Annotated in this window: 53 protein-coding genes and 13 pseudogenes (1 of these 66 cut by a window edge); 25 read left to right on the forward strand and 41 right to left on the reverse strand. The window is 68.6% G+C overall.

The window, feature by feature from the left end; genetic code table 11:
- From ABZ396_RS38240 to ABZ396_RS38255, 4 genes and pseudogenes are all read right to left on the reverse strand, one after another.
- Nucleotides 1-281: pseudogene (locus ABZ396_RS38240) on the reverse strand (hypothetical protein); the annotation flags it as partial.
- 248 nt (nt 282-529) lie between these two features.
- Nucleotides 530-634, reverse strand: a pseudogene (locus ABZ396_RS38245) (IS5/IS1182 family transposase); the annotation flags it as partial.
- A 13-nt stretch (nt 635-647) separates the two neighbouring features.
- A complete protein-coding gene (locus ABZ396_RS38250) occupies nt 648-908 on the reverse strand; it encodes a hypothetical protein (RefSeq protein WP_358923692.1) in 261 nt (86 codons plus the stop codon).
- Between the two features lie 159 nt (nt 909-1,067).
- Complete coding sequence (locus ABZ396_RS38255) at nt 1,068-3,527, reverse strand: glutaminyl-peptide cyclotransferase (RefSeq protein WP_358923694.1); 2,460 nt, start codon at nt 3,525-3,527, stop codon at nt 1,068-1,070.
- Between the two features lie 494 nt (nt 3,528-4,021).
- On the opposite strand from ABZ396_RS38255, the gene ABZ396_RS38260 reads away from it, so the two are divergent.
- Complete coding sequence (locus ABZ396_RS38260; protein WP_358923696.1) at nt 4,022-4,462, forward strand: VOC family protein; 441 nt, start codon at nt 4,022-4,024, stop codon at nt 4,460-4,462.
- 393 nt (nt 4,463-4,855) lie between these two features.
- Here the strand turns inward: ABZ396_RS38260 and ABZ396_RS38265 are convergent, their stop codons facing one another.
- On the reverse strand, nt 4,856-5,008 hold the full coding sequence (locus tag ABZ396_RS38265; protein ID WP_358923697.1) for a hypothetical protein: 153 nt from the start codon (nt 5,006-5,008) through the stop codon (nt 4,856-4,858).
- A 32-nt stretch (nt 5,009-5,040) separates the two neighbouring features.
- Nucleotides 5,041-5,256 (reverse strand): annotated as a pseudogene (locus ABZ396_RS38270) (transposase); the annotation flags it as partial.
- 215 nt (nt 5,257-5,471) lie between these two features.
- Here ABZ396_RS38270 and ABZ396_RS38275 point away from each other — a divergent pair.
- A pseudogene (locus ABZ396_RS38275) lies at nt 5,472-5,564 on the forward strand (kinase); the annotation flags it as partial.
- An 88-nt stretch (nt 5,565-5,652) separates the two neighbouring features.
- Here the strand turns inward: ABZ396_RS38275 and ABZ396_RS38280 are convergent.
- Together ABZ396_RS38280 and ABZ396_RS38285 are read right to left on the reverse strand one after the other, a co-directional pair.
- Nucleotides 5,653-6,933 carry an MFS transporter gene (locus ABZ396_RS38280; protein WP_358923699.1) on the reverse strand — a complete coding sequence of 427 codons (1,281 nt, stop codon included), beginning with the start codon at nt 6,931-6,933 and terminating at the stop codon, nt 5,653-5,655.
- A 655-nt stretch (nt 6,934-7,588) separates the two neighbouring features.
- Nucleotides 7,589-7,786, reverse strand: a complete 198-nt coding sequence (locus ABZ396_RS38285) for a hypothetical protein (protein WP_358923701.1) — start codon at nt 7,784-7,786, stop codon at nt 7,589-7,591.
- A gap of 487 nt (nt 7,787-8,273) precedes the next feature.
- Here ABZ396_RS38285 and ABZ396_RS38290 point away from each other — a divergent pair.
- The 3 genes and pseudogenes from ABZ396_RS38290 to ABZ396_RS38300 all read left to right on the forward strand — a co-directional run.
- Nucleotides 8,274-8,384: pseudogene (locus ABZ396_RS38290) on the forward strand (RNA polymerase subunit sigma-70); the annotation flags it as partial.
- Between the two features lie 197 nt (nt 8,385-8,581).
- Nucleotides 8,582-8,788: pseudogene (locus tag ABZ396_RS38295) on the forward strand (transposase family protein); the annotation flags it as partial.
- Nucleotides 8,789-8,966: 178 nt separating this feature from the next.
- Nucleotides 8,967-9,341: a transposase gene (locus ABZ396_RS38300; protein WP_358923703.1), complete on the forward strand. Its 375-nt coding sequence runs from the start codon at nt 8,967-8,969 to the stop codon at nt 9,339-9,341.
- Here ABZ396_RS38300 and ABZ396_RS38305 read toward each other — a convergent pair.
- From ABZ396_RS38305 to ABZ396_RS38355, 11 genes and pseudogenes are all read right to left on the reverse strand, one after another.
- Nucleotides 9,325-9,936, reverse strand: coding sequence for a dihydrofolate reductase family protein (locus ABZ396_RS38305; RefSeq protein WP_358923704.1), 612 nt, complete (start codon nt 9,934-9,936; stop codon nt 9,325-9,327). The two genes, ABZ396_RS38300 and ABZ396_RS38305, sit on opposite strands and share 17 nt — an antisense overlap.
- 73 nt (nt 9,937-10,009) lie before the next feature.
- The gene (locus tag ABZ396_RS38310; protein WP_358923706.1) at nt 10,010-10,912 is read right to left on the reverse strand and encodes a helix-turn-helix transcriptional regulator; all 903 of its coding nucleotides are present in this window, start codon (nt 10,910-10,912) and stop codon (nt 10,010-10,012) included.
- 58 nt (nt 10,913-10,970) lie between these two features.
- A complete protein-coding gene (locus tag ABZ396_RS38315) occupies nt 10,971-11,462 on the reverse strand; it encodes a MaoC family dehydratase (protein WP_358923708.1) in 492 nt (163 codons plus the stop codon).
- A 97-nt stretch (nt 11,463-11,559) separates the two neighbouring features.
- Nucleotides 11,560-11,700 (reverse strand): hypothetical protein, encoded by a 141-nt coding sequence (locus ABZ396_RS38320; protein ID WP_358923710.1) that lies wholly within the window; start codon nt 11,698-11,700, stop codon nt 11,560-11,562.
- Between the two features lie 14 nt (nt 11,701-11,714).
- Nucleotides 11,715-12,468 (reverse strand): annotated as a pseudogene (locus ABZ396_RS38325) (RHS repeat domain-containing protein); the annotation flags it as partial.
- 4 nt (nt 12,469-12,472) lie between these two features.
- The gene (locus ABZ396_RS38330) at nt 12,473-13,081 is read right to left on the reverse strand and encodes a helix-turn-helix domain-containing protein (protein WP_358923711.1); all 609 of its coding nucleotides are present in this window, start codon (nt 13,079-13,081) and stop codon (nt 12,473-12,475) included.
- A 520-nt stretch (nt 13,082-13,601) separates the two neighbouring features.
- Nucleotides 13,602-13,946: a DoxX family protein gene (locus tag ABZ396_RS38335; RefSeq protein ID WP_358923713.1), complete on the reverse strand. Its 345-nt coding sequence runs from the start codon at nt 13,944-13,946 to the stop codon at nt 13,602-13,604.
- 30 nt (nt 13,947-13,976) lie between these two features.
- Nucleotides 13,977-14,615 (reverse strand): NAD(P)H-dependent oxidoreductase, encoded by a 639-nt coding sequence (locus ABZ396_RS38340; protein ID WP_358923715.1) that lies wholly within the window; start codon nt 14,613-14,615, stop codon nt 13,977-13,979.
- A 305-nt stretch (nt 14,616-14,920) separates the two neighbouring features.
- Nucleotides 14,921-15,913, reverse strand: coding sequence for a hypothetical protein (locus tag ABZ396_RS38345; RefSeq protein ID WP_358923717.1), 993 nt, complete (start codon nt 15,911-15,913; stop codon nt 14,921-14,923).
- Nucleotides 15,914-16,021: 108 nt separating this feature from the next.
- Nucleotides 16,022-17,002, reverse strand: coding sequence for an alpha/beta hydrolase (locus ABZ396_RS38350; RefSeq protein WP_358923718.1), 981 nt, complete (start codon nt 17,000-17,002; stop codon nt 16,022-16,024).
- Between the two features lie 632 nt (nt 17,003-17,634).
- Nucleotides 17,635-17,982 carry a hypothetical protein gene (locus tag ABZ396_RS38355; protein WP_358923720.1) on the reverse strand — a complete coding sequence of 116 codons (348 nt, stop codon included), beginning with the start codon at nt 17,980-17,982 and terminating at the stop codon, nt 17,635-17,637.
- A gap of 899 nt (nt 17,983-18,881) precedes the next feature.
- On the opposite strand from ABZ396_RS38355, the gene ABZ396_RS38360 reads away from it, so the two are divergent.
- From ABZ396_RS38360 to ABZ396_RS38375, 4 genes are all read left to right on the forward strand, one after another.
- Entirely contained in the window at nt 18,882-19,190 is a 309-nt protein-coding gene (locus tag ABZ396_RS38360; RefSeq protein ID WP_358923721.1) for a helix-turn-helix domain-containing protein, read from the forward strand.
- Entirely contained in the window at nt 19,190-20,815 is a 1,626-nt protein-coding gene (locus tag ABZ396_RS38365) for a helix-turn-helix transcriptional regulator (RefSeq protein ID WP_359186910.1), read from the forward strand. The genes ABZ396_RS38360 and ABZ396_RS38365 overlap by 1 nt, the downstream gene beginning before the upstream one ends.
- Nucleotide 20,816: 1 nt before the next feature.
- Nucleotides 20,817-21,389, forward strand: a complete 573-nt coding sequence (locus ABZ396_RS38370) for a transcriptional regulator (RefSeq protein ID WP_358923725.1) — start codon at nt 20,817-20,819, stop codon at nt 21,387-21,389.
- A gap of 186 nt (nt 21,390-21,575) precedes the next feature.
- Nucleotides 21,576-22,322, forward strand: a complete 747-nt coding sequence (locus tag ABZ396_RS38375; protein ID WP_358923727.1) for a phage Gp37/Gp68 family protein — start codon at nt 21,576-21,578, stop codon at nt 22,320-22,322.
- Nucleotides 22,323-22,358: 36 nt separating this feature from the next.
- On the opposite strand, the gene ABZ396_RS38380 is transcribed toward ABZ396_RS38375, so the two are convergent.
- Genes ABZ396_RS38380 through ABZ396_RS38390 form a run of 3 tightly spaced genes read right to left on the reverse strand, consistent with a single transcriptional unit; the run spans nt 22,359 to nt 24,002 of the window.
- A complete protein-coding gene (locus ABZ396_RS38380) occupies nt 22,359-22,718 on the reverse strand; it encodes a hypothetical protein (RefSeq protein WP_358923729.1) in 360 nt (119 codons plus the stop codon).
- Entirely contained in the window at nt 22,637-23,437 is an 801-nt protein-coding gene (gene tcmP, locus ABZ396_RS38385) for a three-Cys-motif partner protein TcmP (RefSeq protein ID WP_358923784.1), read from the reverse strand. Before tcmP ends, ABZ396_RS38380 begins: the two co-directional genes overlap by 82 nt.
- On the reverse strand, nt 23,379-24,002 hold the full coding sequence (locus tag ABZ396_RS38390) for a recombinase family protein (protein WP_358923731.1): 624 nt from the start codon (nt 24,000-24,002) through the stop codon (nt 23,379-23,381). Before ABZ396_RS38390 ends, tcmP begins: the two co-directional genes overlap by 59 nt.
- Nucleotides 24,003-24,223: 221 nt before the next feature.
- Between ABZ396_RS38390 and sigJ the strand changes: the two genes are divergently transcribed.
- From sigJ to ABZ396_RS38410, 4 genes are all read left to right on the forward strand, one after another.
- Nucleotides 24,224-25,114, forward strand: coding sequence for an RNA polymerase sigma factor SigJ (gene sigJ / locus ABZ396_RS38395; protein ID WP_358923733.1), 891 nt, complete (start codon nt 24,224-24,226; stop codon nt 25,112-25,114).
- Between the two features lie 197 nt (nt 25,115-25,311).
- Nucleotides 25,312-26,232 carry an NADP-dependent oxidoreductase gene (locus tag ABZ396_RS38400; RefSeq protein ID WP_358923735.1) on the forward strand — a complete coding sequence of 307 codons (921 nt, stop codon included), beginning with the start codon at nt 25,312-25,314 and terminating at the stop codon, nt 26,230-26,232.
- Between the two features lie 23 nt (nt 26,233-26,255).
- Complete coding sequence (locus ABZ396_RS38405) at nt 26,256-26,711, forward strand: cupin domain-containing protein (RefSeq protein WP_358923785.1); 456 nt, start codon at nt 26,256-26,258, stop codon at nt 26,709-26,711.
- Nucleotides 26,712-26,834: 123 nt separating this feature from the next.
- Nucleotides 26,835-27,293, forward strand: coding sequence for a carboxymuconolactone decarboxylase family protein (locus ABZ396_RS38410; RefSeq protein ID WP_358923736.1), 459 nt, complete (start codon nt 26,835-26,837; stop codon nt 27,291-27,293).
- An 86-nt stretch (nt 27,294-27,379) separates the two neighbouring features.
- Here the strand turns inward: ABZ396_RS38410 and ABZ396_RS38415 are convergent.
- Both ABZ396_RS38415 and ABZ396_RS38420 read right to left on the reverse strand, forming a co-directional pair.
- Nucleotides 27,380-27,622: pseudogene (locus ABZ396_RS38415) on the reverse strand (DUF4158 domain-containing protein); the annotation flags it as partial.
- 471 nt (nt 27,623-28,093) lie between these two features.
- Nucleotides 28,094-28,831, reverse strand: a complete 738-nt coding sequence (locus ABZ396_RS38420) for a dienelactone hydrolase family protein (protein ID WP_358923737.1) — start codon at nt 28,829-28,831, stop codon at nt 28,094-28,096.
- A 466-nt stretch (nt 28,832-29,297) separates the two neighbouring features.
- On the opposite strand from ABZ396_RS38420, the gene ABZ396_RS38425 reads away from it, so the two are divergent.
- The gene (locus ABZ396_RS38425) at nt 29,298-29,843 is read left to right on the forward strand and encodes a DinB family protein (protein WP_358923787.1); all 546 of its coding nucleotides are present in this window, start codon (nt 29,298-29,300) and stop codon (nt 29,841-29,843) included.
- Nucleotides 29,844-29,850: 7 nt separating this feature from the next.
- Nucleotides 29,851-29,976, forward strand: coding sequence for a hypothetical protein (locus ABZ396_RS38430; RefSeq protein ID WP_358923738.1), 126 nt, complete (start codon nt 29,851-29,853; stop codon nt 29,974-29,976).
- 146 nt (nt 29,977-30,122) lie between these two features.
- Here the strand turns inward: ABZ396_RS38430 and ABZ396_RS38435 are convergent, their stop codons facing one another.
- The 4 genes from ABZ396_RS38435 to ABZ396_RS38450 all read right to left on the reverse strand — a co-directional run bounded on the left by ABZ396_RS38435 (nt 30,123) and on the right by ABZ396_RS38450 (nt 32,922).
- The gene (locus ABZ396_RS38435; protein WP_358923739.1) at nt 30,123-30,995 is read right to left on the reverse strand and encodes a hypothetical protein; all 873 of its coding nucleotides are present in this window, start codon (nt 30,993-30,995) and stop codon (nt 30,123-30,125) included.
- 15 nt (nt 30,996-31,010) lie between these two features.
- The gene (locus ABZ396_RS38440; RefSeq protein WP_358923740.1) at nt 31,011-31,340 is read right to left on the reverse strand and encodes a helix-turn-helix transcriptional regulator; all 330 of its coding nucleotides are present in this window, start codon (nt 31,338-31,340) and stop codon (nt 31,011-31,013) included.
- A complete protein-coding gene (locus ABZ396_RS38445) occupies nt 31,337-32,413 on the reverse strand; it encodes a site-specific integrase (protein WP_358923741.1) in 1,077 nt (358 codons plus the stop codon). Before ABZ396_RS38445 ends, ABZ396_RS38440 begins: the two co-directional genes overlap by 4 nt.
- Nucleotides 32,414-32,586: 173 nt before the next feature.
- Nucleotides 32,587-32,922 (reverse strand): winged helix-turn-helix domain-containing protein, encoded by a 336-nt coding sequence (locus tag ABZ396_RS38450; RefSeq protein ID WP_358923742.1) that lies wholly within the window; start codon nt 32,920-32,922, stop codon nt 32,587-32,589.
- 171 nt (nt 32,923-33,093) lie between these two features.
- On the opposite strand from ABZ396_RS38450, the gene ABZ396_RS38455 reads away from it, so the two are divergent.
- On the forward strand, nt 33,094-34,236 hold the full coding sequence (locus ABZ396_RS38455; protein ID WP_358923744.1) for an FAD-dependent monooxygenase: 1,143 nt from the start codon (nt 33,094-33,096) through the stop codon (nt 34,234-34,236).
- Between the two features lie 150 nt (nt 34,237-34,386).
- Here the strand turns inward: ABZ396_RS38455 and ABZ396_RS38460 are convergent, their stop codons facing one another.
- Complete coding sequence (locus ABZ396_RS38460) at nt 34,387-35,247, reverse strand: enoyl-CoA hydratase/isomerase family protein (RefSeq protein ID WP_358923746.1); 861 nt, start codon at nt 35,245-35,247, stop codon at nt 34,387-34,389.
- Nucleotides 35,248-35,391: 144 nt separating this feature from the next.
- Here ABZ396_RS38460 and ABZ396_RS38465 point away from each other — a divergent pair, with 144 nt between their 5' ends.
- Both ABZ396_RS38465 and ABZ396_RS38470 read left to right on the forward strand, forming a co-directional pair.
- Nucleotides 35,392-35,859, forward strand: coding sequence for a helix-turn-helix domain-containing protein (locus tag ABZ396_RS38465; RefSeq protein ID WP_358923747.1), 468 nt, complete (start codon nt 35,392-35,394; stop codon nt 35,857-35,859).
- Between the two features lie 91 nt (nt 35,860-35,950).
- Nucleotides 35,951-36,411 (forward strand): annotated as a pseudogene (locus tag ABZ396_RS38470) (transposase); the annotation flags it as partial.
- A 237-nt stretch (nt 36,412-36,648) separates the two neighbouring features.
- Here ABZ396_RS38470 and ABZ396_RS38475 read toward each other — a convergent pair.
- The gene (locus tag ABZ396_RS38475) at nt 36,649-37,599 is read right to left on the reverse strand and encodes an MBL fold metallo-hydrolase (protein WP_358923748.1); all 951 of its coding nucleotides are present in this window, start codon (nt 37,597-37,599) and stop codon (nt 36,649-36,651) included.
- A gap of 29 nt (nt 37,600-37,628) precedes the next feature.
- Complete coding sequence (locus ABZ396_RS38480; RefSeq protein WP_358923750.1) at nt 37,629-38,798, reverse strand: MFS transporter; 1,170 nt, start codon at nt 38,796-38,798, stop codon at nt 37,629-37,631.
- A gap of 221 nt (nt 38,799-39,019) precedes the next feature.
- Here ABZ396_RS38480 and ABZ396_RS38485 point away from each other — a divergent pair, with 221 nt between their 5' ends.
- The 4 genes and pseudogenes from ABZ396_RS38485 to ABZ396_RS38500 form a co-directional block, all read left to right on the forward strand.
- Entirely contained in the window at nt 39,020-39,229 is a 210-nt protein-coding gene (locus ABZ396_RS38485) for a hypothetical protein (RefSeq protein WP_358923752.1), read from the forward strand.
- Nucleotides 39,216-40,604 carry an amidase gene (locus ABZ396_RS38490; RefSeq protein ID WP_358923754.1) on the forward strand — a complete coding sequence of 463 codons (1,389 nt, stop codon included), beginning with the start codon at nt 39,216-39,218 and terminating at the stop codon, nt 40,602-40,604. Before ABZ396_RS38485 ends, ABZ396_RS38490 begins: the two co-directional genes overlap by 14 nt.
- An 81-nt stretch (nt 40,605-40,685) precedes the next feature.
- The gene (locus ABZ396_RS38495; RefSeq protein WP_358923756.1) at nt 40,686-41,252 is read left to right on the forward strand and encodes a TetR/AcrR family transcriptional regulator; all 567 of its coding nucleotides are present in this window, start codon (nt 40,686-40,688) and stop codon (nt 41,250-41,252) included.
- Nucleotides 41,253-41,554: 302 nt separating this feature from the next.
- Nucleotides 41,555-41,659, forward strand: a pseudogene (locus ABZ396_RS38500) (antitermination regulator); the annotation flags it as partial.
- Nucleotides 41,660-42,173: 514 nt separating this feature from the next.
- Here the strand turns inward: ABZ396_RS38500 and ABZ396_RS38505 are convergent.
- From ABZ396_RS38505 to ABZ396_RS38520, 4 genes and pseudogenes are all read right to left on the reverse strand, one after another.
- Nucleotides 42,174-42,386, reverse strand: a complete 213-nt coding sequence (locus ABZ396_RS38505) for a hypothetical protein (RefSeq protein WP_358923757.1) — start codon at nt 42,384-42,386, stop codon at nt 42,174-42,176.
- A gap of 831 nt (nt 42,387-43,217) precedes the next feature.
- Nucleotides 43,218-43,658: pseudogene (locus ABZ396_RS38510) on the reverse strand (transposase); the annotation flags it as partial.
- 1,305 nt (nt 43,659-44,963) lie between these two features.
- Nucleotides 44,964-45,227, reverse strand: coding sequence for a hypothetical protein (locus ABZ396_RS38515; protein ID WP_358923759.1), 264 nt, complete (start codon nt 45,225-45,227; stop codon nt 44,964-44,966).
- A gap of 782 nt (nt 45,228-46,009) precedes the next feature.
- Nucleotides 46,010-46,915, reverse strand: a complete 906-nt coding sequence (locus ABZ396_RS38520) for an NADP-dependent oxidoreductase (protein WP_358923761.1) — start codon at nt 46,913-46,915, stop codon at nt 46,010-46,012.
- A 425-nt stretch (nt 46,916-47,340) separates the two neighbouring features.
- On the opposite strand from ABZ396_RS38520, the gene ABZ396_RS38525 reads away from it, so the two are divergent.
- Nucleotides 47,341-47,697, forward strand: a complete 357-nt coding sequence (locus ABZ396_RS38525; RefSeq protein ID WP_097289521.1) for a MerR family transcriptional regulator — start codon at nt 47,341-47,343, stop codon at nt 47,695-47,697.
- 272 nt (nt 47,698-47,969) lie between these two features.
- Here ABZ396_RS38525 and istB read toward each other — a convergent pair whose 3' ends face one another.
- The 4 genes and pseudogenes from istB to ABZ396_RS38545 all read right to left on the reverse strand — a co-directional run.
- The gene (istB, locus tag ABZ396_RS38530) at nt 47,970-48,776 is read right to left on the reverse strand and encodes an IS21-like element helper ATPase IstB (RefSeq protein WP_358923763.1); all 807 of its coding nucleotides are present in this window, start codon (nt 48,774-48,776) and stop codon (nt 47,970-47,972) included.
- Nucleotides 48,777-48,790: 14 nt separating this feature from the next.
- A complete protein-coding gene (istA, locus tag ABZ396_RS38535; protein ID WP_358923765.1) occupies nt 48,791-50,431 on the reverse strand; it encodes an IS21 family transposase in 1,641 nt (546 codons plus the stop codon).
- 309 nt (nt 50,432-50,740) lie between these two features.
- Entirely contained in the window at nt 50,741-51,298 is a 558-nt protein-coding gene (locus ABZ396_RS38540; RefSeq protein ID WP_358923767.1) for an XRE family transcriptional regulator, read from the reverse strand.
- A gap of 14 nt (nt 51,299-51,312) precedes the next feature.
- Nucleotides 51,313-51,642, reverse strand: a pseudogene (locus ABZ396_RS38545) (transcriptional regulator); the annotation flags it as partial.
- Between ABZ396_RS38545 and ABZ396_RS38550 the strand changes: the two are divergent.
- A pseudogene (locus ABZ396_RS38550) lies at nt 51,643-52,221 on the forward strand (transposase); the annotation flags it as partial. It abuts the pseudogene before it with no gap.
- Nucleotides 52,222-52,501: 280 nt separating this feature from the next.
- Here the strand turns inward: ABZ396_RS38550 and ABZ396_RS38555 are convergent.
- Nucleotides 52,502-52,687, reverse strand: a complete 186-nt coding sequence (locus ABZ396_RS38555; protein ID WP_358923769.1) for a hypothetical protein — start codon at nt 52,685-52,687, stop codon at nt 52,502-52,504.
- A 536-nt stretch (nt 52,688-53,223) separates the two neighbouring features.
- Here ABZ396_RS38555 and ABZ396_RS38560 point away from each other — a divergent pair.
- Nucleotides 53,224-53,451, forward strand: coding sequence for a hypothetical protein (locus ABZ396_RS38560; protein WP_358923770.1), 228 nt, complete (start codon nt 53,224-53,226; stop codon nt 53,449-53,451).
- A gap of 204 nt (nt 53,452-53,655) precedes the next feature.
- On the opposite strand, the gene ABZ396_RS38565 is transcribed toward ABZ396_RS38560, so the two are convergent.
- Nucleotides 53,656-55,060, reverse strand: the 3' portion of a protein-coding gene (locus ABZ396_RS38565; RefSeq protein ID WP_358923772.1) for an amidase family protein. Its footprint extends 242 nt past the window's final position; only the last 1,405 of its 1,647 coding nucleotides appear in the window; its start codon lies off the right edge, out of view; it ends in the stop codon at nt 53,656-53,658.

Consider the following 55,060-nt stretch of genomic DNA (forward strand, 5'->3'; position numbering starts at 1 on the left):
CAGATCCAGTCCAGCGGCTCGCACACGTCGCCGCGGCGGCGGGCGTCCTCGAGGAAGAGGAGAGCGGTCTCGGTCACGGTCAGCGTGTGGCCCACCTTCAGCCGCACGGCGGTCGGATCGGACACCGTCCTGGAGGGCCGGCGCCCGCGCAGCTCGGGCCACTCGCAGACGAGTTGCACACCGTACCCGGTGGAGAACCACACCCGCGCCCGCCCGGCCTGCGGCAGGGTGATGCGGTCGACCAGCCCCTCAGCACGCAGCCGGGCTCCGCAGGTCGCCATGCTGGGCCTGCCGTGGTCGGGAGGCCGACATCCCCTCTACGCCCCCCGAGTCCACGCCCCACAGAAGGAAGAACAAGGAAGGGGCGCCCTTCGCGTCGGCCAAGGACTGCAGCCGGGTAAGGACTCGGTGCCAGATGCCGTCCCGCTGCCATCGGCGGAACAGGTCGTAGATACGGCCCCACGGTCCGTACTCGAGGGGGTACGTCCCGCCACGGCACACCGGTCCGGACCCGGAACCGTATGCCGTCGATCAGCTGCCGCCGAGGCCAGACGGGCGGCCGCCCCGGCTTCGCCCCCTTCGGCAACGGCTCCAGCACCGCCCACTGCTCGTCCGTGAGATCTCTCCGCCCCACGAACCATGATCATTCATGGTTCAAGATCCACTTTCGAAACACTGCCTAGGTCAAGGGCACGGTCGCGATCGAGGTGGCTGCCGAGGGCCGCGGCAAGAGTGAGGGCGCGGTCGTGGTCGGGGTCGGGATTGGGGTTTCCGTCGGGGTGGCGGTCGCCGATGCGGATGTGGATGGTTTCGCTGAAGTCGGGGGCGGGAGTGAGGTCGAGGTCAGGGGCGGGCGAGGTTGCGGTCGGGTTCGGGGTCGCCGCGGAGGACGCGGAAGGCCTGGTCAAGGTGGGGGTCTCCCCGGCGTGAACGCTGGGGCATCCTCGCCGGAATCAGGTGAAAGCACCGGCGTGCCTCTTGCACGGGTCAGCTCCCGCGGTCCACGGCGACGGGTCGTTCCCGTCAGGCCCGTGGGCCCGGTGGGAACGACCCGTCGGTCGTAGCGATCAGTCGCCCTTACCGTCTTCGGGGTCTGCGCTGTTGGGCACGACGTCGTGCTTGGGGGCGGGCATGTTGCTGCCGGCACCCTTGACGCTCTCCCAGATGGCCTTGTTGAGTTCCTGCTCCGGAGCCAGGTCTGCGCCGGAGAAGTTCATCTTCGCTGACTGGGCGGCCATCGGAGCGGTCGCCGCGTTTTGCTCGTCCAGGGACTGGGTGGGAGTGATCGCGGTGTAGGGCGTGTGGTTGGGCTTCTCAGTGAAGCTCGCCGTCATGGGGGTGGCGGCGGCGTCGAACTGGGTCAGCGGGCCGATGCCGTCGAGCAGTTCCATGGTGCGCATCATCGACACCGTGCTGTACATCGTGGAGTCGACCTTGCCCGTCTGGGTGTACGGGCTGACGACCAGTGAGGTGGTCCGGTGTGCGTCCACGTGGTCGGGGCCGTTCTGCGCGTCGTCCTCGGTGATGAAGATCGCGGTGTCTTTCCAGTACTTGCTGTGCGACACCGCGTCCACGATGCGTCCGACGGCCAGGTCGTTGTCGGCAACCATGGCCTTCGGCGTCGGCTGGCCAGGCGTCGTACCGGCCGTGTGGTCATTGCCCAGCCGGAGGAACTCCATTGTGGGCAGGCCGCCCTTGGCCAGGTACTGGTTGAACTCCTTGGTCCACTCGTCGACTCGCGCGTTGTCCCTGATACCGGCGTTCTGCGCGGCGAAGTCGGGGTCGGTGTGCGTGGCGAGCCTCGGCTCGGTGGTGAACACCTTGGCCGGGAGCGGGCCGCCGGCCCACATGCCGTAGTTCCGGTACGAGACACCGGCGTCGTCGAGTCGGTCCCAGATCCGCGAGTCACCGGTGATCTTGCCGGGGTCGGTGGCGGGGTTGGTGTAGACGTCGTCGCCTCGGCCGCGGCCGCCGTAGGCCACGGGCCACAAGTGCTCGTTGTAGCTGTTGGATTCCGATCCCGTCGCCCATTCCCAGCCGTCGGAGGACACCGCGCCGTCGGTGTAGAAGTTGTCCAGGGTGACGAACTTCCGTGCGAGCTCGCGTTGATTCGGCGCAGACTCGTCGCCGAACAGGTTCAGCTTCGGGTCGCCGTTGCCCTTGCCGAGGGAGCCGAAGACCTGGTCGTAGGTCCGGTTCTCCTTGACGATGTAGATGACGTGCTTGATGGGAGACGAGTCACCGGGCCGCGCCGGGACGATGTGGCTGTGGTCGGAGTTGCGACTGTCCGCGTCGAACCGGTCGTTGCTGCGGACCTGTGTGGTGTAGTGCTCCAGCCTGTCGGGGTCCGGGACCGGAATGTCCGACAGCGTGCCCATGATCATCGAGCCGACGTACTGGGCGTAGTCCAGGCCGGTCCTGGTCGGCTGGGGGCCGTTCGGGTTCGGTCCGGCACCCAGGCCCTTGGCGTTGGTGACCAGCAGTCGCGAACCGTTGTGGGTCAGGGTGACGGTCGTCGGGTACCAGCCGGTGGGGATCAGGCCGGTCACCTTGTCCCGCCGGTCCGCCTTGGCGGCCAGGTCGACCACCGCGACATCGTTGTTTCCGGCGTTGGCCACGTACAGGGTGTGGCCGTCCGGGGAGATGTCCAGTCCCTGTGGACTCGTACCGACAGGAGCGCCGTGGTAGGGCGTGAGGTCGATCGTGCGGGTCAGCGAGTCGTCGGCCGAGTCGATCCCGACGATCTTGTCGGCGTCGGTGACCGAGACGTACATTTCGCCGGTGGCCGGATTGCGGATGATCGACGTCGGGTGGCTGCCGACCTTCAGGGTGTTGCGGACCTTCAGGGTCGCGGTGTCCACGGCGGAGACGGTGTTGGAGCCCCAGTTGGACACATAGGCGGTGCGACCTTCACCGGACAGCGCTACCGTGAACGGATTGGGGCCGGTGGCTACCGTGCCCAGCACCTTACCCGTGGAGAGGTCCACAGTGGACAGCGCGCCGCTGCCGTTGTCCGCCACGTACAGGCGGTTGCCGTCCGGCGTGACGGCCACACCTGAGGGGAACGATCCCTTGGGTAGCGTGATCGGGGCGTTCTCGGTGAGCTGCCCGTCGTTGAGGGTGTAGACGCGCACCTTGTCGTTGCCGCCTGCCGCGGCGTAGAGCTTGCTGCCGTCCGGGCTCCACGCCAGCCCGATGAACAGCGCTTGCGGGGCGGTGTAGTCGATGTGCTGGACGACCTTGCCGGTGGTCGCGTCCAGCAACGACAGGCTCTGGGTGTGAGTGCCGTCGTTGCTGACAGCAAGGTACTTGCCATCCGGGCTGAGGGCGGACCCGAACGGCTTTTCACCCAGCTTTTCCTGGTGACCGGCCGGGGTGATCTTCCAGCCGTACGTGGCCAGTGCGGTGCCGTCGGGCTGCGGACCCGCATGAGGCGGAAGCATTGCCGCGAAGGCCACGCCTGAGGCGGCGGCCAGCCCGGCTGTGGTGACTGCGAGCAGCCGCCAACGTGGCAGAAGCCTGCGCATGCACACTCCTTGGAAGGGTGTCGGAGCAACCATCAGGAGCGGAGTCTTCACAGCGAAAGCAAAGTCTGTGTAGGTGGCAGGCGAATGGAGTGCGTCGTTTGATGGCCAACGGCGACTTTCGCGTGACAAGGAGTCAGTACGCTACGGTCTTGCCGGGATTGGATGTCTGTCCGATCGGAACCGCTACGGGATTCGCAAGGGTGAACCGCTCCCGGTCTGGTGGAGCCTCTGGACTGTCCCGAGTTGGGTGCCTCCATCGATCCGGAGTGGGCGAGGCGGTAAGAGCCGGTGCCGGTCTCGATGATCGTGCCGTTGAAGTGTCTTCGCCCTGCACGATCACCTGGGCCGCCATCACCGTCATGACCAGGCGCCGCGCGCGGAAGGGGGTTCTTTCGGAGTTCGGCGGTCTGCGGATGTCGAGAACGTGCCCCCGGCTCCGTCCCAGGGGCATCAGCGGCCGCCACCGGCCGCGCGAGGAAGAAGGAGAATCCAGCATGGCGATTCAGCGGATGGACAATGTCGGCATCGTCGTCGAGGACATGGATGCTGCTGTTGCGTTCTTCGTGGAACTCGGTATGGAGCTGGAGGGCAGGGCGGAGGTCGAGGGCCTCGTCGCTGACCAGTGCACCGGACTCGACGGCGTCCGCTGTGACATCGCGATGGTCCGGACCCCGGACGGTCACAGCCGGCTCGAGCTGGCGAAGTACCGCAGCCCCGCGGTGATCAGCGCCGGGCCGCGCAATCGGCCGCACAACATTCTGGGCACGCACCGCGTCATGTTCGCCGTCGACGACATCGAGGACACCGTTGCCCGCCTGCGTTCTCACGGCGCCGAACTCGTCGGTGAGATCGCCCGGTTCGAGGACAGCTATCTGCTCTGCTACCTCCGCGGCCCGGAGGGCATCATCGTCGGACTGGCCGAGCAACTGCGCTGAAGGGGTCCGGCGTCTCGTCGCCCCCGCTGGGGCAGGTTGCCGCCCCGACCGTGGCCGGTGCCGGATGGCACCAGCCACGGTCCGTTGTGCTCAGCCGATGCCGGTGACCTGAAGTGCCGTGGTCGGGTCTGTGTAGCGAACGGTGGAACTCTGGCGTGTTCAGTGATATCGGTGAGCCACAGCCGGTTCGGGCCGTTCGCGGTGAAGTCACGGCGGACGAGGTCGTCGTGCACCGGCGGGCCGGCCTTCTTGACGCTGCCGCGCTTCTTGCCGAACATGCTCCAACAGTTGTTGTCCCGGCAGATCCGCCATGCGGTCCGGTCGGCCATGCCGGATCCCGCGCTGCGGGCTTCGTCGGCCAAGAATCGGTAGCCGAACTCCGGATCCTCGCGGTTAGCGTCGAACAACGCGTTCGCGCGTGTTGGCCTGCTCGAACTCGGCATCGGTCACCGGCCGCTCCAGCCAGCGGTAGTAGGGCTGCCGGGCGAGCTTCAGGACCCTGCACGTGACCGTGACGGTCATTCCGCCCGTGGCCGGCTCTTTCACGAGTGGGTAGATCCTCTTCCCGGCAGATGCGCCTATGACAGGTACGCCGCGGCCCGGCGCAGGACCTCGTTCTCCTGCTCCAGCAGCTTGATCCGCCGACGTGCTTCCCCTAGTACCGCGTTGTCCTGGCTGGTCGTTCCGGGCTTTGTCCCGTCGTCGATGTCCGCACGGCGCATCCACTTCCACAGCGTCATCGCGTGCACGCCGAAGTCGGCGGCCACCTGCTCGACCGTCACGCCCGGGCCGCGGTTCCTCGCGACCCGTACGACGTCCTCGCGGAACTACCCAGAATCGCAAAGCCGACCTGGGGTACTCCGGAGCCACGATGCCGCTCGCCGGGGCAGCGAAGCGTCCTCGCGGGCAGGCGAGTTCGTCCCTTGAAACGCGTCGATTCGTACCATTCATGCCGAAGTCGGCAAGTTGCGGGGCTTGAAATCTGCTCATGACTATTTAGACGGGCACAGTGGACTCGACCGTCACTGAAGAGACCCGGCTGGTCGTGCTGCGTGGCAGCAACGCCTCGGGCAAGTCGTCCGTCGCGGTCGGCCTCCGTGAACACGGAGCTGCTGTAGCTGGGACTGGCTCCAGCCGGCTGTTTTGCCGGGATCCTGGACTAGCCGCCATATGAGGGCTGGGAGGCCGGATCAGGCCTCGTGGCGGGCCGGGGCTGTGGTGGTGCGGAGTATCGGGTCGTTGCGCAATACCAGGAAGGTGACGAGCAGGGTGAGCGCCTGCACCAGGGCGCACGCCCCCATGAGGCTGCCCAGGTACGGCGGCGGGGTGAGGGCGAGCAGGAAGCCCGCGACGGGGAAGGGCAGCAGCAGGAGCAGGATGGTCAGGGAGAGGGTCGTACCGAAGGCCGCGGGCGGGATGACCTGCGAGCGGAGGGTGCGCAGGACGACGGTGAGCCCTCCGTCGGCGGCCATGAAGAGGGCCACGAGGGCCACATAGCCGGTGTAGGACGGGGCCTGGGGCACGGCGAGGCAGGCGGCGGCCGCGACGGTTGCGCTGATGACGCCGACCCCCCACAGGCCGAGCCGGTCAAGGCCGGCACGGCAGCAGGCGACCGCGATCAAGGTGGCGGCAGCGGCGATCGACCAGAGCGCGCCGGCGGCGGCCGCGGACCGGCCGAAACGGTCCTCCACGAGGACGGGGCTGGCCGATTGCAGCAGTCCGAGCATGAGGTTGGAGCAGGCCAGTCCGGCCACGAGCCGTCGCAGGGACGGCAGGGAGCGCAGGGTCTGCCATCCTTCCCGCAGGCCACCGCCCGGCGCCGGTCCGCCGTGGCGCGCGGCGCGCAGGGGTGTGGGCGGGGTCTGCAGGGCGAGTCCGGCGGACAGGAAGGACAGCACGCTCAAGCACGCCAGCATGCGCGTCGGGCCGGTGAGCAGGAGGGCACCGCCCAGGGCCGGACCGATGAGGGTGGCCGTCTGGTCGATGCCGATCAGCACCGACTGCACCTTGTGGGCCTGCCTGTCGGTGCGACGGCTGACGATGGCCCCGACCGCCTCGTGGGCGATGAAGCTGAACTGTGTCAGAGCCCCGGTCACAGCGGCCAGTGCCATGACGGTGACGGTCTCGGCCGTACCCGGCGGCAGTACGACCAGCACGGCAGCGGCGCCCGCCACCAGCAGGGCGCGGGCGAGCGAGGCGATGAAGCACACGATCGCCGCGCCGCTGCGATCCACCAGGGCGCCGGCGAAGCCGAACGCGGCCACCCGGGGTATCCACTCCAGTGCGAAGGCCAGGCCTGTCAGGGACGCGGAGCCGGTGGTGGCCAGCACGACCAGCGGCATGGCATAGGTCGACATGGAGTAGGCGAGGGCGTCGCAGGCGCGCGGTGCGTAGATCCGCCGGAACAGGCTGCCTGTGGGGATGGCAGCGTGCCGGCCGGCCGGTTGGACCTCATGCAAGGAGACGGTCACGTGAGGGGCTTTCACTTGGCGTGGCACGGACGGACGGCCGGGGCGTTGTCCGCCGCTCACGCCGAGGAGAACGTCACAGTCGTCCAAACCGTGGGCATGGCATAACGGTGCACGTGAACTCCGCTCGAAACACTGCGAGGTGAACAGGGGTCGGACCCGCCACGAACGGGCCTGCCCCTGCATGGGGGGTCTGCGGTGCCGTCCGCGTACCTCCCCGGACGGCAGGCGGCGTGACCCGCCCGGGGCCACTGTGTTCAGCGCGTTCCAGGTCCTGCGTGCCACGGGTGCCGGCCCAACCTTACAAGATCACCGATCTTGTGAGCCGGGATCGTGCTGCTCCACATGTGGATCGCATGGAAGCAGGGGCTCGATGCGCAGGGCCGGCCCCACCGGAATGTCCCGCTTCAGGCCAGCGGCCCGCCGGCCTCACGGCCACTGTGGTCGGGGTCTGGCCGGGGTTACGGGGGGTGTGGCCGCGTCCAGCAGCGCTGCGCCCCCGACGACCCCACTCCATGCCGCGGACTGCACGCCCCGCGAAGTGACCCAGGGTGCTGCGGCAGGAGCGGTCCGACGTCCCTTCCGCCAGCTGCGCGGCAAAGACCACGATGGGTCCCGGATCAGGTGATCCGGGACCCATCGGTACTGGACGCTGCTGTCAGTGAGCGGCAGTGTGGACGGCCGTGCCCGCCGCAACGCCCTCGGGGGTGGCGATGGCCAGGAGGCCGGAGGAGACGGCCGCGATCGGCGTCTCGACGTAGAGACCGCCGAACCCGCTGACCGCGAGGCCGCCGGAGACGTTGTCCAAGTCAGCGTCGGAGATCTCGGCTGTCGCAACCTGGGGGGCGAGGTTCATCACGCGCGGTTCCCTTCGAATGAGCACTTTTGAATGGCAGCGTTCGCTCGCTCGGCTCCCAGTACCGGAATTCGTCCTCGCGAGTTGGCGCTACGCGAATGATCAAAGCAGGCCGACCACAGGGCGGCCAGTCGTCCGAACCCCGGGCGGGACGCAGATCGACCTGCGCCTTCACCAGTGTGACCACGCAATGACCGAAGACACCGACTCCTTCACACGACCTGCCGAGCAGGTGCAGACCTGACTGTTGCCACCGGTACCCAGGGCGACCTCCCCCGCGCCGCGGGCAGCGGCTCCTGGCTCATCCCTGACGGATATTCAGGTTCGGTAGGAGCTGGCGGTGAACGGTGTGAGGGTTTATCGGATTTTCGGCATCCCAACAGGTACGCGAGAGCCCGGCCCTCTCTTTACTTGCGCTCGAAGGCGGAACCGGCCGCAACTGCTCGGCAAGAGAGGAAAACGCCCGCACTCGGTTCCCGCCGGCAGCACCCCGCTTTCCCTCCTGGCTTTCACTGTCACCGACGGCCGCATCACCGACATCACCGCCGTGGTCGACCCGGCCCAACTCGTGCTCATGGACCTGCCGGACCCGGTGTGACTCCCTACCGGCGAAGGCCGCGCATACTCCAAGTGGTCCACGCCCGATCCCGCAGAGACGTTGAACTTAGCCTCTGGGAAAACCTCACAGAACTCTTTCCAACCTGCAAAGCCAGATTGGTAGTTGGGCTGGCAGGTAGGTGGAGCCCCTGGTAGATGGGTTTTCGACCAAGAGAACCTTCTCCACAGGGGCTTCGTGTGCTTGTCTACCCGTCCGGCATCGACGTGTCCAGCTCCACCCTGCTCGCTCTCGCGCACCTGCGCTCCGGTCACACCTACGCCCAGCTCGCCGCCGGGTTCGGCGTCGGCACCACCACCGCCTTCCGGTACATCGCCGAGGCCGTCGACGTTCTGGCCGCCCTCGCGCCGAGCCTCGCCGAGGCGATGAAGACCGCCTCCACCAAGAACGGCCGCACCTGGGGCCGCAGGGGTCACACCCCGGTGGTGAGAGTCACCGCCCAAGGCACGAAACGTGTCTCCATGGCCGCGCCGGTCTGCACCAAGGCCGACCACCGGCCCCGGCTGATCTACCGCATCCACCTCGACCGGGGGCCCCGCCAAGGGCCGGCGCAAGGGCTTCACCGTGACCGACTACGCCCGCCTGCTGGACGCCGCACACCAACGGCTCGGCGGTCCCATCGTTTTGGTGTGGGACAACTTGAACACGCACGTCAGCCGCACCATGCGGCAGATCGCTGCCCGATTATGGTTGACCGTCTACCAGCTGCCGCCGTACGCTCCCGAGCTCAACCCGGTCGAGGGCGTGTGGTCGCACCTGAAGAGGTCGCTGGCCAACCTCACCAAACACCGCTTCGACCAGCTCACCGCGTTGGTGAAGACGCGGCTGAAACGGATGCAGTACCGCCCCCGCCTCATCGAGGGACTCATCGCCAAGACCGGGCTCGACCTACGACCGCCCCGCCCTCGGTCGTTAAAGATCTCTAGCGCCGTACCCTGAACCTCAGGTGCAGCACCCCGTCGCCCTGGATGATCACGTGTGGATCCTCCAGCAGATGCTGCTTGTCGATGCCGCCGAAGTAGCGTCTGCCCGACCCGAACACCACCGGGACTACGTCCATCGCCACCTCGTCCACGAGACCGGCCGCGAGGATTTGGGCGCCCGCCTCGCCGGCGTTCACAGCGACGATCCGCTCCCCGGCGAGTTCCTGGGCCTTGTCGAGCGCAGCCGTTACGCCATCGACGAAGTGGTAGGACGCCTCAGGGTGCCATCCCTCGGGCTTGGACCGGTGGGACACCACGACCACGTGATCGCCCGCGGGTGGTTTGCCCTCCCAGCCGTTCACCTCGTCGAACAGGTTGCGGCCCATCACGATCGTGCCGATCGACTCCCACATCGACCGGACGTAGTCTGCCGACGCACGCGAGACCTTGATACCGCTTCCGGCTCCGGAATGATCGTACTGTCCGTCCCCGCCTACGACGATCGGGACGTCCCCGCTGAAGTACCACTCATGAAGGGGCCCGACCTCGCCCTTCTCGTCGGCGATGAAGCCGTCCACCGACACCACACTGTGCATGATCACCGCGCCCACGGACCCTCCTCGGAGTCTCCTTGCAGGTTCGCCGCAATTCTTTCGCACCGAGGGGATCCGGGCATGTAAGAAATCAATCGGCGGGCATCGGGCCCATGTCGTGCGGACCTCCCCGCTCGGTGGGGAATCGACGCCGCAGGGCCAGGTACTCCGTCGGAGTGTGTCCGGTGAAGTCCTTGAACTCCCTGCTGAAGTGGGCATGGTCGAAGTAGCCCGCCGTTTGGGCGAGCTCCGACCAGTCGACCGGGCGCAGGGCGTCCACGGACACGATCAGTCGCGCAAAGCGGTAGATGCGCGCCACCCGCTTCGGGGTGACACCGACATGAGCCTTGAACAGGTTGGCCAGGTGATTGCCGCTCACCCCGGCGGCACCGGCCAGCGCACCGACCGACACCGTGCCGTGCGAGGTCTCCAGACGCCCGCCTGTGTGCTGGACCAGGTCGAGACCGCGCGCCGGGGCCCCGGCAAATCGCGACAGCAGCTCCTCCTCCAACACCCGCAAGGTCTCGGCGGCCGACGCGACGGCGCCGACCCGGTTTCGAATCCGCTCCACAGAGCGTTGCCAGACGGCACCCACCGGCACCCACCGGTTACGCAGCTCGGCCGCCGGCATGTCGACGAACGGCGACAGCCCCCAGGGTTTGAAGTGCACCCCGACGAGCCGCACACGCGTGGGGTACTCGAAGAGGAAGCGCCTGGTCCACACGCCCATGAACCAACCCTCGGTGAACACCGCCGGCGCCACCGAACGGTCGGAGTCCCACAGGCGGACGGGGCCGCCGAGGTGCAGGAACAAGTGTGCTGACGGCATCGGCGGGACGTTAATCAGCCGGTGGTGCGGCACCCCGGTCAGACAGTAGATGTCGTCGATGAATCGGTCGAGCGGCGGAGTGGGCACCCAGCCGACGTATTGCATGGACCCAGTGTGGCCGCCCGCGCGTTCAGTTTGCGAGGGTGGTGTCGTCGGCCCTGCCACCAAGCGTATCCTCGCCGTAACCCCAGCCGTTGCAGATCTCTAGTACAGGCACTGGCCGCTATGGCCTGCGCCGCAGCATGTTCATGATGGTCATCGTCAGCACCGTCTCGCCGTGGTGGTTGAGTACCTCCACTGCGGTGTGTACGAGGCCTCGGTCTGGCTTGGAACGGGAGACGCGGGCCCCGGTGATGGTGGCCCGGACCGACAGGGTGTCGCCCGGCCGCACCGGGCGCTGCCAGCGCACTTCGTCGACACCGGGGGACGCGAGCGATGCGACCTTGCTGAGGTAGTGGTCCGCGTACATGCGCATCATCACGGCCGTGGTGTGCCAGCCGCTCGCGATCAGTCCCTGGAACGGTCCGGCTTGCGCCGCCTCGGGGTCCGCGTGAAAGCTCTGGGTGTCGAAGCGCCGGGCGAACTCGAGGATGTCCTGCTCGGTGAGGGTGCTGCTGCCGAAGACGTGCACGGTGCCCGTCACATAGTCCTCGAAGTACCGGTCTTCGATGGGGGTGGCGAAGTTGTCGGTGGCGGCCGGGGTGGTCGTCGTCATGGGTCCCCTCTCACTCGGTTCCGCGGCTCGGTTCGGCGAGGCTATGTGCACGGTTAGGCGTACGGTAGCGGACCGCCACGTCCTCGAACGCGCTCAGTCATCCGGGATTGGCCAAGGCGCCTCGGGCCACTACGAGTTCGGGCTCGGTGCCGGCCAGGATGCGCTTGACCGGCACCTCCAGCTTCTTGCCCGACAGCGTGCTGGGACGGCCGGCACCTGGATGATGTGGTCCCGACATCGTCAAGGCCTGGGCGACACCGCACCGTTCGGCGCCGTCGCCTTGGTGACGTTGTCGTTGGCGTCGTACGCCGGTGCCCGGGTGGTGATCACGACGCCCGGTTCCTTCGGCACCGTGTTGACCAGCGGACGCCCGAACGTGTCGAACGCCTGCGTGGTCACCTTGGAGTTGGCATCGGTGACTTCGGTGACCTGACCACGCTCGTCGTAGACGAACTTCGTGTCGATGGCCTTCGCGTCGGTGATCGTGTCCGGGTAACCGGTGTCCCCGAAGCCGCTGTACGACGTCGGGTGGCTGTTGGCGTCGGTCGCCTTGGTCAGCTCGCCGTAGGCGTTGTACTCGTACGACGTCGTGTAGTCACCGGCCGTCGGGGTTGCGACGCCCTCGGGGTCGGTGACGGTCTTCAGGTTGCCGAAGGTGTCGCAGCCGAACTGCCAGGCGCGCCCCTCCGGGGAGGTCTTGCGGAACAGGTCGGCGGAGTAGCCGTCGGCGCGGGTCTGGTACTCGTATTTGGAGGGGTTGGCGGGCCACTTGGACGTGGCGGACACGCAGGCTGGCTGTCTGGTCCGGGACGCCCGCCTTGTTGTTCTCCGCGTCGCGCTGCCAGAGGGGGTAGCCCGTCTTCTGGTCGTAGCAGTACGCGGTCTTCGCGCCGTGGTCCTCCTCCAGGTACGTCACGTTGTTGTCCGCGTCCCAGCTCATCTTCATCTTCTGGGACTTGGCGTTGGTCGTCTGGACCGGTCGGCCGAAGTCGTCGGTCACGTACCGATCCTCAGGCCCGGCAGACGCCCTGGACCAGGACCTGCCAGCTGTCGGCCAGCCGCTCGAAGTAGTGGGTGGCATCCGCCCGCTCCGGCACAGCCAGGTACAGAAGGATCGGGCCTTCGAGGGCCGCGGTGAGCTGGACGGCGAGGCTGTCGGAGTCCCGGCTGCCGGGACCGGCCTGGCGCAGGAGCATGCGGATGTGCGCGGGCGAGAATCCGGCCTCCCCGGCGGGGACCGGCTGGGCGCGATCGAGTGCGGCGCGGGCGATCGCATGGTGGTCCAGCAGGAAGGCGATGCGGGCGCGCCCGTAGGCGATCAGCCGCTCGGCCGGGTCCGCGCCCGGCCCCAACGGCGGCGGGCCGCCCAGCACCTGGTCTTGGAAGGCGTGCTCGTCCTCGTCCAACAGGGCATGGAAGATGCCCGCTCGCGTACGGAAGCGGCGGAACACGGTGCCCTTGCCCAGGCCGGCCCGCTCGGCGAGGCCGTCCATTGTCACACTCCCCGCACCGACCTCGGCGATCATCTCCCGCGCCGTGTTCAGCAGGTGCAGGCGGTTGCGCGCGGCATCCGCCCGCTCTGCGCGCGGATGGCCGAGCGGCACGACGGCGTGATCCATGGAGCGTTACTCTACGCCACTATCATATATGCGGGGTAAAGTCCGATTGATGCTGTTGTCAGAGAGAGTGCAGTTACAGCACTGCCTCGACGGCACCGTGCGGGCGCGCTGTGACGACCTGCCGTGGCGCCTGGCCCGCTTGGCACCACTGGACCAGAGGGCGGTCGCCCTCGTCGGTCCCTTCTGCTGTTCGCCGCAGCGTGAGGGTGCAGGTGCGCTTCACCGGTTTCTCCCGATCGGACCGGCGGACACGGCACTGACGGGGCGTGAAGCCGAGAAAGGCGCTGCACCGTGACCTGCCGCCCGGCCCATTCCGGCACGGGTGCCCGACGCCAACCTCAACGGCAGACCCAGAAGCGAAGTCGGTCAGCAGCGCGTGCCCGTCGTCGCGTGCCAAGCCGTAGCTCGCGGTGCGCCAGAACGCAGGCCGGGTCCCAGGTGACGACCGCCAGAAACCGGTGCCGGTTACCCCCTTGGCAACGGCTCACCCGCGGCAAGGAGGTCCGGCCCTCTGCTGCTATCAGGCCGTCACCAGGCGCAACACGAGTGCGGCGATGGCGAGAAAAAGCGGAAGCATCGCGTTGGTGGCGCGGTCTTTGACCCGCACGTGGGATGCAACCGCGCCGACGAAGTAGAGAACGAGACCGATGGCGGCCGCAATACCGATCGGCCACCAGAACAGGCCGACGATCAATCCGGCGGCACCGGCAAGTTCAGCCGTGGCGAGGAGCCAGAGCTTGTCGAGAGGAAAGCCCACCGTCTCCATGACCTTGGTCTGGAGCGGGTCCTTGCGCAGCTTCCCGATGCCCGAGAGCACCGCGAGTGCGGCGAGCAAGGCGGAGACTATGGCGGTGGCGATGAACATGGGGACTCCGGCCAGTGATCAAGGGATGAGTTACGCGGCGGACAGGGTGCGACCTGCCTGCCTGGCTGCCGACTGCGCTTCAATGTGCAGCTGGGCGGCCAGATCCATAAGGCCCTCCATGCCCGGCGTGACGGCGGCCAGGGTGAGTTCCCGCTCGATGACCCTGAGGTCGGCTTCGAACCACTCGCCCAGGACCCGGCGGAGGTAGGGAGTGCAGTAGTCCCAGCCCTCGCGCGGGGTACCGGGTCCGTACCCTCCGCCGCGGACGGTGGCGAGCACGGTGGGCTTGTTCTTGAGCAGGCCGGACATGGCGGCCGGTCCGGCTCCGGCGACAACGAGGTCCAGCCACGTCTTGAAGTTCTGGGGGATACCGAAGTTGTAGAGCGGGACGGCGAGCAGGACGGCGTCCGCAGTGGTCACCTCCGCCGCGAGCCTGGCCGCGAGGTCGATCGCGGCAAGCTGGTCGGGGCTCCGCTCGGCTTCGGGGGTGTAGGAAGCGAGGGCCGCAAGCTGCCAGGCGTCGGCCGGCAGCGGGTCAGTGCCCAGGTGGCGGCGGACGATCGGCTCGCCGGGGTGGGCTGCGGACCATTCGGCTTCGACCAGGTCGGCCAGCTCGCTGCTGGTCGAGGCGTTGGGCACGATGCTGGTGTCCAGGCGGAACAGAGTCATGGGGTTTCTCCAGGTCATAGGGGTGCTGCGAGACGTTCGTAGGGATTGCTTCAGGTGAAGCTGACGCCCCGAGCATAACCGGACTATACCCCGCTTAATGTTCCGGCGGGAAGGACAGACACCTCGGATCAACCCCTCGTGCCGGCTACATGGCCACACGCCGCGCCGCCGTCGCGCGCAACTGAGGCCCTCGAGGGCCCCGCAACTTTGCAGCCGTACTCGCCAAGGTGGGGACTCAGCTCGGCGTGCCGTGCTTCGGCCGCAGTGGTAAGTCGGCTTGCTCGCACGGTAGTTGGCTTGCTGCGTCAGCCGTCGCCGGCCGCGGCCTCGTCCTCGCAGTGGGCGATGCGCCACAGCGTCACGGAGGCGACGGCGCGCTGGCGGCCGCCCGGCTTGGTGATGACGTAGCCGAGACGGTGTGCGAGCCAGGTGAGGCGCTCCTGGAGCGTCGAGTGGTGCACGTGCAGGCCGTTCGCCGCCTGCCTCAGGCTGGCCTGGTCGATGACCGCCTGGATGGTGTCGATCGCCCAGGGCCGCGTGGTGAGCAGGTCGTCCAGGCGGCGTACGTCCGGGACCGCCGCGGCCTCCTGCGGCGTGACACGCTCTACGAAGACCGCGAGGGCTCCGAGGTCGTCGTACGCCACGAGGGACACACCCGGTCCGTCCAGACGATCGGTCAGCCGGAGCGCGAGGCGGGCTCGCTCCATGGCTGCGGGCAGCTGCTCAGGCCCACTCGCCATGGCTGTGCCCGCTCTCAGGGCCGGCGGCAACTCAGGCGTCCCGGCGAGCAGCGAGACGCTGTGCCGGCCGATCAGCGTGGCGTGCGACGACGGGAGCCCTGGCAGGGCGCTGACGACGACGGTCACCGGGCCGGTGAGTCCCAGCCTGGTGACGGCGTCGCGGCGGTCGGCCTCTGAGGCGTCGGGGTCGCAGGCGATCCGGACCATGGCGTCGGAGGAATGAGGCGCGGCCTCGGCCAGGGCCTGGATCGCGCGCGCCGAGCGTTCGAGCAGCAGAGCGTCAAGCGGACGGACGCCGCCGCCGCGCTCCAGCCACACCGAAGAGCCGGGCCTGCCCGGCACCGCCGCGTGCGCCCAGGAGTCCTTCTCGACATCGGGCAGCGAGCGCCCGGCGGCGTCGTACCTGCGGGTGAACCCCCGTGCCGCGTCGTGCGCGCCGGCCGGGCACCCGGCCAGCGCCGCAGTCGCCCGTACCACGGCCGCGACCGAGGCCCGCTCCTCGACCAGGGAGTCGAAGTGATCGATGACGCGCAGCGCACCCGCAGCCGTGTCGTCCACGACTTTCAGCTTTCCAATGAGCTCTTGCACGTCGCCTCCCAAAGCCCATTGTCCCGCCGCGCAGGTCAGGTCGGACAGGCACCGCAGGCCGACCGTCCTGGCGTGCCCTCAGACCTCGACGGTTCGCCGGATGAACTCCTCGCGGGCGCTGACGGAGGCCCTCGACACCGCGGCATGGGCGACCAGCGCGTCGAAGCCGTGGCAAGCGCCGCCCCACATGTGCAGGTCCACGCTCACCCCCGCATCCGACAGCCGTCCCGCGTACGTGAGGATCTCGTCGCGGAACACCTCGACCGAGCCGGTGTCGATGTAGGTGCGCGGCAGACCGCTGAGGTCCTCGGCGCGGGCGGGAGCCGCGTACGGTGACACGTCCGGACCGCCACGGCGCTCACCGAGCAGGGCGGTCCAGCCGTAGTGGTTGCTGTTGCGGTCCCACATGCCTTCGCCGTCCAGCATCTGGCTGCTGTGTGTCTGGAAGCGGTCATCGAGCATCGGGCAGACCAGCACCTGATGACTCAGTTCGGGGAAGGCGCGATCGCGGGCGATCAGTGCGGTGCCGGCCGCGAGACCGCCGCCGGCGCTCACGCCGATGATGATCAGCCGCATCGGGTCGATGCCGAGCTCAGCCGCGTGCTTCGCGGTCCACACCAGACCGGCATAGCAGTCCTCGACCGGCGCCGGATCGGGGTGCTCCGGGGCCAGACGGTATTCGACGGACACCACGACGGCGCTACCCTCGGCGACGTACGGCAGCAGCCCGGCGACGCTCAGGTAGCGGTCTCCCATGATCATTCCGCCACCGTGGACGTGGTAGAGGGCTGCCTTGGGGCCGTGGTCCTCGACCGGCCTGAGAATGAGGAGGGTGATCTCCGGGGCGCCCTCGGGCCCCGGGATCTGCCGTTCCTCCACTTTCACCCTGCCGCCCGCCGTCAGATCCGTCGGCGCCATGTCGCTGGACAGCTCCGCCGTCATCTGCCGGACCTTCGCCAGGGCTTCGTCCGACAGCGGGGGCTGGGCCTCGCGCGCCGCGGCGATGACGGGAGCGAGTTCCGGGTCGAACGGCGGTCTGCGCGTCGTGCTGCCGTGCATCGTGATCTCCCTGAACGAGCTGCGATTGGATGCCCTCCACTGTGAGCCCCGACGGATTGGCGGGGTAACCAGCAGGTGGCGGGAACCCTGGCGCCGGCAAGCCATATGGCGGGTGACCGGCGTCGCCTCATCCGCCGACAGACCGGTCGCTGCGGCCACACGCTCAACTGCCCGGTCGCTGACCCCGAACACGCCTTTGTCCATGTACGGGGCCTCAACGGCAGCCCCGATGCGCACTGCCGGACGGACGCCTGCAGAAAGTGCACTGCTCATCACTTTGGCAGCGGCGGCCACGAACAGGCCTTGCTGGCCGCCGAAGACGCCATCGGCGTCGTCGTGCCCCGGCGGCCGCCCGCCGTTCGTATCCCTGACTCGTTCTTCTGGCCACACAGATTCTGAGATCACGTGGAGGGGCGGCTCCCGGCACAGTGAGCGGAGTGCCGAGGCCACCCGAGCCTTGCGGTCCTGTCAACGCAAGGCACTACGAGGCTAGGGCCCGGCAGCTGGCTCTGATGGAGGCACCTGGTCGTGAACGCGATAGGGGCAGCACCCTGCTTACCGAAGGACGGCAGGCGCGCGGCCGAGTGACTCGCTGAACTCATCAGCCGCGCAGCCGGGTGCGGCATCGTCGTTCAGCGGGTTTCCGTGGGCGGCCGCGAGCTCGGATCCCAGCCAGTGCGGCCCACCCGCTCGCCCAGCCGGCGGCGGAACGGGTCGTCGGCGCCCCGCGCCCGAGGCTGCATCCCGCCGCTTGCCCGCCAGGCCAGTTCGGCCATCGCTGGCTCCAGCAGCGCCTGCGCCACGGCCGTCACCTCCGGGAAGACCGCAGCGTCCCGGCCTACGGTCCGCCACCACTCAAGCTGTGACCCCACGCTGCCGCCCGCCAGCTGGTGCAGACGGCGCGGCCAGATCTCCTCCTGCTCCCGGTACAGGGCCTGCTCCCACCAGCGGGCCACCACCGCGTGCGCCAGTGCGAACACCCTCTCCGGCTCGGCTCGGCTCCGGCCCGCACCGCCCGCCGCGCCACCCCGGTCCACCGCTGCTGCGCAGCGGTCACCTCCGGCAGCTGCCGCACGTCCAGATGCTCGAGGGGCTGGTCGGCGTCCGCGTCCAGGAGCCACCGCCCGTGCCGGACGCACACCCGGGACCAGAGCGGCGCGTACTGCACCACCCGTACGACCGTCCCCGTACGCCGGGCGGTGCACAGGCGGCAGCCGAATGCCACCGGCCCGGCGACCGCGCCGCCGATGCGCCACTGCCGCCGGCACTCCGTCCTTTTCGGCGGTCAGCTTGGCGTCTTGCTGTTCCCAGGACGGCAAGGCCCGCGCCAGCACGTCTTCCCTGACGCCGCACAGGCCTGCCAGCAGCTGCCGTCCGGCTGCGTTCAGCAGCACCTCGGCGTCGGCCCGGGCACCCCCGCCACCGTGCCCGGGCTGGTAGTTGCGCCAGTGCCAGCAGGAGCGCAACACCTTCGCTTCCATCCCGTAGCGGCTCGCGAGGCGGCAAATCAGCGACGAGGTCGTTTCTCCCTGTAGGGGAGCGGTCCGCAGCACGCCGGGGTGATGGGTCATCCCACCACGGTCTCGTGTCCGCCGTCCTGGGCGGGCGCTTTCGCAACGGATACCGAGCGGATCAAGCAAAGCGGCGGTCGCGGTGGCGGCCTGTTCTCGCGGCGCCCCGGCGGGCTCTTCCCGGCTCCGCGACCGACCGGCTTTCCTGTCCCTCCTGCTGCCCCTGTGAGCGGCTATGACGAGCGGCCGCCCGAGGGCTGGTCATGCCGAAGCTTTGCGCGATTACTCGGCACCGGGTTGAGTCAACCCCGTGATCAATAATGCGTTAAGCGAATAGAAGATGAGAGATAACTGGTAAGATTGGCTCTATGAGTATGGGTCTCGAGGAGCGGATGAGATCGTCGGTGGCGGCGCTCCTGTATGCGACCGGCGAATCGCAGTCCGCGCTGGGGGCTGTCCTGGGGGTGAGTCAGGCTCAGGTGAGCCGTCGTCAGCGTGGCGCTGCGGCCTGGACGTTGGCGGACTGCGAGGCGGTCGCCGCGCACTACGGCATCGACGTCCTGGACCTCCTGGCGGGCCCCACCCGAGCCACCGAGGCGCTGCCCGCCGCACGCCGCCGCGCCTCCGGCCACCAGGCCGGCACCCGGCGTCCTGCGGCTGCCGGGGGAGGGGTGTGATGACGGACTTCGGCGCGATCGACGCACTCCTTGCCGGGGCTGGAAAGGAGGTCCCGCTGCCGCCCGCCGGGGAGCGGCGCATTCTGCGTGAGGAGCTGAACCTCTCGCGTACCCAGCTTGCTCAGGCGCTGGGGGTGAGCCCCTCCACGGTCGGGGGCTGGGAGTCCGGGCGGGACCCGAGCGGCGAGACGAGATCGAAGTACGCCTACTTCCTCGAGGGAGCCAAGGCCAAACTGGCCGCCGAGACGGCCGGGCAAGCCCCTGCCGACGAACCCGAGGACGAGGGTGTCGCGGATGCAGGGCGGACGGCGGGCCAGGACGCCGGCGACGGCGATCAGGACGAACTGGTCGTACCGCAGCCGTGCGTGCTGTGCGGGCAGCCGGCCCGCCATCAGGTCGCCGGATTCCCGCAGCATCTGGACCCCGCGGAGTGCACCGCCGTACCACTGGCCCCGCAGCCGCAGCCGCAGCCGCAGCCGCAGCCGCAGCCGCAGCCGCAGCCGCAGCCGCAGCCGCAGCCGCAGCCGCAGCCCGCGCCGACGGCCGTTCCGGCTGAGGCAGCGGATGGTCGTGGCCGCGCCGGCAGGGCGCGGCAGGCCCCGCAGGGGCGGCAGGGGGTGAAGGTCGTTGCGGCCGGGCGCCGGGTACGGCCCGCCGACGACCCGGACCCGCTCGCCGGGCAGATCACCTCGGCGGTCGCGGCCGCGCTCGCCGAACACGGCGGAGACGTCGCCGACGCCACGGCGGCCCTGGTGAAGCGGGCGATCCCGGACGCGATGGCCCTGCTGGACCAGTCCCGCAAGGGCGGCCGCTACGACGTGGTTGCCCACCCGTGGCTGCCCGACGTACTGCGCAAGCAGACCGCGAAGGGCGCCGACCAGGTCTGGGAGGCCCGCCCGAAGTGGACCCGGCCCGAACTCCCGGCCGGCGAGCACGAAGTGACCGCGCTGGACATCAACGGGGCATACTTGAGCGCGCTGAAGACGCATCTGCCGCTCGGTCAGCTGGAGCACTCCACCGGCGGCGAGCACGACCGGCGCCGCGCCGGCATCCACCTGATCACCCCGCCCGACTGGGACCACGACCAAGTGCTGCCCAACCCGATCGGCAGCCGGGACGAACCCGGCCCGCTGTGGGTGACGGAGCCGACCCTGCGCCTGCTCCTGCGGATCTCCGGCCCGAAGTACCGGCTGTGCGACCCTCCGGTGATTCACGAGTCCTGGACGTCGGGGGCCACGGAGGGCCTGCTGGAGAAGTTCCGGATCACACTGAAAGGCGCCCGGGACACGGCGATCGCCGACGGCGACGAGGTGACGCTGGAGTACGTCAAGGCCATGTACTCCAAACTGGTCTCGACCATGGGCGAGTCCAACTACAACCGCGAGCTCTACCGCAGCGACTGGATGCACCTGATCCGCTCGCAGGCCTTCGCCAACCTGTGGTGGAAGGCCCACCGCGCCTACGACGAAGGCCTCATGGTGGTCCGCGCCATGGGCACCGACGAACTGCACGTCATCGGCGACTGGCGCGCCATCTTCCCCGAAGGGCGCGGCGTGACCGACGTGAAGGTCAAGGACGTCTACACCGTCACCAGCGCCGACCCCACCGCACCGGAAGAGGCCTGACATGCCCGAGCGGAACATCGACTTCGGCAAGTACGGCGCCCGCGGCATCAAGGGCCACCAGGCCGTCGCCCGCCAGCTCGACGCCCTCGCCGGCTACATCACCACCCCGATCACCACCCGGCGAGGCCTGCTCGCCCGCCTGCACTACCTCACCCGCAGCGACCACGCCCGCGCCGCCGCCCGCAAGGCGGGCCTCACCGCGACAGACCGCACCATCCGGGCCTGGCTCGCCGGCACCCGCCAGCCCTCCCGCCAGAACCTGGAACGGATCGAGCAGGCCTACCGCACCGTCCGGCGCGAGAACGTCGCCCGCTACCTCCTCGCCCGCCTCAACCGCGAGGGCCGCGGCACCCGCGTGGAGTTCCACCCGCTCAACCAGTCACAGGTCTCCCGACCGCGCCAGCGGCCCGTGGAGTTCCGGACGCTGAACGTACGGCGGTGGGACCGGATCGTCGCCGCGTGGGTGGCCGGCGACGAGCAGGAGCTGGACGACGCCTGGATCGACCAGGTCGCCGACCTCGGCTCCCAGTGGGGCCAGTACGAATACGTCACCAACATCGGATTCGCCGCGTGACGACGCCTTTACAGCGGGCAGAACACCTCACAGGATGGGTACACCCGTTCGAAGAAAGGGGTGGCGGGAGCCGCGTGGAAGCCGAGTGGTTGGATGCCGGTACCGGTCGTGAGCCGTCTCGTTGGGCACGACAAGCCCCAGCGGCACGGGTGGACAGGCTCGGTTCGAGGAGATGGAGGGCCGGCCGTGGGTGATCGCAGTTCGATTGAGTGGACTGAGGCGACGTGGAACCCGACCACGGGATGTGACCGCGTTTCCGAAGGCTGCGATAACTGTTACGCGTTGACGCTGGCGAAGCGCTTGAAGGCGATGGGCTCGCCGAAGTACCAGGCCGACGGCGACCCGCGGACGTCCGGGCCCGGTTTCGGGCTGACGGTGCACCCAGACGCGCTGACGGTGCCGTACGGATGGAAGAGCCCGCGCACCGTGTTCCTGAACTCGATGAGCGACCTGTTTCATGCCAGGGTGCCGCTCGACTATGTACGCCGCGTCTTCGACGTGATCGCGGACACTCCGCAGCACACCTACCAGGTCCTGACCAAACGGGCGCGGCGCCTGCGGCAGGTAGCCGACCGCCTGGAGTGGCCGGCGAACCTGTGGATGGGCGTCTCGGTGGAGAGCGCGAAGGAACTGCCGCGCGTGGACGACCTGCGGCAGGTGCCGGCGGCGGTGAAATTCTTGTCGTGTGAGCCGCTGCTGGGTCCCTTGGACGGCTTGGAACTGACAGCGATCGACTGGGTCATCGCGGGAGGCGAATCGGGGCCGGGGCATCGGCCGCTGGATGAAGCATGGGTGACCCAGATCCGTGATACCTGCCAGCAGGCGCAGGTGGCGTTCTTCTTCAAGCAGTGGGGCGGCCGCACGCCGAAGACAGGCGGCCGCGAACTGGACGGCCGTACCTGGGACCAGATGCCGCTGCCGGTGGCCGTGTGAGCAGGTCCGGGCAGAGCGCTGCCCGGACCCGGCTCGTCATGCGGCGGCACTCCTGGGATGGACCGTGATCTCCCGGGTCCTCTTCACGCCCGCACCGTCGCTCGGCGTCTTGCCCTGCTCGTGCAGGCGCTGTACCGCTTTGCGCACTGCCGGCTCGGTCACCTGCCCATAGAAGTCCCCGAAGATCTCCAGCGTGTGGTCCACGAGCTTGACCGGCCGTCGGCTGCGCAGCAGAAGGTTCTCCAGGTTGTCCGCGATCTTGGGAATCGCCCCGAGTGCGACCTCCTTCGGGTCCGGACGCATGGGCCACAGCGCTAGCTTCCCCTCGCTCTCCTCGCGCGCGTCCAGCGTCTTCCACCACTCGTCGCGGGCCCGGGCGACCGAGTCGCCGAACACCCACAGGCCGTACTGACTGCGGGTGGCGAAGACCAGCCGGTAGACAGCGCGTTTGTGCGCATCGTGGGAGACCGGTACCGACTGCACGAACATGCCGGTGCGCTGGGCAAGCAGACGGGAGTACTCGGCTGCCACGGCCTCGATGGCGTCCTCAGCGGCACCCTCTTTCGCGGTGGGGCAGCGGCTTCGGCGAAGTACTTACGCCACCAGGTGCCGCCACACACATCGTCGAAGCGCTGCAGCGACCTCTCGTTGCCGTTCGGGGAGCGGACGTGACCACCCAGGCGCCACACGGCCATCATGCTGAAGTTCATCAGCAACTCGGTCGGTGGCTTCTTCTCCGGCCGCTGCCGGGCCAGCACATCCACGAGCCGACGCTGAGGCAGAACCAGCCCGCACGGGTCCAGGAAGAGGAACAGCGGCGCGCGCGCAGCCCGCTGAACCACGCTGTCGAGAACTGCGTCGACTTCACCGCGGCGGGCATGCGCCAGCACCCTGCTGGCCCGGTAGTGCTCGACGACCTTGTTCAACCGCTCGAACGACTTCTGCTGTGCCTCCGTAAAGAAGCACTCCACGGTGATCCCGTGCCGGGCGCGGAAGTGGGAGGCGACCCGCAGGGCAATCTCCGCCGAAGCGGGCTCGCCGTTCTCGTAGCGGCCCTCACCTGCGTACCCGTCCAGATAGACCACGCGCTTGTCTTGCGACTGAGACCCTGTCATGCCGCCGAACTGAGGCAAATAGCGCTTCAGTAGCTCGTGCTTGAACACGCTCGGCAGAGCCTTGTCTTTCCAGTACTCCCCACCCGTGGTCGGTGACGCCCGCGCCGCCAATGGTCTTGCCGCGCTTGCGGGCGGACTCGTGGCCTTCGAGGGTACGGTCGCGGATGTACTCGCGCTCCATACCGGACATCGCGGCGAGCACCGTGAACACGATCCCGGAAGGGTCGTGTGAGCCCTTCAGCTCGCCGGTGAGAAACTCCAGGCCGACGTCGCTGGCCTTCAGTTCTTCGGCGAGCATGGCCAGCTCGATGCCGCGGCCGAGCCGCTTGTGCTCGTGGACGACGAGGGTCACGGCGACGCCGGAGGAGCGGATCTCCCCGGCGAGTTTCACGGCGGCCTCCAGCTCGGGGCGCCGGGTGGCGCGGGTGGAGATCTTCTCCGAGAAGACGCGCGTCACCCCGGTCTCGGCGAGGGAGTCGAGCTGCGCGTCGAGGGACTGCCGGGCGGTCGAGGCGCGGGCATAGCCGAGGCGGACGTGCCCGACCGGCTCGGTGCCAGCGCTCACGGGCCGGGGCAGCTCGGTCCAGATCGACCCCGGTTTGCGTACGGCAGGGGTCGGCACACTGAAGGTGGACTGTCGGACGATCACGTGTTTCACAGGTGACCACCTATGAAACACCGCCCTACGTCATCGGTCCGAGCGTGCGGGCTGGCGGAGCTGTCTGCGAAGATCCCGAGTTCGGATGGCTACGCTGGATCCGCAAGCTGGAGGAGGTTGCGATCTGTATGGGTGACGGGCACGGGCCCGGACGGTCTGAGCAGGAGGACTCGCTCGGAGCCGGATGGGAGAGGCACCGGCCCGCGGTTTTCGGTGTGGCCTACCGGCTGCTGGGGAGTGTGGCCGATGCCGAGGACGTGACCCAGGATGTGTGGCTGCGGGCGGCCGGAGCGGATCTGCAGGGCATCGGTGATTTGCGGGCCTGGCTGGTGACGGTGGCCGCGCGGCGGTCGTACGACATTCTCAAGAGTGCCCGGGTCCGTCGGGAGACCTATGTCGGGCCATGGCTGCCTGAGCCGCTGCTGACGGGGCCGGACGCGTCGCAGCCGGTACTCGTCGATGAGTCCGTCGGTTCGGCGATGCTGCTGATCATGGAGGAGCTGTCCCCGCCGGAGCGGGTGGCTTTCGTCCTGCACGATGTCTTCGGTCTTGAGTTCGGCCAGATCGCCGAAGTGCTGGACGTCTCCGTGCCGGGTGCCCGGCAGCTGGCCTCTCGGGCGCGACGGCGGGTGGCCAAGACGAAGCAGTCCATGCCGCAGGCGTCGAAGGCGGAACGCGAACGCGTCCTCGCGGTTTTCCGCTCCGCATACGAGGCCGGGGACCTGGCCGGCTTGGTCAGGCTCCTACACCCGGACGCCGTCTACGTCACCGACGGCGGCGGCAAGGTCTCCGCGGCACGCAAGCTCATCCGCGGCGGCGAGCGCGTCGCCGAGGTCATGGTGCGTGTGGGGCGCCAGTGGCACCCGGACCGCATCGACTTCGCCGAGGTCGGCGGCGAGCTCGCCCTGGTGTTCTACCGCGAAGGCCGGGTCTACTCCGTCGACACGGTCCAGATCACAGACGGTCTGATCACCGCGTACCGCAGGGTCATCAATCCCGACAAACTCCTGCGCGTCTGAGCTGTCACACCCGGAGGGGCTACCTCGTCTCCCTGATGAGAACGCAAAACGGGCGACGAAGGAATGCGCGAGCAGGTGAAATCGATCATGCGGAACGGCATACATCCACCTGCTGCATCTTCCCGATGACGAGCCGCTATGAGCCCTGTGTGTGAACGGGCTGCGCGCTCGAGTCGCCCCTCCCAGTAAGGACCTGTATGCAAGCCATCACTGTTCGAGACCGTGACGCCGGTCTTGCCGGGCTGTCCCTGACGGACATGCCCTACCCCCATGCGGCCGAGAACGACGTCATCGTGCGGGTGCACGCGGCGGGCTTCACCCCTGGCGAGCTGGACTGGCCGGGCACGTGGGCCGATCGCGCAGGCCGTGACCGGACGCCAAGCGTGCCCGGGCACGAGTTGTCGGGTGTCGTCGTAGAGCTGGGGTACGGCACCACCGGCCTGAGTGTCGGCCAGCGGGTGTTCGGCCTGGCTGACTGGACCCGCAACGGCTCGCTCGCCGAGTACGCCGCGGTGGAAGCTCGCAACCTCGCGCCGCTGCCGGCGGACATCGACCACACCCTGGCCGCCGCACTGCCGATCTCCGGGCTGACCGCCTGGCAGGGCCTGTTCGACCACGGCCGCCTTACCACCGGCCAGACCGTCCTGATCCACGGTGCCGCGGGCGGCGTCGGCTCGATCGCGGTACAGCTCGCCCGCGAGGCCGGCGCCCGCGTCATCGGCACCGGCCGGGCTTCCGACCGGGACAGGGCACTCGCCCTGGGCGTCGACACCTTCCTGGACCTGCAGACCGAGAAGCTGGAGGACGCCGGCGAGGCCGACGTCGTGTTCGACGTGATCGGCGGCGACATCCTCGACCGCTCGGCCACCCTGGTCCGGGCCGGTGGCGCGCTCGTCACCATCGCCATGCCGCCCAAGGTCCAGCCCAAGGACGGGCGGGCCGTCTTCTTCGTGGTCGAACCCGACCGTGCCCGGCTCATCGACCTCGCTACGCGGCTGAGGGACGGACGGCTCAAGCCGATCGTCGGCGCCGTGCGGCCACTCGCCGAAGCACCCGCCGCATTCGCCCCCGCCCCGCGCACCCCCGGTAAGACGATCATCCGCATCACCGAAGACTGAACAGGAGACCCCTCGTGATCACCATGCGGATCGCCGGCGGCCTCCTGGCCGTCGCCACGCTGGCTGGGGCCACCGGCTGTACCGCCTCGGCCCAGCCCACCCACACCAAGACGCCGACCGCCACCGCGGCATCGAAGCACCCCACCGAAACCCTGACCCCCCTGCTCCAGCAGGCCCTGCCGAACGTGAAGGGCAAGACGTTCACCTCTGCGGTCGTCGACTTCCCGCCCAGCGCACGCGCCGTGCCGCACCGGCACGGCCAGGCATTCGTCTACGCCTACGTCCTCGAAGGCACCGTGCGCAGCAAGCTCGACGGCAAGCCCGTGACCACCTACTACCAGGGCGAGAACTGGGTCGAGCAGCCAGGCGCCCACCACGTCCTCGCCGAGAACACCAGCCGGACCGAACGGGCCAAGCTCCTGGTCATCTTCGTCTCCAATACCGGAGACAAGCTCAAGGTCGACGACCCGAGAGCGTAGCCCGGGGCACGCAGCGGGCAGCAACGCTCCCCACGAACTCGGCCCTTGCCGGAACACACCCCACCGGCCACCAAGACGCGCCCGAAGCGCGACGCAGGGCCACACGAACAAATCGAAGGAACCATGACCGACATCCAGCGCGTCAACATCGGCAAGCAGAACCCGGCCGCCTACAAGGCCCTCATCGCCCTGTCGTCGGAGGTAGAAGAGACCGCCGCCGCAGCGGGCCTTGACCCACTCCTGGTCGAGCTGCTGAAGATCCGCACCTCCCAGATCAACGGCTGCGCGTTCTGCCTGCGCATGCACACCCGCGACGCCCTCAAGAAGGGCGAAAACCCCGACCGGATCGCCGTGCTGCCTGGATGGGAAGAGACCGGCTACTTCTCCGAGACCGACCGCGCCGCCCTCCGCCTGACCGAGGCGATCACACGCGTGCCGGACGGACACGTCAGCGACGAGGACTACAACGCCGCCGCGGCCATACTCACCACAGACCAGGTCTCGGCAATCGCCTGGCTGGCAACCGTGATGAACGCCTTCAACCGCGTCGCGATCACCAGCCGGTACCCCGTCGGCAGCTGACCTCGACGGTGACACCGGCGGTAATGCGGGCTGCCGGGGCCTTCACCGTCGTGAAGGTAATGGCCGACCAGCGTGTACTCCGTGAAGTCGGTGGCCGGGACCTTCACCAGATCGGCGACGTACTCCACCGCGACCGGCGGGACCTCTTCCAGCACATCAGGGAACCGGCCTTCCAGCTCGAAGAACTTCAGCAACAGGCTGAAGCCGAGCCGGGTCGCCCCGCTCTTGTTTGCCACCAGGTCCCAGTCGCCGTCTACCAGCGTCCAGTTCGCCAACAGCTCCTCTGGCGACCACTCTTGCCGCACGCCCGCCCCTCTGGCCTCGATCACTCGATCACGCGATCAGACCAACGACGGCGCCCCGGACCGGGAAACGGGACGCATCCGGCTACCCGCGACCTACTTTGCGGCTGGTGTCTGAGCTAGGACACCAGGGCCTAGAGGCCCGTGGGTTCACGGAAACTGAAGGCTCTTCACCGCGAACCCACGGGTGGATTCCTTGATTCTGGCGGTTGGACCCGTGGGTTCGTGGTCAACCCGCTGGGCCGGTCTCGGCGGTCTGTTCCAGCAGGGGTGTGACCGAGATACGCGCCAAAGGGCAACGAGATGGTCTTGAGGCCCTGATGCGCTCGGACTCACCTGCGACTGCGGGCGGCAAGGGTCGCGCTCCGAGACGTGCCGGGCGACCGCGTCTCCGCGATCGAGCATCCGCCCGAATGCGGTTCTGCTGTGCGGACTTGAGGGGAGGGGACTGTCAGTGCCCGACGCCGACCAGGCCCGGCGCCAGCATGCTTACCTGGATCATGCCCCCAGATCCTCCGTCACGGGCAGGCACTCGGCGAGCAGGTCGACGACATCGCGCCAGGCTCGCTGCGCGTGCCGTGAGTGGTAACCGACGCCGGGGACCACGGGGTGGTCGACCGGCGGGTGGTGGAAGGCGTGCAAGGCGCCGCCGTAGACCGCGAGGCGCCAGTCGACGCCCGCAGCCTGCATCTCAGCGGTGAACGCGTTCCGTTGTGCGGGCGGCATGATCGGGTCTTCCGACCCGACCCCGGCCCACACCGGGCAGCGAATGCGCGCCGCCTCGCCCGGTCGGCCCGTGGTCAGTGCGTTGACTGTCCCGATCGCGCGCAGGCTGACGCCGTCGCGCCCGAGTTCCAGCCCGACGACGCCCCCGGTGCCGTAGCCGACGGCGGCGATCCGGTCGGGGTCGGTCCGCGGTTCGGTGCGCAACACGTCGAGCGCCGCATGGCCGATGCCCCGCATCCGGTCGGGATCAGCGAGCAGTGGCAGGCAACGGGCCAGCATCTCCTCGGGGTCACCCAAATAGCGTCCGCCGTGAAGGTCGAAGGCCAGCGCTACATATCCCAGCTCAGCGAGAGCATCGGCCCGGCGGCGCTCGACGTCGCTGAGCCCCATGCCCTCTGGTCCGAGCAGCACCGCGGGTCGGCGGTCGACACCGGCCGGGAGCGCGAGGTGCCCGATCATCGTCAAACCGTCGGCCGGGTACTCGACCGTACGCGTCGTAATCTTCGTCATGAGACTGGACTGTAGTGATCGCCGAGCCCGGTCCGGCCGGTGTTCTGCCGCTGGCAGACGCTCAACATCACCACCAACGACACTGAGCCGAATGGGTGACGGGGGCCGGTGTTGGCGTACGCCCGAACGTACCCAGGTAGGTACAGACGAACGTCCCCAGCCTCTCGGTGGTCGGGGCCGGGGCCGTCCGAGCTCTGATCTGAGGAACAGGCTCAATGGCCGCTGGCGAGCATCCAGATCCCGACGGCCGTGGATCGTGGCCTCATGGGCGCCGGCCCCGAGGACGGCGAGACCTGCCAGTAGCAACACCGCACCCCACACCGCCGCCTCCCCTTCCATGTGAAAACGCTGGGCTGCGCGGTGACGCACTACGAGGCGGCGGCAGTTGACCGAGCCGACCGACCCGTCCATCCTGATCATCCCGGCCGCCCCGGAACCACCGTGCCCTGGAGCTGACTTGGCTGACATGATCGTGCCCGACCCCGTCACGCGCGACCTTCTCGCGATCTTCGAAAACGTTCGATTCCGGCTGTTCGAGCGCCTGGAGGGCCTGACCGACGCCGAGTACCTCTGGGAGCCGGTCAGCGACTGCATCAGCATCCGCCCTGGCGACGACGGTGTCTTCCGCGTCGCCACGCTGTTTCCGGAATCGAGTCCGGAGGCACCAGACCCCTTCACGACGATCGCCTGGCGCATCTGGCACATCGGCAGCCTCTGCCTGCGCGGCTATGTGATCCACTTCTTCGAGGACGTTCCCGAGTTCGGCGACCGCCACGAGTGGCCGGGCACCGCAAAAGAAGGCGTCCAGGCGCTGGCCGAGGACTGGGAGCACTTCATCTCCTGTGTCGCAGCCCTCGGCGACAAGCGCCTCCTGGCGCCGATAGGCATGGGACCGGGCGGTTGGGCCGATGAGACCTATCTGAAGCTTTCGCTGCACGCTCTGAAAGAGGTCACACATCACGGCGGCGAGATCGGCCTGCTGCGCGACCTGTACCTGCGCGAAGGCGTCTGATTCGGCGGTGGGTGTTTCCTTGTCCGGCGGCCGGGGTGCGGATGTCCAGATCGTCGATCCGGTGGCGCTCGTCGAGATCGATGATGTCGTGGGTCACCGGGTGCCCTGGGCTCTGTGGCGTCCGGCGAACTGAGCACGTTCGTCTGTACCCGGCTGGGGAGCAGGACCAGTACGCCGACAGCCGGGAGCTCAGGGCTTCAAGATCATCTTGTTGCCCCTTTGGCGCGTATCTCGGTCACACCCCCAGATCCCCGCGAGTTCGCGGAAACTGAAGCTTCTTCAGCGGGAACCCGAGGGTCCGAGACTGCCATTGTCGGGGGTTGACCCGTGGGTTCGCGGCGAACACGCGGGATCGGCTTCGAGGTCGGCCTGGAGAAGTTGACGGGCCGAGTCCGCGTAGCGGATGGCGGTTTTCTCGTCGATGCCGAAGACGAGCGCGAGGTGGAGCGGGTCGGCGCCGTGGGTGAGGGCCTCTTCGAGCTGACGGTCAACGCGGAGCCGCTCCAGGGTGGCGGTGAGGTTGCGGGTGGCCCGGGTGGTCCAGAGCTTGCCGGCCGGCCCGAGTTCGACGGCGGTCTTCTGGGTGATCAGCAGGTGGGGGTTGGCCGTGTTCAGCCAGCGGCTGCGGCGGTGGTCGAGCCAGTCCAGGACAGCACGGCGGGTGAGGTCGTCGAGCGGGCGGACGTGACCGCCGACGGTGATGCGCCGGTTGCCCAGGTCGACGTCCTCCAACTGCATGGTGCGGATCATCTTCGGCCGTGCCGCGTGAACGGCGGCCAGGGCGACGATGAGCCGGGGAACGGGCGGCGGCTTCAGCACGCGCCGCCCGGCCTTGCCGATCCGGGGCCCTCCGTTCTTGGGTCGCTGGAGGTTCGCGAAGAACAGCTGCTGGCAGGTCACCCGCCGCAGGTACGGCTCGATTACCGAAGCCTTGCCGCTGGCCTTGATCGCCCACGTCGCCTGGGCCCGGCAGAGGCGGCAGTAGCCGTGCTTGTCACCGACCGGGACCTGCCGTCGGCAGCCGATGCACGCGCCGACGGCGTGCAGTTGGCCGTAGGTATAGCAGCCGCGGCAGAACCGGCCGGGCAGCTGCCCCCAGGCGAAACAGCCCGAGCAGGAGGCCGCTGGCTTGTTCTCGCTGATCTTCCCCATGGTAATGGTGACAGGTCACATCGGCGGCAGGGAACGGCCGTCGCGGCGCTTGGGCACGACGGCCGGGGCCACCATCGAGCCGGTCGTGGCCTCCTGGACTCCAGCCTGCTGCCCCGGGCGGCTGACTTGCCCGGGCTCGGGAATCAGCAGATCGCCAATCTCGCAGCCGAGCACGACACAGATCACGTCCAGGTCCTCCAGCTTGAGGGAGACCGGCTGGCCGGACCAAAGGCCGGACATCTTCCCGGCCGAGATCGCCAAGCCGTGCTCGGCCAGGCTCCGCTGGAGCTCGGACGCCTTCCAGATCCCCTTGTTCGCGGCGGTCAGCCGCAGGTTCCACTTCATCCCATCAGTCCTTCCAGCCGCTTCGCGGCCCGCTGCTGCCCGGTCACCCAGGCGTCCTCGACCCTGGTCTGCTGGACGTGGATGTACCGCATCGTGGTGGCGATCCAGGAGTGTCCGAGGACCGCTTGGATCCCGAGCAGATCAAGCCCGCCGAGGTAGAGCTCGGACGCGCAGAAGTGCCGCAGGACGTGCGGCGTCAGCGTGTCGGCCCAGCCAGGGAGATGGGATTCCGCCGCCGCAGCCAGACCGTTGCGCAAGGCGTCATCGCCGACGCGGCGCGAGGAACCGTCGGAGTTCTTGCGCTCGGAGGGAAACAGCGGGGCACCAGGTCGGGTGTGGTCGTCGTCGAACTGGCCCCCCACGTCCTCGATGAACCACCGCAGCGTGCGGTCGGCGCCGTTGATCAGCGGCACCATCCGCTCGCGCGGGCCCGACCCGCGGGCGCCCTTGCCGTGGCGCACATGGAGCTTGCCGAAACGGCCCAGGTCCCACTTGATGTCGGCCAGGTCGAGTTTGCATGCCTCGCTCACCCTGAGTCCGACCTGCGAGATCAGCTTCGATGCGGTGTAGTTCCGCGCGGTGGGGGCGAACTTGCGGCAGGTCGCCAGCTCGCCGCCCCAGCCGGTGAACAGTGTCTTGATCTCCGGCTCGGTCGGCGGGATCCGCAGGGCGGCGTCCTTGGATCCCCGCGGCCGGTTCATCTCGTCGATCGGGCACTCGACGACCCGACCGGTCATCCGATGGATCTCGACCTTGTGCCGCAGTTCCAGGAACAGGAAGTACGTCGTCAGCGCCTGCGCGCGAGCCAGCCGGGTGCCGCTCGGCGAGCCCCGCAGCACCTTCCCGAAGTACCCGTCGGCGTCGGCCGGCTCCATGTCCCACAGCGGCTGGCCGAACCATGCCCGCATCTGGTCCAGGTGCCCGACGTCCCCGCGGATGGTGCCGTCCGCCAGCCCCGCCGAAGCCCGCGCGAGGACGAACCCGGCGAGCACGTCGGTCTCGAACTGCTCCAGATCCTCCGCCGAGACCGGATCGCGGAACTCGCGCAGATCGCGTACGGCTGCCAGTGCCAACCCGAGCCTCCTCGCCTTCACCCCGATCACAGATCGATCGGACGAAGTGAGAACGCTTCAAGAATCCTGAAGTTACGTCACCAGCTCCAAGAACATCCCAAGGAGACAGAACACCCTGGCCACGGGGACAAGGGCTCAGCAAGGCTCAGAGGAACTGGCGGGATGTCGCACACTCAGCGAGGAGCGGTACCGCCCGGGGGCTCTGTTTCCAGGAGCGCGAGCAGCCCGGGGAATCTCTTCTCGATGTCCGCGCGTCGTAGTCGGATGCCCTTGCGGTTGCCGTAGTCGATCTCGTCAATGAGACCTGCCTCGCGCAGGACGCGGAAGTGGTGGGTCTGGGTCTGCTTCGAGATCGGAAGATTGAACGAGTTGCAGCCCCGCTCGCTGTCGCTGCGGTCGGAGGCCAACTCCGTCATCACCGAACGACGGTGCTCGTCGGCGAGGGCGCGAAACACCGCACCCAGATCCAGCGCATCGGCCTCCGGGCCGACCAGGTTCTTCCCGGTCACGCGGCACCCCCTTCAGGTACGACTTGAATCGTACCTGAAGGATGTGCTCCACTGAGGTACGAAATGTTTCGTACCTTGGTCCGGTTGTGCTGCCCCGTGCCGTCGCGCCCTGAGACCCGGCCCCGGCACTCGCCGCGGACCTGGTCATCGACACTCCGAGAGGTCATCGTCATGAAGAAGCCCGAGGTGCTGATAGTCGGTGCCGGAATTGCAGGGCCCGCACTCGCGTACTGGCTTTCCCGGAATGGCTACCGGCCGACGGTCATCGAACATGCCCGTCAGCTGCGCTCCGGTGGTAGCGCGATCGTCGTGAAGGGGCCCGCGATCCCGGTCGCCGACCGCATGGGCATCCTCCCGCAGCTCCGCGGGCTCGCCACCCGCAATCGGTCGCTGACCCTGCTCGACCCCGGCGGCAGGCGAATCCTGCAACTCCCGCTCACCTCGGACGAGCCGCCGACGGTCGAAGTGACCCGAGCCGATCTGTCCGAGGTGCTCCACCGGTCGGCGCAGACCGAGGCCGAGTTCTTGTTCGACGACACGGTCACCGCTCTCGACCAGGACGGAGGTGGGGTCGACGTCACCTTCCGGCGGTCCGCGCCACGGCGCTTCGACTTGGTAGTCGGTGCCGACGGGACGCACTCCACCGTACGGCGCCTGGTATTCGGACCCGAGCGGCAGTTCGTGAGCGACCTGGGCCTGTACGGCGCGACCGTCCCGCTGGAACCCGACGCCATCGAGGACCCGAGCGAGATGACGATGCTGACTGTGCCGAACCGGATGCTGGTCGTCCACCCCTCGCGGACCACCCCGCTCGCGATCTTCACCTTCCGGGCCGCACAGCCGGCGCCCCACGACCGCAAGAACATCGCCCTTCACAAGCAGACCGTGGCCGACGCCTACGCCGACGTGCGGTGGCGGGCACCGGAACTCGTGGCGGCGTTCCTCGACCACCCGGCTCCGTTCTTCGACCCCCTGACCACCGTCCGGATGCCCTCGTGGTCCCGCGGACGGGTCGTACTGCTCGGGGACGCGGCGGCGGCGACAGCCCTGCTGGGCGACGGGTCCAGCATGGCGATGGCGGGCGCGTACGCCCTCGCAGAAGAGCTCGCCGCCCATCCCGGTGATCACGCTCGCGCCTTCGCCGCCTACGAGTCACGGCTCCGCCGTGAGGTAGGCCCGCGGCAGCGACGCGTCGGTCTGCTCTCCAGGCTCATGGTGCCCCGCACTCGGCCGGGCCTCGCGGTGCGCAACGCGGTGGGTCGCGCGGTCGGTCGCACGAACCGGATCGCCTCTCGCGAAGCCGCGAACCGGTAGATCGGGTCCGCACCGACCGGTTGCTCACCTGGAGAGTGCTTCTTCCCGTGCAGCCAACAGGACCCTAGACAAGTCCCATCGTTGCAGGTCAGGAGCCATCTCCGCTTATTTGATCAAGGTATGGACGAGCACACTCGTGAAAGCGCGAGGTTAGTTGGACTTGTCTGCCGTCAGTTCGGCGATGCGGGTACCCATGTTCCGTTCGAACTCGCCCGGTTGTCCCCAGCCCGCCGCGGTGGCCGCGGGAATGAGCGAGGTCGCGGGCTCCCTGGCGATCGCGTCGCCGAATGCGCGCATCAGCGCCAGCAGCTGCACGTCGTCGGGCAGCGATGCGGCGTTGATGGAGTCCTTGATGTCGATCAGCGTGCGGCGGTCGAAGCGGGAGACGCGCTCGGCATAGGCATCGACGAACGAGACAAACCCATCGTCGGGGACGGCTCGGTTGACGTATCCGTAGCGTTCCGCCAGCTCGCCGTCGAAGTCCTCGCCGCCGAGGACGATTTCGAACGCCCGGCCCCGGCCGACGATGCCGGGCAGGCGGGTCGAGGGGGCGCCGCCGGGGATCGCCGCGAGCGCGACCTCGAACTGTCCGAGCACGGCCCGTTCGCGGCTGGCGAAGCGGATGTCGGTCGCGAGTGCGAACTCGCTGCCGGCCCCGCGTGCGCGACCGCGGAGCGCGCTGATCGTGACGGCCGGCGCCTTGCTCAGCCGGATTAGCAGGCTGGCCCAGTGCAGCCACGGCTGCGCGGCGGGCGGCTGCAGCACCTCGAGCGGGCTCATGTCCGTAGGGACGGCGTAGTGGGCGAGGAAGTAATCGGGGTTCGCGCTGTCGAACAGCACAACGGCGACGCGTCCGTCCTGCTCAACCTGGTCGAGGAGCCGGTGCAGCTCGAGGTTCATCAGGCCGTCGATGAGGTTGAGCGGGCCGTTGTCGAAGGTGACTCGCCAGAACGTATCCGAGTGGCGGGTCAGACCAAAACGTGAAGGTGTAAACGGGTCTTGGGTCGTCATGTGGGAATCGTATCGGGCTGAATTGCTGTAGGCAAGTCAGCATTGGGCTGCAATAGCCCAGGTCAACTCCTCTAGGTGTCCTTTTCGTGCGGGCCTCTCGATAAGGATTTGACTTGTCATTGATAACTCAGGTACGCTGTATGGATGTCGCCTGCAACGGAGACACGCCGGCCTGAGCCGGTGTGCTCGATTGAGCGCTGCCTCGGCGTCCTCGCCGATCGGTGGTCGTTCCTCATCATCCGCGAGGCGCTGATGGCCGGCGTCGAGCGGTTCGCCGACTTCCAGCGCGCGCTCGGCATCGCCCCCAACGTGCTCACGGACCGGCTCGAACACCTGGTTAAGGCGGGCGTGCTGACCAAGCGCTCTTACCAGGAGCCCGGGTCGCGGACCCGGCGCAGCTACCACCTCACGCCCGCGGGCCGCGACCTTGCGGTCCCTCTTGCGGCCCTGCAGCAGTGGGGCGACCTGCACGACCCGCCCAGCACGGGTCCCTCAGTGCTGCGCCGGTCCCGCTCGGGCAGCCCCGTCCAGATCGCGTTCGTCGACGGCGACGGGGCGGCCCTGCCACCGGACGACGTGAGCTTCATCGCGGCCGGGGCGGTCGCGAGCTAGAGCACATCTAGTAGTGCTTGGTCAGGTCGGTAATGGTGGTGCGTGCATTTCGGGTCATGTGTGGCGTTGAGGGTGTGTGACTCCGGACGAAATGGCTGCGGTGTGTGGTGAGTTGGAAGCGATTGCGGCGGAGGTGTTCGAGCCGTTCGCGCGCAACGACCAGCGCCGGTGGGGGCAGTTTACCTGCGTGGACTGCTGACCGACGGCAAGCGCAAGTCGGTCGAGCCGATGGCCGCCCGGCTCGGGGAGGACGGTAACCGGCAGGCGCTGGCCCACTTCGTCACCACCAGCCCGTGGGACCCGGCCCATATCTGGGCGAAACTGGCCTGGAAGATGGAAACGGTGATCCGGCCGAAGGCCCTGGTCTTCGACGACACCGGCTTCCTGAAGGACGGCACCGCCTCGGCGTGCGTGTCGCGGCAGTACACCGGCACCGCGGGTAAGGTCACCAACTGCCAGGTGTGCGTCTCGCTGCACCTGGCGTCCGATCATGCCTCGGCGGCGGTCAACTGGCGGTTGTTCCTGCCCCAGACCTGGGACCCCGCCTCGCCGATGGCGATTCTCCAGCCCTAGAAGCCATGTGCGCCAATCTGGGCCCCGGCCCCTCTTCATCGGGGACCTCTGCCACAGGTGCGGATCCTAGGCGGCGAGTGCGGCGCTTGGGTGGTCGGGCCTGCCGACCGATCGGGTGGAGGTCGGGCTGCGGCTTCCGTGGAAGGAATCGGCCATGACGTGGACGCTGCCGAAGCCCATGCTCGCCGCTTCTCGTTCGAGTCGAGGGCCCCCACATCACAGGTGACGGAGGCCCTTGGCCCGCACCGATGGTCTTGCTGAAGTGGCGGGGACGGGCGCAAGCCGGTAGGCGTTCTCGTGGGTAAGCACGAGGCCGGCGGTGGGCGGCGCGAAGTGCGTGCCGAGGACCAGGGTGTCCGTGTCGGCGAGGGAGCCGAGCAGCTTGCGGCGCGAGGCCTCGGACTGCGCCGGGTCGATGTCGACGCAGGCGCCGATGGCGGGGTGGGCGAACTGGACCGGGTGGTGGATGCAGTCGCCGGTGATCAGCGCTGTCTCACTCTGGCTGGTCAGTTGGACGGCGATGTGGCCGGGGGTGTGACCGGGCGTGGGCAGCAGGCGCAGGCCCGGGATGATCTCGACCCCCTCGGCTGGGACGTCGACGAGGTCGAGCAGCCCCGCCTCCTCGACGGGGATCACGGAGTCGCGGAACATATGCCTGCGTGCCTCCTCCATGTCGTACGTGGCCCAGAACTCCCGCTCGGCGCGGGAGGTGACATAGCGGGCGTTGGGGAAGGTAGGGACCCACTCGCCATTCACCTCCTGCGTGTTCCAGCCGACGTGGTCGGCGTGCAGGTGGGTGAGGATCACCAGATCGACGCGGTCCGGGTGGAAGCCGGCAGTGGTGAGGCGCTCGAGAAAGTCGGTCCGCAGGTTGTGCCACGCGGGGTTGGCCCGTTCCTTACCGTTGCCGATTCCGGTGTCGACGAGGATGCGCAGCCCGCCGACGGTGAAGGCGAAGCTGTGACTGTCGATGTGCAGGATGCCCTCGTGGTCGGCGAAGTCAGGGTGCAGCCAGTCCTGGTGCTTGACCACGTCCGTGGTGGCGTCTGGCAGCAGCCAGGGGCCGGTCGCGGGCGGCAGGAGGACCTCGTCGATGCGGTGGACGGTGACAGCGCCCACGGTCCAGGAGGGGATGGTGGTGGTCTGGTCGGCCGGTGAGGTGTTCATGGTCCGTCGTTCCTTTTTCTTCAGAGGTTTCAGCGGAGGTGGTCGTCTGTGGTGTGGAGTGCCTTGCGTCCAGACGCGGTGAGTGCTGCCGCCGCCGCGACAGCGAGGAGGGCGGCGGCCAAGGCGTAGGTGAGGGAAGCGGTCCGCAGTCCGAAGCGCTGGGTGGCGGCGCCCGCGGCGATGGCGGGCAGGCTCATGGACAGGTAGCTGAGGACGTAATAGGCGGCCAGGGTCGCGGCGCGGTCCCCTTCGTCGAGCGAGGCGAGCATCATGCGGAGCGCGCCCTGGGAGACAGCGCCGAAGGCGATGCCGGCCAGGGCCGCCCCGCCGTAGACGGCGGTCAGGCTGGCGCTGTGCAGACCGAGCAGGCTCAGGGCCGTGGCGGGGATGACCACCAGGGTTCCGCCGGTGGCGGCGGCGAGCGGCGCGGCCCTGCGCAGCCTCCACACGGTGAGCGCGGCCCCGGCGCTGACGATGAAGAAGATCATCCCGGCGAACACGTGCGGGGCGCCGGGGGCCACCAGGCGTACGAGCGCCGGTCCGAGGGAGGAGTAGAAGCCGCCCAGCGCCCAGACGGCGGCGACTGCGGTGCCGGCTGCCAGCAGGGCGCGGCGCGCCGAGGGCGGCACGGCGAGCTGCGGACGCAGGGAGCGCAGCGTGCCAGGGTGCGGGTGGGCCGTCTCCGGCGTCAGGATGACCGCGACCGTCTGGGCGGCGAAGAGTGCCGCCAGGATTACGTACACGGTGGCCGTGGGAGCCGGAACGAAGCGCACGAGCAGGGTGGAGGCCAGTACGCCGGCCGCCATGCCGACGACCGGGGCGATGCTGTTGGCCAGGGCGGACCGGCCGGAACGCCGGGGGTCCTCGAGGTCGAGGAGGGCGGCGCCCGCGGCGCTGGTGGCGGCGCCCGTGGCCGCCCCTTGCAGGATGCGGGCGGCGATGAGCGGCCCGGCGCCGTCCGCCGAGGCCAGCAGCAGCATGGAGGCTGCCTCCAGGACCAGGGCACCCATCAGGACGGGCCGCCGCCCCAGGTGGTCGGAGAGCCCTCCGACGGTGAGCAGGGCCGCCAGCAGCGCCAGGGCGTAGGCGCTGAAGACCACCGTGATCGTCAGGGCGGTCAGGCCCCATTGGTCCTGGTACAGGGGGTACAGCGGCGTCGGCGCACTGGAGGCGGCCAGGAGGAGTGCAACGACCGACACGTTGAGAGCGAAGGAAGCCGCGCGGGTGCGGGCGGCGGGGCATGGGCATGGCGCGGCTGCGTCTGACGTGGCGTTGGACATGGAACCCCTCCCGCTAAAAGCAATCGGTTTGCTTTAAACCACCGTAGGTCCTAGTCTCGCCTAAAGCAAACTGTTAGCTTTTGGCGCGGTGGGTTCCCAGGACTGCTCCGTCGCCCCAGTCCGACCAGGAGAGAACGTTCATGCCCGCTGCCGAACTCACGCCATCGGAGGCGGCCCGCTGGGCCGACCACGCCGGGCTCCCACTGCCGGCTGACCGGCTCGCCGCGGTGGCCGCCACCGCCAACCACATCCAGTCCGTCGTCGCGATCCTGCGGGAGCTGGACTTCGGAGACACCCCGCCTGCCGCCGCCTACCGCGCCGGAGAGGAGAAGAACGATGCAGCCGTATGAACTGTCCATCGCCGCAGCCGCTGACGCGATCCGGGCACGACAGCTGTCCCCCGTCGAGCTGGTGGACTCCGTCCTCGACCGCCTCGGGCAGGTGGAGCCGCACCTTCAGGCCTACGTCACCGTCACGGCAGAGGAGGCCCGCCGGGCGGCGCGCGAGGCCGAACAGGATGTCGCAGCCGGCCGACTGCACGGTCCGTTGCACGGCATCCCCATGGGGCTGAAGGACCTGATCGACGTCGCCGGCACGGCCACCACGGCCAGCTCCCGGGTCCGGGCGGAGCACCGTGCCAAGGCCGACAGCACGGTCGCCGCCCGCCTGGCCGCGGCCGGCGCGGTCCTGCTCGGCAAGACGCACACCCATGAGTTCGCCTACGGTCTGACCACCCCGCAGACCCGCAACGCCTGGGATCGCGACCGGGTCGCCGGAGGCTCCAGCGGCGGCTCCGCCGTCGCCGTCGCCGCGGGCGCCGCGACCTTCGCCCTGGGCACCGACACCGGCGGATCGATCCGGGTGCCCTCCGCGCTCAACGCGGTCGTCGGCCTCAAACCGACCTACGGCCTCGTTCCCCGCCACGGTGTGACATCCCTGTCCTGGTCGCTGGACCACGTGGGCCCGATCACCCGCACCGTGGAGGACGCCGCCCTGGTCCTGTCCGCCCTGGCCGGCCACGATCCCCGCGACCCCGCCTCCCTGATCACCTCCGGCCCGGACTACCGGCCGGGCGGCGCCACGGAACTGACGGGCCTGCGCATCGGAGTGCCGCGCAACTACTACTTCGACCGCGTCGACTCCGAGGTGGAGGCCGCCGTCCGGCGCGCCACAGCCGAGCTCGAGAGCCTCGGAGCGCAGCTCGTCGAGGTCGAGATCCCGATGCCGCGCTACATCCAGGCCACCCAGTGGGGCCTGATGGTGCCGGAGGCCACCGCCTACCACGAGCGCACCGTGCGCGCCGTCCCCGACCTGTACCAGGCCGACGTGCGGATCCTTCTCGAAGCCGGCGAGCTGATGCCGGCCGGGGACTACCTGCGAGCCCAGCGCTCGCGCACCCTCATGCAGCAGGCCTGGGCCCGCCTGCTGGAGGAGGTCGACGTGATCGCCGCCCCGACGGTCCCGGCCACTGCGGTGAAGGCGGACGATGAGGCGATCACCTGGCCGGACGGCACCGTCGAGGGGGTCTCCGACGCCTACGTACGCCTCTCCGCCCCCGCCAACATCACCGGCGTGCCCTCGCTGTCCGTCCCGGTCGGCCACGACGCGACAGGCCTGCCCATCGGCATGCAACTGATCGGCCGCACCCTCGGGGAGCCGGTGTTGCTGCGAGTCGGCCACGCTTACGAGCAGACCCGGCCCGCGCGCCCACTGGCAGCGGTGTGACGAACCGACGGAGCGGCCCGGCCGCAGCGCCCGGTGCCGGGACGAGCACCTGAAGCAACATATTTGCTTTAAGATGGTTCCATGAGCCGAAAGACCATGGTGCGCCCCGGTGGGCGCAGCGCCAGGGTGCAGGCATCGGTGCACGCCGCCGTGCGCGAAATCGAGGCGGAGGTGGGCCGCGAAGCCCTCACGGTCCCCCTGGTGGCCACCCGCGCCGGAGTCACCCCGTCCACGATCTACCGCCGCTGGGGCGACCTGCAGGAGCTGCTGTCGGACGTGGCGGTCGAGCGTCTGCGGCCCGAGACGGCGCCGGAGGACAAGGGAAGCCTGAGGTCCGACCTCGAGGCCTGGGCCGAGCAGTTCCTGGAGGAAATGTCCGCCCCCACGGGCCGCGCCTACATCCGCGACGCTCTGCTCGGCGACCCGGACGGCACCAACGCCGGCCAGTGCTCGGCCTACGCGGCCGAGCAGATCGACGTCATCCTCGATCGCGCGGCCGGCCGCGGGGAGAACGCACCCGACGTCGAGACAGTCCTCGACCGCGTCGTCGCCCCAATGATGTACCGCATCCTCTTTCGTCCGGAGGGGCTCGACACCGCGTACGCGCGTCAGTTGGTGGTCGGACTCGTCGGGGCGAACGATCGCTGACCGAACGCTCTTGCGGCCGGCTCCTCCGCTCCCGAGCCGGACTGCTGGCGATCTTCACTCATCCCGAGCGACCGCTGAGCCACAGTCCAACTGGCGTCCCCGCTACCTCATGACGGCATCAGAAGGGGCCGAAAGGGGAGCTGGCAGCCTCCTCCATGGACGATGTCCCTCTTCGCCCTCGTCTGTCAGTGAAGGCCCGCGCGTCACGGCCCCCGGTGGGTCAGGAGCGGGGACGGTACGGTTTCGGCACGCGGTGATCGAGGCAGGTGGCGGCTGTGGAGTGGCGTGAGTACGCCGAGCGCATGGCGGTGCTCGCACGGAAACTGCTGGAGCAGCAGTCGGTGCAGGCGACGCTCGACGAGATCGCCACGTCGGCCGTCGAGCTGGTGGAGGGCTGTGACGCGGCCCCCTCTCTGTCAGCCTTAGGTGAGACGTCCCGCTTCGCCGGGTTAGCCTGAGAGGGCACGACAGGAGAACCACCCCCTCATGACCAGCACCAACTCCGCCGAGGGCGACGGCGGCATGGATTGGTGCTGACCGCGCGTCGCCTTCCGTGGTCTTGGCTCTGGCGCGCAGAATGTGAGTGAATGGATTCTCTTCTTGTGCAGGAAAAGGCCGGGCCCCGATGGGGCCCGGCCTAAGTATGTATTGCTACTTGCCGCCGGAATCGGCGATCGTCGTAGCCCGATCTCGCTCGCCCCTCTCAATAGGGAGGTGGGCGGTTGACTGGGCATACCCAATCCCGACGGGTACGTCAAATGGCAATAGGCCATAAAAACGCAATCGGAGTCCGCGTCGTACAGACGCGGACTCCGATGACCGGGTGACCCGGTATGTGGTCACCCGGTTCAAAAGCGGGCGCTCCACAGCCAGCTGCCATCAACGAGATGACCTCTGGCCGTGGTGCAGAGCGTGAGGCGATTACACCGCCGCGCAGAACACTGTGAGCGTGCCTGCGGTGACACCCACCGGAACGGCGGCTGTGACCACTGTGGCGGCGTTGCCGGCCAAGGTGATCCCGGTGATTCCGATGGCGACGCCGGCGTCACTGACCAGACGGGCCGAGATCGGAGTGGTGCCGGCGGGACACGCGACGGGGCCGAGCGTGTTGATCCCCGGGGTCAGCGTGACCACCAGAGGAACGGAGATCAGGCTTCCGGGAGGTCCGGGAGGTCCGGGAGGTCCGGGAGGTCCGGGAGGTCCGGGAGGTCCGGGAGGTCCGGGAGGTCCGGGAGGTCCGGGAGGTCCGGGAGGTCCGGGAGGACCCTGCTGGCAGTTTTCTCCGTGCCCGTCGGCGGGCGTCGCCGCCTGGCGGCAGTCGTCGCCGCCGGCCTTGGACACCCTCTGGTGGGCAACATGCGTGTCCGCAGCGGCGAACGCCGGGGCTGCCATGCCCGTCAGCGCAAGGGCGAGGGAGGCCGCAGCGCTCCCGACCAGCCATCTGCTTCGTCGCGGAAGCGGTCCCGCCAAGGACCTCCTCCTCGAGTCAACACTCAATGGACTCTCCTATTCGCGAGGCGCGTCCCTTATTGAGTGGCTGCCTACATTCGACAGACACCGGGACGCTTGATCTCATAGTTGCCGATGGTCACGGTCCACGGCATGAATCGTGAAGCGTGTGGCTTCATTTCCACTCAGATGGCGACCTGGTTACTCCGAACGGCATTGCCTCGCTGACTCCTGATCTGGAAGTTAGTCCTTCAATTAATTTGGCCTCGCGGCCGTGATAAGCCTTTTCACAGTCGATGAGCTGATGATGGTGGCCTCGAACGGTGCTGGTTGCGGGTCCTCGCCGCCGGCGCCTGGTGCATGAAGCCACTGACAGGCTTCGGGGGCGGTGGGAGAGTGGTGCTCGGGGCCGCGATCCCGGCCAGGGCAGGGCCAAGGTGATGGCGCTGGCCTTGAGAACGATCAGTCCCGTTGGGCTTCGCGGGATGTCGGCTGTCCGCTTCTGCGGGAGCTTCGGCGGGTGATGCGCCTGGTCATGAGGATGATCGCGGCCCAGGTGATGAGCGATTTCGAGTGTTGGATGAGCCGTTCGTAGTCGCGCGCGTGTCGTCGGGCGTGCATGACCCAGGCGTGTGAGCGTTCGACGACCCAGCGCCGGGGCAAAACGACGAACCCGGAGGCGTCCTTCGGACGGCTGACGGTCTTGATCGTCAGGTTCAGATAAGTCTTCGCCCAGGTCACGAGCTGTCCGGCATAGGCTGAGTCGGCCCAGACGATGGTGATCTCGGGGTGCATCAGCCGCAGCCGGAACAGCACTTCCTTGGCCGCGTTGCGGTCGGTCATGTCGGCGGGGGTGACCATGACGAACAGCGGCAGGCTCTTGGTGTCCACGACCAGGTGCCGCTTGCGGCCGTTGATTTTCTTGCCGGCGTCGTAGCCGCGGGAGTCGAGACCGAGCCATCATCCAGGTAGTAGCCCTCTCCTTCGTCGGTGTAGCCGCCGAACCGCGGGAGCTCCACAAACGGATCCGCCGCGAGATGTCCTCCCCGCCGACGCGGGGGTGTTCCGCGGGCCGTGGCGCAGCATCCATCCGAGCGCGTGTCCTCCCCGCCGACGCGGGGGTGTTCCGACGCGCCGTACGGGTACATGACCGAGCCGGTCAGTCCTCCCCGCCGACGTGGGGGTGTTCCGCGACCCGAGCCCCGCTTCAACCCGAGTTAGGCGTCCTCCCCTCCGGGCGTGGTTGGGGAGCGGACATCTCCTCTACGCCTACTCCGTCGCCCTGGACCTGGTGAAACTGGTGGGTGGGGCAGGGGACGGAAGCACGGCGGGCGAGGAGAGGGCGGCCGCAGACTCCCGTTCCGCGCGGGCCGGCCGGGACCGCGCGGCCCGCGGCGCGGGTTGCTTCCTTGGGGGGCTGGACCGTGTGCCCCACCGTTGCCTCCACCGTGGGGCCGAAGGGTGCACCGAGGGGTGCAGCTTCCCCGGGTAAGCCGGGCCCGTCCCCGCAGGCCACCCCGGCCGGGCAAGCCGGGCAGCTGGACGACGCCTCTTTCTGCGACAGCCAGAAGAGGTCGGCACAGGGGTACCGGGGCGGAGGCGGTGAGGACGTCATTACGAGCCAGGCCGGGACGGACAGGGCGCTGTAGGTAAGTAGTCGGCACGGCGTACACTCGCCAAGCGGCACTTGACCTGCGCTTTCGGCACTCTCAGCGGTCTGCTCCGATGCGACCAGGATCGCGACCAGAGGCGCGACCTGGTGGCCGTGCCGGGCGCCGGTATCGGGTCCGTGCCGTCACTGCTGAGGAGAGCGCCGCCGCACGCCAGCCAGCCCCACCATCTAGCACGTCAACTGGCGCACTATCTGGCGCACTATCTGACACCCATGCACGGGTGATCTTGTCGTGTTCGTGCAGGTCATCAAGGGTTTTTGGCGTGGTCGTGGGTCTGACATCCCCCACAGAGCACCCCGCGACCGCCACGGCAGAAAGAAGGGAAGGGACGGGAGAGGACGGGGGCCGGGGAGCGCTGCGGGGGTCGGCCGACCCGGTCCGCCCTGTTCGTGCGCGGTGAGGCCAGCCGCGCGCGGTCCGGGCAGCTTGTCTGCCTGGCGAACTCCGGTGGGTGATCTTCGGGTGGGCGCCGTGACCGGGGATGAGGCTCCGTCTCACGGTGCCGTCGCCCGGGCGGGCGCTGACGTGTTCAACGGCGGCGCCCACGTACGCAAAGAGTGATGCCGTTGGCGCCGGACGCGTGGGCCGGTCAGCCGGTCTGTCGGAGGGGGTGCAGGGAGCCGCTGAGGGCGCCTTCTTCCTGTTCGTACTGGGAGAGGGCGAGTCCGAGGCCGATGAAGGTGGGTGCCCATTCACCGACGAAGATGCCCCAGCGGTCTGCGCGCTCGATGCCGGCCTGTTCGGCTTTGAGGCTGGTCACCCAGGAGGCGAAGCTGAGGCCGACGGAAGCCAGGCCAGCCATATAGGCGTGTTCGCTGCGGATGCCCATGTCGTGGAGTTTCTTGATCACCATGGGTGGTCTCCATCCTGTGGGAGTCGTACATCCGGAGTAACCAATACTTCGCCCCACTCACCCCATATGGATGCATTGTCTGAATGGCGTACGAGGCTTCCGCGTCGGGCTGCCTGCCCGACTCCCTCTCCCGTCCAGCCCCCTCCGCACGGGAATGCCTGACCGGCCGACTGCGTTGTGAGGGGTGTGGTTGTGGAGGGGACAGTGTCCCCGGGCCTCACCTATTGCCCATGAGGATGATCGTTCGGCTGAAGCCTCATGGAGCCTTTCGCCGCGTAGGCGACCGCCCTTCACGACCACACACACGTCGGTGGCCCGCCCCGGGATCTCTCACGGGACGGGCCACCGTCATGTCCGGTCGGGCTAGTTACCCGGGCGAGGTGGCAGGCGCGGCCGACGTGGAGGAGGGTGGTGTGGCTTCGTAGGTGACGGTTGACGCCACTTGTAGGTCAGTTCTGACTCCACCCGGTGCCTGGGAGACCCGATTTTGTAGGTGAGAAATGACTCCACCTGGCGGGCCCCGCTGCGACCGATTGAGAACCCGTATTCGAACCCCTCTCACGGGGCTGCTGAAGCTGGATGAGGCTAGTGCCCCGTGGACGACGGCTCATGTGCCACGTGCGGTGCCCGAGTGGGGGCGGCCTGCTTGACGAGGCGACATGGAGATCGGCCCGCTTCGGACCGCCCGCTCGCCGGTACCGATCGAGGGCACGCTCGCCACGCAGGCCCGCACGTTGCGAGTTACCTACCTCGTGGGCCTGTTCAGATACAGATCGGCCTGTTCAGATGCAGATCACGATCTTTCCTCGGGTGCGTCCGCGCTCGGCGTGCGCGTGGGCGTCGGCGATCCGCTCCAGGGGGTAGGCCTGTTCAATACGGGGTGTGTAGCGGCCTTGCCCGCCCAGTTCCGCCGCCGCGGACAGGAGAGTGGAATCGTTCTCCGCGTTGACCACATGCGTGCCCAGGCGCTGCCCGCCCGCGTGGTCGGCGACCGTCGCGACGCGCTTCGGGTCGCCCGCGATCGCGACGAGGTCGTCCAGGGAGCCGGAGGCCGCGGTGTCGAGCACGATGTCGACGCCGTGCGGAGCGAGGGTGGTGAGGCGCTGTGCGAGGCCGGGGCCGTAGGTGGTGGGAACGGCGCCGAGAGAGGTGAGGAAAACGTGGTTGCGTTCACTGGCTGTCCCGATCACAGTGGCACCTTGCGCTACCGCGATCTCGACCGCCGCGCTGCCCACGCCTCCGGCGGCGCCCTCGACGAGAAGGGTGCGCCCCGCGAGGGAGCCGAGCGCGTTCAGTCCACCCATCGCGGTCACGGACGCGAGACCGGCGCCCGCGGCCTGCTCGTCGTTCCACGTGGCGGGGGTGTGCGCCCAGGCCGAAAGGATGAGCAGCTCCGCGGTCGCGCCGGTGACGCCGCCCAGCCCGAAGACCCGGTCGCCGATGCTCACCCCCTGCACCCCGTCGCCGATCTCGTCGACCACACCGGCGCCGTCGCGCCCGGGAATGGCGGGCAGCTCCAGGGGAATCAGCTGGTGCAGGGCGCCGGCGCGCAGCTTCCAGTCGATGGGATTAACGCTGGCCGCCGCGACGCGGACACGGATCTCACCTGGTCCGGGGTGGGGGTCGGGGGCCTGCTCGATCACCAGGCTCTCCGCTCCGCCGTATTCGTGGAACCGGGCTGCGCGCATAATGGTCTGCCTCACTTTGACGGGCCGGAATGACGTGTTCATCCGACGCTCGTCACTCTAGAACTTGACGTTGACGTGAGGTGCAAGCCGCAACTGCCGCCCGGCCGGAGGAGGGCAGGCACGGATGGGTGAGGTTGCGAGCGGGCGGGGGTGAGCGTGGGGGCCTGCGCCACTACGAGGGATCACGCCACCCGTCACGGTCGACACCCATGTGCCCTCGGGTGGGCTCGGCGATCCCGGCACGACGCGAGGACTGCCGTGCGTACGAGAACCGCGTGAACGCCCTCGGGTCCGCCACCAGGTCATGATCAATCTCGGCGCCGGCAACGGTTCGATCGGCCCCCAGGGCTGCCCCCGGAGCCGGTATTGCTAGCCTAAACCTGACGTCAACGTGAGGTACGAGCGGGAAGGGAGTGACCTGCGTCATGCGCATCGGACAGCTCGCCAGGCGGTCAGGGGTCAGCGTGCGGGCCCTGCGCTACTACGAGGAACAGCGGCTCCTGGAATCGGCGCGGACGCCCGGTGGGCAGCGTGACTATCCCGACGAAGCCCTGGAGCGGGTCCAGCTCATCCAGGACCTCTTCGCGGCCGGCCTCTCCAGCCGTACCGTCGTCGAACTCCTGCCGTGCGTGAGCACCGGCGTCGCGACCCCCGCCATGCTCGACCAGCTCATCATCGAACGCGACCGCATCGCCGCACGCATCCAGGACCTGACCCGGGCCAAGACCAAACTCGGCCGCGTGATCGAGAATGTGACCGCGGCGAACGTGGCGCAGGACTGATCAACCCGTCGCGAGGGGTGGGGCCCCGACCTATCCGGCATCTACCGGGCGACATCGCGCGTGAACAGGTCTCCCCACCCGGTCGGGTCCGTGAGCGCCACCGCCACCCCACTTGCCTTACATCGCTTCAACCCGTTGACCTGTAGAGACACTTGACAGCACTAGATAAAAGGAGAAGCGATTCGACGCCTGACCGCTCGGTACTGCCCGGCAAGTAGAGGACTGGAGAAGGGCGCCGACGTGCCCGGCCCCGTAGGACGGCGCCGTCTTCTTCAGCCCGCGGCGACCGCGGCGGCCTTCTGTTCGGCGCGGGCGCGGGTGGCGGCCAGACGGTAGGAGTCGGTGCCGGTCTCGATGATGTTGCCGCCGAACGTCAACCGGTCCACGATCGCCGCGCAGAGCCTTGGATCAGTGAACGTCTTGGTCCACCCTCCGAAGGATTCATTGGAAGCTATCGCCACAGAATTCTTTTCCTCACGCTCCGTCAATACCTGGAACAGCAGCTCCGCCCCACGACGATCAAGCTCCATATACCCCAATTCATCAATACAGAGAAGATCGACGCGGCCGTAGCGGGCGATGGTCTTGGCCAGCAGCTTCTCGTCGGCCGCCTCCACCAGCTCGTTGACGAGCTTGGTGGCCAGCACGTATTTCACCCGGTACTCGTGCATCGCCGCCTCGGTGCCCAGCGCGATGAGCAGGTGCGACTTGCCGGTTCCGCTGTCGCCGATCAGGCACAGCGGCAGGCCCTTCTTGACCCAGTCGCACTTGGCGAGGGTGTGGATGGCGGCCGGGTCGATAACCGGGTTGGCGTCGAAGTCGAACTGCCGGATCGATTTCTCGCGCGGAAAGCCGGCCGCCTTGATCCGGCGTTCCGAGCGGCGCCGGGCCCGGTCGTCACATTCGGACAGCAGCAGTTCGGCCAGGAACCCGCGATAGGTCATCTGGTCGCGGCCGGCGGCTTCAGCCAGCTCGGGGTACTGGGAGCGGATGGTGGGTAGCCGGAGCATCCGGCACGCCTGGTCCACGGCGGTGTCGGCGGCCTGTTCGGTCAGTCCGCGGTTGCGCTTGGCGGTCACGGTGCCTCTTCCTGCTATGTCTGGCCGTCGGCCGGACGCCGACGGAATTGCAGCAGCTGGTCGTAGACGGCCACCGACGGCAGCGGCCTGGGATCGGGCGGCAGCGCGGCCAGGCGCCGCTCGGTCAGCGAGGTCACCGTCGCCCCGCCGTCCACCCGGCGGCGCGGGGCGTCCTGGTCGGCCAGCTGTTCGGCGCCCTGGTCGGCCTCGCCCCACTTGCGGGCCTCCAGGGCGACCGCGTCGGCGGTCAGCGCGCCGGCCCGCAGCGCGGTCGCGATCCCGGCCACCACGTGCTCGTGGACCATGTGCCGGTGCAGCAGCAGGACGGAGATGAGCGCCCGGGTGCCCTCCGCGTCGCCGTGGGCGGTGCAGGCCGCCTGCCACCAGGCGTCGTGGACCGGGGTGAACTTGCCCGCCGAGCGGGCCTGGTCCAGCGCGGTCGCCCCGGGCAGCGCGCCGGGCTTGCGGACCAGCGCTTCCAGGTAGTGGTCCAGCTCCAGGCGGGAGCCGCCCTTGGCAATCAGCCGCTCGTGGCGGGCGACTTCCTTGTGCGCGTCGTAGACAACGAGCTCGGAGGCGTGCAGCACGACCCGCACCATCCGGCCGATCAACCGCACCGGCACCGAGTAGTGGTTGGTGCGCACGCTGACCTGGCTGTAACGGTCCACCCGCAGCGAGGACACCAGCCCGGTCTCGAACTCCTCCTCCGGCAGCGCCACCAGCAGCGGGCGCTCGACGGCGAACATCTCACCGATGGTCAGCGCCCGCTGCATGATCCGACGGGCGTCGTCCTCCTCGTCCCAGCGCTCCACCATCGCATTCAGCTCCGCCAGCGAGGCGACCTTCGGGACGGGGACCAGGTGGTTCCTGCGGAACCAGCCGATCTGCCCCTCGACGCCGCCCTTCTCGTGGGCGCCCTCGATGCCGGGATTGCAGTAGAAACTGTTGATCGAGAAATGGGACCGGAACGCCGTCCAACGGTCGCTTTCCACCCGTCCCCGGGTACGGCCCAAAACCTGGCTGACCGCGGCCCGCAGATTGTCGTAGCGGACCTTGCCGCGCGGCACGCCGCCCAGCACTTGAAGCGCGTGAACGTGGCCTTCCAGGAACGCTTCCTGCCCGCACGAAGCGAAGATCTTGTGCACGGCCTTCCCGCTGAATGAAAGGCGCAGCGAGAACAGGAACACCTTGGTGGACACGCCGTCCAGGTGGATCCACACGTCCCCGAAGTCAACCTCCGCCTCGTCGCCGGGGCGGTGGGTCTGCGGCACGAACGCCTGCGGCGGGCCGCGGCCCTCCTCCACCCGGATCTCCGGACGGCGTCCGGCGATGTAGGCGCGGACCATCGAATACGTCACGCTCTGGGCGTCGTGCTCGTCGATCAGCCGGTCGAAGACCCGCTTGACGGTGTGCCGCTGCTTGCGCGGCGCGTCCAGGTCATCCCGCAGGATCTGGTCGATCGTCGCCTTGAACGGATCCAGGCGCGAGATCCGGGGTGGATTCTGCTTGCGAGGCGCCGGCCACACCGACTCCAGCGCCATCGCGACCGTCCTGCGGCCCACCCCGTACTTGGCCGACAAAGCCCTGCTGGACAGCCCTTCGACCCGAGCGTCATGGCGGATCGCCGCGTACAACTCGACCTTCGAAAGGGGCACTTGAGCCACCCAGGGCTAGCTGATGCACTCCGATACTCCCACCGCAAGGCCCCCAGTGGAGTCAGAACTCACCGATATCAACTGTCCGCCGACACCACTGGAGTCAGAACCCACCCACCACTGGCCTCAAAACTGACCTACAAAGCCAGTGGTGGTTTTGCCGCCGTCAGTCCGTAGCGGTCTGCGATCCGGTTGATCGGTGACGAGGTCGGCTCCCCGGCCAGCGGCACGGTCCGCAACGCCCCTGCTGCCACAGCTCCCCCCTCCGGTGTCTTTCCTGCTTCCTGTCCTGTCCGGGGGCCTGTCCGGCTACAGCTCGAACTGGAGGTGTTCGAGGTCGGTGAGTTGGACTTCGAGGCCGTGGGCGCGGCGGCCGTTGTCGCGGAAGTAGACCTCGCCGAGGGCTTCGGCGGCGATGTGGCGGAGTTGGTCTTCGGTGGCGCCGGTTTCCTGGGCTTGGAAGAGGCGTGCGGCGTGCTGTGGGGGCAGGGCGAGGGTGAGGTGGCGCAGGCGGGCGTCGTCGGTGCTGCCGGGGGCGGCGGTGTAGCCGAACCGGGCGCGGGTGTCGATCATGATGCCTTGGGTGGTGGCCGCGGTCTGCCGGGCTTTGGCGCGGATCTGTGGCTGCCAGCGTGTGCGGACTTCGCGTTCGAGGCGCTGGGCGAGCTGGGGCCGGGGGGTTTTGATCTGGTTGGTCACGTAGCGTTCGACGGTGCGCTGGCTGATGCCGAGCAGTTCGGCGACGCGCCGGGTGCTGTGCTGGTGTCGTCGGACCAGGTAGCGCATCTGTGCTCCGGCGGATTTGGGGAGGGGGCGCGTGAACGCGCCCTGTACCGCTTTGTCGAGTTGTTCTGCGACGGTGACCATCGCCGTGACTCTCCTTATTCTCCGGTGTCCTTGGCGGTGACTTCGCCGGTCTTGATGTAGCGGGCGAGGTTGGCGGTCTTGCCGTCGGCGCTCAGCTGTTCGAGTACGTCCGCGCCCCACAGCACGCTCTGGGTGCCCTCGTGCTTGACCATCCCGGGCGACACCCCCAGGCGGAAGCTGCCCGGTAGGGTCTTGCCGTCGGCGTCGTAGGGCAGGACATTCAGTGGGCTGGGGCCGTCTGCGGCGTACACGGCGCAGTCCGACAGCACCGCGACGGGGTAGCGGCCGGTGGCCGCGGCCAGGTGGAGCATTTTGCGGTGCATGTTGATGCGGGCCCGGGAGACCGGGCGAAGTCTGACCATGCCGACGCGGTGGCGCTGGCCAACATCCTGCGCACGGACGCCGCCGTCCACCGGCCGTTGCCGGCCGACTCTGAACTGGCCCAGGCCATCTCGGTCCCCGCCCGGGCCCAGCAGGATGCGGTCTGGAACCAGGCCCAGCTGAACAACCAGCTCCGCTCTCACCTCAAGCAGTACTTCCCGGCTGCACTGGCGGCCTTCCAGGTCCGGGCTATCGGCCTGGACTCCCGAGAGGCGCGGGCCGTGCTCGCCGCGGCGCCGGACCCGGCGACGGCCGCGCGACTGACCCGCACCCAGCTGCGTTCACTGCTGCGCAAGTCCGGGCGGCAGCGCAACATCGATACCTGGACCGACCGCCTGCGGACCGTGTTCACCAGCGACTACCTCCACCAACTTCCCCTGGTGGAGCAGGCGATGGGACGTCAGACCACTGCCCTCGTACATCAACTGGACGCAGCCTGCCAGGCCGCAGACGACCTCGCTGCCGCAGCTTCCGAGGCATTCGCCCAGCACCCGGACAACGAGATCATCAGCAGCTTCCCCGGCATCGGCTCGCTCACCGGGAGAGGGTCCGCGCGCGGCTACGGCACCGAGACATCGATCCCGACACCGCAACACAAAGGGCTAACCAAGGCCGCCCTGACAGATACTCACAGTAATCGGAAGCAGCGTAAGCCCTCGATTACAGGTCACCTGATCACAGACTCCTACCACTACTGGACCCCTATAGCTACGGCGAACAGACAGCGCTGCGTGACTGCCAGGGATGATGGTGGTGTCCGCGGGTGGCCAGGCCTCGCTGGGCGGGGATGCAAAGACAGCCCGCCCAGCGCCATGCCGTGGATTAGTACCGGGTCTGCATCCACAGCACGATCAGGCTGACCGCGCCGCTGCCGACGCCGTAGGCCATGCCGCGGACGACGTGCTGGCGGATCTGCCACTCTCGGATCCGCCGACGAAGCCGGGCCGTGCGGCTCTCCGGCTCGTCGGGTGTGTTGCCGGGGTCCTCCGTCTTGCTACCGTCGCTCATGACGGATCTCCTTCATCGGTGGGATTCGGTCCGCCTCCAGGGCCCCCGGCCCGATGCCCGGTCAGGCTCAACCGGGCCGAGGAGCCCTGCAGCGCGGTGGGCCAGCGGCCCGATGTGATGACGATGAAGGATTGACAGTTTGCGCCGCAAGTCGTCGTTTGCGCAGGTCAGTTGAGGGTGGCCTAGGCCGTCCGTAGCTATGTTCGCTCTGCTGGTCGGGCAACACTGGAGTCAGTGCCCAAGGTTGATTCTCAACTTTGATGGTCTGGCGGTGGCTTCGTCGGCGTGCTCAGCCGGTGAGCGTAGGAGCTTTACGTCCGTGGACCGTCAGCCCGAGGGGGGCGCCCCGGGCCCCGGTGTGGGCGATCGTGCCGGCGGCCGACGGAGCCGGAATGCCCTGCTACACGAGGACAGGGCCGGGAAGGTGTTTCGATCGAAACACTTCCTGCACTCGCGTTCGGATCGGTCGAGCGTGTCCACGAAGTGGTTCGGCCGAACCAGTTTCTGTACTCCCGCCCGGGGCGACGCACCGCAGCATGACTTCCTTCACCTGGCGCCAGGTCTTCGGGTGGCTGCGGCGCAAGCACCGCCGGTCCAGCTGGAAGAGTCTGCGCCGCCGTTATGGCGCGGGCCGATGGTGGCCCGCCGACGACGAGGTGACCTTGTTCAAGTGCGCGAAGGTGCGGACCCACCGCTACCTCTACCGCGGTAACAAGATCCCGTCGCCTTGGCCCAGTGGGACCACGACGGCAGTGGCCGTCTGAGAGGGCTTGTGGAGAGCCGGATGCCTGGAGATCGGGCACGTCCGGTTCGGGAGGCGGGCCGGGGAAACCCACCGACGGCAACGTCGGCAGGGCGCCCCGGCCCGACCTCACACGACCGTCGAACGGACGGGGCATGCGAACCAACAGCAGTGGGCCCGTTGCCGACGCTCGAAGGAGCGTCGGCAACGGGCCCGACTGGGTTACTCAGTGGTGACTGCCACTCGTGGCCGCGCCGGGGTCGGTGGGCAGCACCGGAGTCGTGGCCGGCGCCTTGCGCAGGTGCGTGGCCTGCTCGAAAGAGTACGACAACCCGATCAGCTCGGGCTCGCTGAACGCCGTACCGAGGAAGGCCAGGCTGATCGGCAGCCCGTTCGCGGTGAAGCCGTTGGGTACCGTGACCGAGGGGTAGCCGGACAGGCTCGCCAGCGCGGTGCTGCTAGGCACCGACTGGCAGGTGTTCGTCGCGGTGCTGCCGGGGTAGGCGCTCGCCGGGCAGGTCGCGTTGGGGAAGACCAGCCCGTTCAGCCGGTTCGCGTTCAGCAGAGTGTCGATGCCCTTGCGGAACGAGGCAGGACCGGTGGTGAGCGTCTGCTGGTACGTGGGGTCGGTGAGCGGACCCCGGGCCTGGGCCTGGTACAGCCGGGTCAGCACAGCAGGCGAGATGGGGAAGCCGGGCTGGCTGCTCTGCGCGATGACATCGGCCAGGGTCTTGACCGGGACGCTCTTCGGCCTGGTCGCCAGGTAGTCGGCGAGCTGGTACTTGAACTCCAGGTCGGAGATAGTCGCGTAGACCGAGTTGGCCGAGGACAGCAGTGAGTCGGGCAGGTGCACCGGGACGATGGTCGCCCCGTGGGCCCGCATCGAGTCCAGGGCGCGCTGGGTCGCCGCGTCGATCTCGTTGTTGCCGCCGTTGAAGTTGTCCACGAACCCGATGCGGGCACCGGACAGCTTGTTCGCGTTCAGGTACTTCGTGTAGTTGGTGCTGTAGTGGCCCGCGCTGGCGTCGGTCCGCGGGTCCTTCGAGTCGACTCCGGTCAGCGCGCTGAGCATGGCCGCGCCGTCGGCGACGGTCCGGGTGAGCGGACCGGCGACGTCGAAGGTCAGGCTGAACGGGATGATGCCGGCGCCGCTTACCAGCCCCATGGTCGGCTTGATGGCGACCAGGTCGTTGTTGGCGGCCGGACCGCGTAGCGAGCCGAGGGTGTCGGTGCCGATACCGGTGGCGGCCAGGTTGGCGCCGACCGCGGCACCGGGGCCGGCGCTGGAGCCGCCGGGGCCACGAGTGAGGTCGTACGGGTCGAGCGTCTGGCCGCCCACGGAGCTGTACCCGCCGCCCGCGGAGCCGCCGTGCGCCCACTCATCCATGTTGCCCTTGCCCAGGATGACCGCCCCGGCGTCCAGCAGGCGCTGGGCGACGGAGGAGTTGTTCTTCGGGTAGGTGCCGGCCAGCGTCTTCGACCCGCCGGTCGTCGGCATGTCGGCGGTGTCGATGTTGTCCTTGAGGATCACCGGGACGCAGTGCAGCGAGCCGGTGAAGCCGTGCTTGGCGTAGGACTTGTCGAGCGACGCCGCCCGCTTCAGTGCCTGGCCGGACACGCTGATGTAGCTG

The organism is Streptomyces sp. NPDC005866, from assembly GCF_040629895.1.
In the GTDB taxonomy this organism is placed as follows: domain Bacteria; phylum Actinomycetota; class Actinomycetes; order Streptomycetales; family Streptomycetaceae; genus Streptomyces.

What these genes read in the sequence shown, in the direction of transcription:
- ABZ396_RS38285 (WP_358923701.1), bottom strand. Translation starts at nt 7,786, where the DNA reads ATGAACCTCGCCCCCCAGGTTGCGACAGCCGAGATCTCCGACGCTGAC.
- ABZ396_RS38320 (WP_358923710.1), bottom strand. Translation starts at nt 11,700, where the DNA reads ATGTCGGGACCACATCATCCAGGTGCCGGCCGTCCCAGCACGCTGTCG.
- ABZ396_RS38455 (WP_358923744.1), top strand. Translation starts at nt 33,094, where the DNA reads ATGAAGAAGCCCGAGGTGCTGATAGTCGGTGCCGGAATTGCAGGGCCC.
- ABZ396_RS38525 (WP_097289521.1), top strand. Translation starts at nt 47,341, where the DNA reads ATGCGCATCGGACAGCTCGCCAGGCGGTCAGGGGTCAGCGTGCGGGCC.
- ABZ396_RS38440 (WP_358923740.1), bottom strand. Translation starts at nt 31,340, where the DNA reads ATGAAGTGGAACCTGCGGCTGACCGCCGCGAACAAGGGGATCTGGAAG.
- ABZ396_RS38560 (WP_358923770.1), top strand. Translation starts at nt 53,224, where the DNA reads ATGACTTCCTTCACCTGGCGCCAGGTCTTCGGGTGGCTGCGGCGCAAG.
- ABZ396_RS38360 (WP_358923721.1), top strand. Translation starts at nt 18,882, where the DNA reads ATGAGTATGGGTCTCGAGGAGCGGATGAGATCGTCGGTGGCGGCGCTC.
- ABZ396_RS38330 (WP_358923711.1), bottom strand. Translation starts at nt 13,081, where the DNA reads ATGGATCACGCCGTCGTGCCGCTCGGCCATCCGCGCGCAGAGCGGGCG.
- ABZ396_RS38435 (WP_358923739.1), bottom strand. Translation starts at nt 30,995, where the DNA reads ATGGGGAAGATCAGCGAGAACAAGCCAGCGGCCTCCTGCTCGGGCTGT.
- ABZ396_RS38495 (WP_358923756.1), top strand. Translation starts at nt 40,686, where the DNA reads ATGAGCCGAAAGACCATGGTGCGCCCCGGTGGGCGCAGCGCCAGGGTG.
- sigJ (WP_358923733.1), top strand. Translation starts at nt 24,224, where the DNA reads ATGGGTGACGGGCACGGGCCCGGACGGTCTGAGCAGGAGGACTCGCTC.
- ABZ396_RS38370 (WP_358923725.1), top strand. Translation starts at nt 20,817, where the DNA reads ATGCCCGAGCGGAACATCGACTTCGGCAAGTACGGCGCCCGCGGCATC.
- ABZ396_RS38350 (WP_358923718.1), bottom strand. Translation starts at nt 17,002, where the DNA reads ATGCACGGCAGCACGACGCGCAGACCGCCGTTCGACCCGGAACTCGCT.
- ABZ396_RS38475 (WP_358923748.1), bottom strand. Translation starts at nt 37,599, where the DNA reads ATGAACACCTCACCGGCCGACCAGACCACCACCATCCCCTCCTGGACC.
- ABZ396_RS38365 (WP_359186910.1), top strand. Translation starts at nt 19,190, where the DNA reads ATGACGGACTTCGGCGCGATCGACGCACTCCTTGCCGGGGCTGGAAAG.
- ABZ396_RS38255 (WP_358923694.1), bottom strand. Translation starts at nt 3,527, where the DNA reads ATGCGCAGGCTTCTGCCACGTTGGCGGCTGCTCGCAGTCACCACAGCC.
- ABZ396_RS38515 (WP_358923759.1), bottom strand. Translation starts at nt 45,227, where the DNA reads ATGGTGATCAAGAAACTCCACGACATGGGCATCCGCAGCGAACACGCC.
- ABZ396_RS38410 (WP_358923736.1), top strand. Translation starts at nt 26,835, where the DNA reads ATGACCGACATCCAGCGCGTCAACATCGGCAAGCAGAACCCGGCCGCC.
- ABZ396_RS38425 (WP_358923787.1), top strand. Translation starts at nt 29,298, where the DNA reads ATGATCGTGCCCGACCCCGTCACGCGCGACCTTCTCGCGATCTTCGAA.
- ABZ396_RS38420 (WP_358923737.1), bottom strand. Translation starts at nt 28,831, where the DNA reads ATGACGAAGATTACGACGCGTACGGTCGAGTACCCGGCCGACGGTTTG.
- ABZ396_RS38315 (WP_358923708.1), bottom strand. Translation starts at nt 11,462, where the DNA reads ATGACGACGACCACCCCGGCCGCCACCGACAACTTCGCCACCCCCATC.
- ABZ396_RS38465 (WP_358923747.1), top strand. Translation starts at nt 35,392, where the DNA reads ATGTCGCCTGCAACGGAGACACGCCGGCCTGAGCCGGTGTGCTCGATT.
- ABZ396_RS38405 (WP_358923785.1), top strand. Translation starts at nt 26,256, where the DNA reads ATGCGGATCGCCGGCGGCCTCCTGGCCGTCGCCACGCTGGCTGGGGCC.
- ABZ396_RS38555 (WP_358923769.1), bottom strand. Translation starts at nt 52,687, where the DNA reads ATGAGCGACGGTAGCAAGACGGAGGACCCCGGCAACACACCCGACGAG.
- ABZ396_RS38340 (WP_358923715.1), bottom strand. Translation starts at nt 14,615, where the DNA reads ATGACTCTGTTCCGCCTGGACACCAGCATCGTGCCCAACGCCTCGACC.
- ABZ396_RS38490 (WP_358923754.1), top strand. Translation starts at nt 39,216, where the DNA reads ATGCAGCCGTATGAACTGTCCATCGCCGCAGCCGCTGACGCGATCCGG.
- ABZ396_RS38460 (WP_358923746.1), bottom strand. Translation starts at nt 35,247, where the DNA reads ATGACGACCCAAGACCCGTTTACACCTTCACGTTTTGGTCTGACCCGC.
- ABZ396_RS38335 (WP_358923713.1), bottom strand. Translation starts at nt 13,946, where the DNA reads ATGTTCATCGCCACCGCCATAGTCTCCGCCTTGCTCGCCGCACTCGCG.
- ABZ396_RS38400 (WP_358923735.1), top strand. Translation starts at nt 25,312, where the DNA reads ATGCAAGCCATCACTGTTCGAGACCGTGACGCCGGTCTTGCCGGGCTG.
- ABZ396_RS38520 (WP_358923761.1), bottom strand. Translation starts at nt 46,915, where the DNA reads ATGCGCGCAGCCCGGTTCCACGAATACGGCGGAGCGGAGAGCCTGGTG.
- tcmP (WP_358923784.1), bottom strand. Translation starts at nt 23,437, where the DNA reads ATGACAGGGTCTCAGTCGCAAGACAAGCGCGTGGTCTATCTGGACGGG.
- ABZ396_RS38485 (WP_358923752.1), top strand. Translation starts at nt 39,020, where the DNA reads ATGCCCGCTGCCGAACTCACGCCATCGGAGGCGGCCCGCTGGGCCGAC.
- ABZ396_RS38540 (WP_358923767.1), bottom strand. Translation starts at nt 51,298, where the DNA reads ATGGTCACCGTCGCAGAACAACTCGACAAAGCGGTACAGGGCGCGTTC.
- ABZ396_RS38260 (WP_358923696.1), top strand. Translation starts at nt 4,022, where the DNA reads ATGGCGATTCAGCGGATGGACAATGTCGGCATCGTCGTCGAGGACATG.